Annotated in this window: 51 protein-coding genes (1 of these 51 cut by a window edge); 29 read left to right on the top strand and 22 right to left on the bottom strand. The window is 68.9% G+C overall.

The annotated features are described in order from the left end of the window. The 14 genes from AC07OZ_RS03740 to AC07OZ_RS03675 all read left to right on the top strand — a co-directional run. Positions 1-587 carry the end of a lectin gene (locus AC07OZ_RS03740; RefSeq protein ID WP_495465807.1) on the top strand. Its footprint begins 1,084 nt before the window's first position, so only the last 587 of its 1,671 coding nucleotides appear in the window; its start codon lies off the left edge, out of view; its stop codon occupies positions 585-587. Between the two features lie 91 nt (positions 588-678). After that, positions 679-1,563 (top strand): hypothetical protein, encoded by an 885-nt coding sequence (locus tag AC07OZ_RS03735; protein WP_495465806.1) that lies wholly within the window; start codon positions 679-681, stop codon positions 1,561-1,563. A gap of 153 nt (positions 1,564-1,716) precedes the next feature. Then, on the top strand, positions 1,717-1,986 hold the full coding sequence (locus tag AC07OZ_RS03730; protein ID WP_495465805.1) for a hypothetical protein: 270 nt from the start codon (positions 1,717-1,719) through the stop codon (positions 1,984-1,986). Between the two features lie 103 nt (positions 1,987-2,089). Continuing rightward, complete coding sequence (locus AC07OZ_RS03725) at positions 2,090-3,070, top strand: Tll0287-like domain-containing protein (RefSeq protein WP_495465804.1); 981 nt, start codon at positions 2,090-2,092, stop codon at positions 3,068-3,070. Further along, positions 3,067-4,398 (top strand): serine/threonine-protein kinase, encoded by a 1,332-nt coding sequence (locus AC07OZ_RS03720; RefSeq protein WP_495465803.1) that lies wholly within the window; start codon positions 3,067-3,069, stop codon positions 4,396-4,398. Before AC07OZ_RS03725 ends, AC07OZ_RS03720 begins: the two co-directional genes overlap by 4 nt. Before the next feature lie 145 nt (positions 4,399-4,543). Further along, positions 4,544-6,898, top strand: coding sequence for a helicase C-terminal domain-containing protein (locus tag AC07OZ_RS03715; RefSeq protein ID WP_495465802.1), 2,355 nt, complete (start codon positions 4,544-4,546; stop codon positions 6,896-6,898). A gap of 33 nt (positions 6,899-6,931) precedes the next feature. Then, on the top strand, positions 6,932-8,014 hold the full coding sequence (locus AC07OZ_RS03710; protein WP_495465801.1) for a zinc-binding metallopeptidase family protein: 1,083 nt from the start codon (positions 6,932-6,934) through the stop codon (positions 8,012-8,014). Continuing rightward, positions 8,011-8,904, top strand: a complete 894-nt coding sequence (locus AC07OZ_RS03705) for a transglutaminase-like domain-containing protein (protein ID WP_495465800.1) — start codon at positions 8,011-8,013, stop codon at positions 8,902-8,904. Before AC07OZ_RS03710 ends, AC07OZ_RS03705 begins: the two co-directional genes overlap by 4 nt. A 225-nt stretch (positions 8,905-9,129) precedes the next feature. Further along, positions 9,130-9,858: a GntR family transcriptional regulator gene (locus tag AC07OZ_RS03700; protein WP_495465799.1), complete on the top strand. Its 729-nt coding sequence runs from the start codon at positions 9,130-9,132 to the stop codon at positions 9,856-9,858. Between the two features lie 88 nt (positions 9,859-9,946). Beyond that, positions 9,947-10,921: a Bug family tripartite tricarboxylate transporter substrate binding protein gene (locus AC07OZ_RS03695; RefSeq protein WP_495465798.1), complete on the top strand. Its 975-nt coding sequence runs from the start codon at positions 9,947-9,949 to the stop codon at positions 10,919-10,921. 96 nt (positions 10,922-11,017) lie between these two features. Beyond that, positions 11,018-12,388 (top strand): MmgE/PrpD family protein, encoded by a 1,371-nt coding sequence (locus tag AC07OZ_RS03690; RefSeq protein ID WP_495465797.1) that lies wholly within the window; start codon positions 11,018-11,020, stop codon positions 12,386-12,388. Between the two features lie 36 nt (positions 12,389-12,424). Beyond that, positions 12,425-13,411, top strand: coding sequence for a zinc-binding dehydrogenase (locus AC07OZ_RS03685; RefSeq protein WP_495465796.1), 987 nt, complete (start codon positions 12,425-12,427; stop codon positions 13,409-13,411). 20 nt (positions 13,412-13,431) lie between these two features. After that, positions 13,432-14,292, top strand: coding sequence for an ABC transporter substrate-binding protein (locus tag AC07OZ_RS03680; RefSeq protein ID WP_495465795.1), 861 nt, complete (start codon positions 13,432-13,434; stop codon positions 14,290-14,292). Positions 14,293-14,367: 75 nt separating this feature from the next. After that, a complete protein-coding gene (locus AC07OZ_RS03675) occupies positions 14,368-14,598 on the top strand; it encodes a DUF2789 domain-containing protein (protein WP_377155107.1) in 231 nt (76 codons plus the stop codon). Positions 14,599-14,741: 143 nt separating this feature from the next. Here the strand turns inward: AC07OZ_RS03675 and AC07OZ_RS03670 are convergent, their stop codons facing one another. Next, on the bottom strand, positions 14,742-15,920 hold the full coding sequence (locus AC07OZ_RS03670; RefSeq protein ID WP_495465794.1) for a zinc-dependent alcohol dehydrogenase: 1,179 nt from the start codon (positions 15,918-15,920) through the stop codon (positions 14,742-14,744). A gap of 81 nt (positions 15,921-16,001) precedes the next feature. Continuing rightward, on the bottom strand, positions 16,002-16,388 hold the full coding sequence (locus tag AC07OZ_RS03665; RefSeq protein ID WP_495465793.1) for a response regulator: 387 nt from the start codon (positions 16,386-16,388) through the stop codon (positions 16,002-16,004). A gap of 56 nt (positions 16,389-16,444) precedes the next feature. Here AC07OZ_RS03665 and AC07OZ_RS03660 point away from each other — a divergent pair, with 56 nt between their 5' ends. The 4 genes from AC07OZ_RS03660 (at position 16,445) to AC07OZ_RS03645 (ending at position 22,175) form a co-directional block, all read left to right on the top strand. Further along, entirely contained in the window at positions 16,445-19,312 is a 2,868-nt protein-coding gene (locus AC07OZ_RS03660) for a hybrid sensor histidine kinase/response regulator (RefSeq protein ID WP_495465792.1), read from the top strand. A 141-nt stretch (positions 19,313-19,453) separates the two neighbouring features. Further along, positions 19,454-20,617: an alcohol dehydrogenase gene (gene yqhD / locus AC07OZ_RS03655; RefSeq protein WP_495465791.1), complete on the top strand. Its 1,164-nt coding sequence runs from the start codon at positions 19,454-19,456 to the stop codon at positions 20,615-20,617. Positions 20,618-20,691: 74 nt separating this feature from the next. Further along, positions 20,692-21,609 (top strand): AraC family transcriptional regulator, encoded by a 918-nt coding sequence (locus AC07OZ_RS03650; protein ID WP_495465790.1) that lies wholly within the window; start codon positions 20,692-20,694, stop codon positions 21,607-21,609. A 155-nt stretch (positions 21,610-21,764) separates the two neighbouring features. Further along, positions 21,765-22,175 carry a response regulator gene (locus AC07OZ_RS03645; RefSeq protein ID WP_495465789.1) on the top strand — a complete coding sequence of 137 codons (411 nt, stop codon included), beginning with the start codon at positions 21,765-21,767 and terminating at the stop codon, positions 22,173-22,175. A gap of 31 nt (positions 22,176-22,206) precedes the next feature. On the opposite strand, the gene msrA is transcribed toward AC07OZ_RS03645, so the two are convergent. The 3 genes from msrA to msrB all read right to left on the bottom strand — a co-directional run bounded on the left by msrA (position 22,207) and on the right by msrB (position 25,525). Continuing rightward, positions 22,207-22,977, bottom strand: a complete 771-nt coding sequence (msrA, locus tag AC07OZ_RS03640) for a peptide-methionine (S)-S-oxide reductase MsrA (protein WP_495465788.1) — start codon at positions 22,975-22,977, stop codon at positions 22,207-22,209. Between the two features lie 31 nt (positions 22,978-23,008). Next, positions 23,009-24,913, bottom strand: coding sequence for a cytochrome c biogenesis protein DipZ (locus tag AC07OZ_RS03635; protein ID WP_495465787.1), 1,905 nt, complete (start codon positions 24,911-24,913; stop codon positions 23,009-23,011). Between the two features lie 75 nt (positions 24,914-24,988). Continuing rightward, positions 24,989-25,525, bottom strand: coding sequence for a peptide-methionine (R)-S-oxide reductase MsrB (gene msrB / locus AC07OZ_RS03630; protein ID WP_495465786.1), 537 nt, complete (start codon positions 25,523-25,525; stop codon positions 24,989-24,991). A 154-nt stretch (positions 25,526-25,679) separates the two neighbouring features. Here msrB and AC07OZ_RS03625 point away from each other — a divergent pair, with 154 nt between their 5' ends. Both AC07OZ_RS03625 and AC07OZ_RS03620 read left to right on the top strand, forming a co-directional pair. Then, positions 25,680-26,423 (top strand): response regulator transcription factor, encoded by a 744-nt coding sequence (locus AC07OZ_RS03625; protein WP_495465785.1) that lies wholly within the window; start codon positions 25,680-25,682, stop codon positions 26,421-26,423. 23 nt (positions 26,424-26,446) lie between these two features. After that, the gene (locus tag AC07OZ_RS03620; RefSeq protein ID WP_495466482.1) at positions 26,447-27,973 is read left to right on the top strand and encodes a sensor histidine kinase; all 1,527 of its coding nucleotides are present in this window, start codon (positions 26,447-26,449) and stop codon (positions 27,971-27,973) included. On the opposite strand, the gene AC07OZ_RS03615 is transcribed toward AC07OZ_RS03620, so the two are convergent. From AC07OZ_RS03615 to AC07OZ_RS03600, 4 genes are all read right to left on the bottom strand, one after another. Next, on the bottom strand, positions 27,942-33,116 hold the full coding sequence (locus tag AC07OZ_RS03615; protein WP_495465784.1) for a hypothetical protein: 5,175 nt from the start codon (positions 33,114-33,116) through the stop codon (positions 27,942-27,944). The two genes, AC07OZ_RS03620 and AC07OZ_RS03615, sit on opposite strands and share 32 nt — an antisense overlap. A 219-nt stretch (positions 33,117-33,335) precedes the next feature. Next, positions 33,336-34,451 carry a hypothetical protein gene (locus AC07OZ_RS03610; protein WP_495465783.1) on the bottom strand — a complete coding sequence of 372 codons (1,116 nt, stop codon included), beginning with the start codon at positions 34,449-34,451 and terminating at the stop codon, positions 33,336-33,338. 117 nt (positions 34,452-34,568) lie between these two features. After that, positions 34,569-35,261, bottom strand: coding sequence for a hypothetical protein (locus tag AC07OZ_RS03605; RefSeq protein WP_495465782.1), 693 nt, complete (start codon positions 35,259-35,261; stop codon positions 34,569-34,571). Between the two features lie 9 nt (positions 35,262-35,270). Continuing rightward, positions 35,271-36,815 (bottom strand): helix-turn-helix transcriptional regulator, encoded by a 1,545-nt coding sequence (locus AC07OZ_RS03600; RefSeq protein WP_495465781.1) that lies wholly within the window; start codon positions 36,813-36,815, stop codon positions 35,271-35,273. Positions 36,816-37,126: 311 nt separating this feature from the next. Here AC07OZ_RS03600 and AC07OZ_RS03595 point away from each other — a divergent pair, with 311 nt between their 5' ends. The 9 genes from AC07OZ_RS03595 (at position 37,127) to AC07OZ_RS03555 (ending at position 45,192) form a co-directional block, all read left to right on the top strand. Then, positions 37,127-37,831 (top strand): GNAT family N-acetyltransferase, encoded by a 705-nt coding sequence (locus tag AC07OZ_RS03595; protein WP_495465780.1) that lies wholly within the window; start codon positions 37,127-37,129, stop codon positions 37,829-37,831. Positions 37,832-37,834: 3 nt separating this feature from the next. Next, positions 37,835-38,950: a type III secretion system export apparatus subunit SctU gene (gene sctU, locus AC07OZ_RS03590; protein ID WP_495465779.1), complete on the top strand. Its 1,116-nt coding sequence runs from the start codon at positions 37,835-37,837 to the stop codon at positions 38,948-38,950. Then, a complete protein-coding gene (gene sctV, locus AC07OZ_RS03585) occupies positions 38,947-41,013 on the top strand; it encodes a type III secretion system export apparatus subunit SctV (RefSeq protein WP_495465778.1) in 2,067 nt (688 codons plus the stop codon). Before sctU ends, sctV begins: the two co-directional genes overlap by 4 nt. A 41-nt stretch (positions 41,014-41,054) precedes the next feature. Continuing rightward, positions 41,055-41,840 carry a type III secretion HpaP family protein gene (locus tag AC07OZ_RS03580; RefSeq protein ID WP_495465777.1) on the top strand — a complete coding sequence of 262 codons (786 nt, stop codon included), beginning with the start codon at positions 41,055-41,057 and terminating at the stop codon, positions 41,838-41,840. Further along, a complete protein-coding gene (locus AC07OZ_RS03575; protein WP_495465776.1) occupies positions 41,837-42,892 on the top strand; it encodes a FliM/FliN family flagellar motor switch protein in 1,056 nt (351 codons plus the stop codon). The genes AC07OZ_RS03580 and AC07OZ_RS03575 overlap by 4 nt, the downstream gene beginning before the upstream one ends. Then, on the top strand, positions 42,870-43,526 hold the full coding sequence (sctR, locus tag AC07OZ_RS03570) for a type III secretion system export apparatus subunit SctR (protein WP_495465775.1): 657 nt from the start codon (positions 42,870-42,872) through the stop codon (positions 43,524-43,526). Before AC07OZ_RS03575 ends, sctR begins: the two co-directional genes overlap by 23 nt. Positions 43,527-43,601: 75 nt before the next feature. Further along, complete coding sequence (gene sctS / locus AC07OZ_RS03565; RefSeq protein ID WP_495465774.1) at positions 43,602-43,865, top strand: type III secretion system export apparatus subunit SctS; 264 nt, start codon at positions 43,602-43,604, stop codon at positions 43,863-43,865. Then, a complete protein-coding gene (locus tag AC07OZ_RS03560; protein WP_495465773.1) occupies positions 43,862-44,740 on the top strand; it encodes a hypothetical protein in 879 nt (292 codons plus the stop codon). The genes sctS and AC07OZ_RS03560 overlap by 4 nt, the downstream gene beginning before the upstream one ends. Further along, positions 44,737-45,192 carry a CesT family type III secretion system chaperone gene (locus tag AC07OZ_RS03555; RefSeq protein WP_495465772.1) on the top strand — a complete coding sequence of 152 codons (456 nt, stop codon included), beginning with the start codon at positions 44,737-44,739 and terminating at the stop codon, positions 45,190-45,192. Before AC07OZ_RS03560 ends, AC07OZ_RS03555 begins: the two co-directional genes overlap by 4 nt. Before the next feature lie 70 nt (positions 45,193-45,262). On the opposite strand, the gene AC07OZ_RS03550 is transcribed toward AC07OZ_RS03555, so the two are convergent. The 13 genes from AC07OZ_RS03550 to AC07OZ_RS03490 all read right to left on the bottom strand — a co-directional run bounded on the left by AC07OZ_RS03550 (position 45,263) and on the right by AC07OZ_RS03490 (position 56,667). After that, positions 45,263-47,194, bottom strand: coding sequence for an AAA family ATPase (locus AC07OZ_RS03550; RefSeq protein WP_495465771.1), 1,932 nt, complete (start codon positions 47,192-47,194; stop codon positions 45,263-45,265). Between the two features lie 757 nt (positions 47,195-47,951). After that, complete coding sequence (locus AC07OZ_RS03545; RefSeq protein ID WP_495465770.1) at positions 47,952-48,215, bottom strand: hypothetical protein; 264 nt, start codon at positions 48,213-48,215, stop codon at positions 47,952-47,954. A gap of 108 nt (positions 48,216-48,323) precedes the next feature. Continuing rightward, positions 48,324-49,007, bottom strand: coding sequence for a PEP-CTERM sorting domain-containing protein (locus AC07OZ_RS03540; RefSeq protein WP_495465769.1), 684 nt, complete (start codon positions 49,005-49,007; stop codon positions 48,324-48,326). Between the two features lie 107 nt (positions 49,008-49,114). Continuing rightward, entirely contained in the window at positions 49,115-50,089 is a 975-nt protein-coding gene (sctT, locus tag AC07OZ_RS03535) for a type III secretion system export apparatus subunit SctT (protein ID WP_495465768.1), read from the bottom strand. Beyond that, positions 50,086-50,628: a hypothetical protein gene (locus tag AC07OZ_RS03530; protein ID WP_495465767.1), complete on the bottom strand. Its 543-nt coding sequence runs from the start codon at positions 50,626-50,628 to the stop codon at positions 50,086-50,088. Before AC07OZ_RS03530 ends, sctT begins: the two co-directional genes overlap by 4 nt. Further along, positions 50,628-51,977 (bottom strand): type III secretion system ATPase SctN, encoded by a 1,350-nt coding sequence (gene sctN / locus AC07OZ_RS03525; RefSeq protein ID WP_495465766.1) that lies wholly within the window; start codon positions 51,975-51,977, stop codon positions 50,628-50,630. Before sctN ends, AC07OZ_RS03530 begins: the two co-directional genes overlap by 1 nt. A 7-nt stretch (positions 51,978-51,984) precedes the next feature. Further along, positions 51,985-52,692: a type III secretion system stator protein SctL gene (gene sctL / locus AC07OZ_RS03520; RefSeq protein WP_495465765.1), complete on the bottom strand. Its 708-nt coding sequence runs from the start codon at positions 52,690-52,692 to the stop codon at positions 51,985-51,987. Beyond that, positions 52,686-53,327 (bottom strand): type III secretion protein HrpB4, encoded by a 642-nt coding sequence (locus AC07OZ_RS03515; RefSeq protein WP_495465764.1) that lies wholly within the window; start codon positions 53,325-53,327, stop codon positions 52,686-52,688. Before AC07OZ_RS03515 ends, sctL begins: the two co-directional genes overlap by 7 nt. Further along, the gene (sctJ, locus tag AC07OZ_RS03510; RefSeq protein ID WP_495465763.1) at positions 53,324-54,154 is read right to left on the bottom strand and encodes a type III secretion system inner membrane ring lipoprotein SctJ; all 831 of its coding nucleotides are present in this window, start codon (positions 54,152-54,154) and stop codon (positions 53,324-53,326) included. Before sctJ ends, AC07OZ_RS03515 begins: the two co-directional genes overlap by 4 nt. A gap of 1 nt (position 54,155) precedes the next feature. After that, complete coding sequence (locus tag AC07OZ_RS03505; RefSeq protein ID WP_495465762.1) at positions 54,156-54,548, bottom strand: hypothetical protein; 393 nt, start codon at positions 54,546-54,548, stop codon at positions 54,156-54,158. A gap of 9 nt (positions 54,549-54,557) precedes the next feature. Next, on the bottom strand, positions 54,558-55,019 hold the full coding sequence (locus AC07OZ_RS03500; RefSeq protein ID WP_495465761.1) for an HrpB1 family type III secretion system apparatus protein: 462 nt from the start codon (positions 55,017-55,019) through the stop codon (positions 54,558-54,560). Between the two features lie 117 nt (positions 55,020-55,136). Further along, complete coding sequence (locus AC07OZ_RS03495; RefSeq protein WP_495465760.1) at positions 55,137-56,396, bottom strand: hypothetical protein; 1,260 nt, start codon at positions 56,394-56,396, stop codon at positions 55,137-55,139. 55 nt (positions 56,397-56,451) lie between these two features. Then, positions 56,452-56,667 carry a hypothetical protein gene (locus tag AC07OZ_RS03490; RefSeq protein WP_495465759.1) on the bottom strand — a complete coding sequence of 72 codons (216 nt, stop codon included), beginning with the start codon at positions 56,665-56,667 and terminating at the stop codon, positions 56,452-56,454. Positions 56,668-56,714 lie beyond the last annotated feature (47 nt).

Raw genomic sequence — 56,714 nt, 5'->3', positions numbered from 1 at the left:
CCGCCGAGACCGCGGCCTTCGTGCCCGCGGGCTCGGGCATCCTCGCCCTGGACGAGGACGGCACGGCCTGCTCGTCCGACTACTACCTTCGCCTGACCAACGACGGCGGCCGCATGCTGAAGGGCCAGCTGCCGCTGACCCCGACGCGCCCCACACAACCGGTGGTCGGCACCACGACCCCGACGACGCAGGTCGTGACGCTGCGCGCCCGCGTGAACAACCGCTACGTGACGGCGGAGAACGCCGGCGGCGCGGCGCTGATCGCCAACCGCGACGCCATCGGCGGCTGGGAACAGTTCGACCTGCTGGACGCCGGCAGCGGCAACATCGCGCTGCGCGCGCATGCCAACGGCAAGCTGGTCTGTGCCGAGAACGGCGGCGGCTCCGCCCTGATCGCCAACCGGACCGCGATCGGGCCGTGGGAGTCGTTCAAGCTGATCCGCAACGCGAATGGCTCGGTGACGCTGCAGTCGATCGCCAACAACCGCTACGTCACGGCCGAAAACGCCGGCGCCGCCTCGCTCATCGCGAACCGCACGGCGATCGGGGTGTGGGAGCAGTTCGACCTGATCACGGCGGGACGCTGACACAGCCGCGCCCGCACGTCGTCGCCAGTGTTGACGATGACGGGTTCCCCACCGCGGCGTATACCGGCAGCCACCACACCGGGGGGATGCCATGGGTCAACTGATCGCCAAGAAGTATCCGACGAAGCTCTTTCTGAAGGCCGCGGATCACACTTACGTCGAATGCGGGTCGGGCGCCAAGGCCTGGGCTTGCTGGGGAGGAAAGAGCGGGGGCACCGCCTTCAACGGCGGCAGCGGGAGCACGGCCCGTGCCGACGCGATTGCGCAGCCCGACGAACGCGCCAACATCACCTGCTATCTCATCAACGGGGTGTGTCACCAGGCGGCCAACCGCATCCTGCTACCGGCCGGGATCCTGGTCGTCGGCGCCAAGGGATACAGCGTCTCGCAAGCGATCTTCGGGGCCTACGGGAAGTCCGTGATCGGCCCCTGTCACGGCAACTTCGCCCAGTATCCCGACGTGTCGGGCGATCTTGAGCAATGTGCCTCGGCGCTCTCCCTGCAGAGCGTCCCGGCTCCGACGGCGAAGCAGGCCCAGCGACAGGGGGCGGCGCGCTCCCGGCTGCTGACGCTGCACAAGCGCGCCGCCAACGCCACGGATGCGCTGGAATCCATGCAGGTGCACGCCAGCGCGTTCGAACGCCAGGTGAGCACGGCGCTGGCCGCCGATCCTTCTCCGACATTGAGCGCCGGCCTGCGTCAGGCCAAGGTCAACGCGGACATGGAGCATCTGCGTCTGTGCCAGAACTTTGCGCTGCAGGAGACGGACGCGGTCGCTTTTGTCAAGGACTTCAACCGGATGACGCTCGACTTCCAGGACAACATGGCCAATGCCATGAACAAGACCCAATACCTTAAAGTCTTCGACACCACTCCCGACGAGAGGATCTATCTTGCGGACCCCGAGATTCTGGACGAGGTGTTCGGGCCTGGCACGGCACTGGCCGTCTACGGCGACAACCTGCAACCGCGCTGAACCGCGCCTGCGGCCGTGACGGGGTCGGTCGACCACGGTCCGCGGATCGATCAGCGGACCTACGAACGCGCCGTCGTCGCCTTGCATCAGGCGGCCGCATCGGAGGCGGGTCGCCTGGATCACGCTGAGATCCGGCGCCGGGAACTGGACCTGATGATCGACTTCCGACTCGGGCAGCACTTCCCTCTCGACCGGCGTGACCAGTTATGGGAAGTCCAGCAGCGGATCGACCGCAAACATCTGCGACTCGCAGCGTCCTGGATCGCCGGACTGCTCACGCACCACCTGCTCCGCAGACAGGGGACGCACCTGGCGGGGTTTGTGGTCGAGCAGTACGGCCACGTCCTGAACGAGGCCGAACTGGAGGCGTTTTTCGGTGAGGCCGAGGTTCGAGCGCCGGGACTGCCCTTCGACGAGCCCTGATCGCAGGGTTTCTTTTCAATTCCCTGCATCTGTCTTGCGTCGGCTCCCGTAAGTCTCGAGGTTGAGCCCGAACCAGCGCGTCCGGGCACCCTCGAGGACACCCATGAGCCGCATTGACACCGCCAACAGCCGAACCGGCACACGCCCCACGCCCCATCCCTCGGGGCGTGCCCCCGCGCGCGCGCTTGCCTGGTACCGCCTCCCCCACCTCAGCCTGCTGGCGAAGTTCAACCTGATCTTCCTGGCGGTGTTCCTGGTCGGACTGACGGGCACCGGCGTCCTGGCGCGGCGCTGGCTGCAGGATGGCGCGCAGGAGCAGGTCGCCGATCGCGCCCGGCTGCTGATGCGCAGCGCCGGCGCCGTCAACCAGTACACCGCGGACCACATCCGTCCGCTGCTGGAAGGTCAGCTGCGCGAGCGCTTCGTGCCCGAGGCCGTGCCCGCGTTTTCGGCCCACGAGGTGCTCGCCACGCTGTCCAAAGCCTACGAGGACTACAGCTACAAGGCGGCCATGCTCAATCCGACCAACCCGCGCAACCGGGCGGTGAGCTGGGAGGAGGACGTGATCTCGCAGTTCGCGCGCCGGCCCGGATTGACCGAGTTCATCGGACGCCGCGACACGCCGAGTGGCGAAGCGCTCTACATCGCGCGACCGATCCGGATCGGCAACGCGGCCTGCCTCGGCTGCCATGCGTCGCCGCAGACCGCGCCGCCAACGCTGGTCGCTCGATATGGTCCTTCCAACGGCTTCGGCTGGCGCCTCAACGAGACGCTGGGCGCCGAGGTCGTGAGCGTGCCCATGACGCTCCCGTTGAAGCAGGCGTCGCAGACCTTCTGGCTGGTGATGGGTGCGCTGACGGCGGCGTTCCTCGTCATGGGCGCAGCGCTCAACCTGATGCTCTGGCGCCTGGTGATCCGGCCGGTGACGAGCCTGGCGAGGATCGCGGACCGGGTGTCGCTCGGCGAGGAGGCGCCGCCCTTCGACGTGCGCTCGAACGACGAGATCGGCGTGCTGACCGTGTCCTTCGGGCGCATGCGGCGCAGCATGGATCAGGCGATGGCGATGCTGGAGGGCCGCGCATGACCGACGCGAAAACCCCGGGCGACACGACCTTCCACACCGCCCCGGTGAGCGACCCCGCAAGTGCTCCCCCGAGCGGTCCGGCCCGCATCGGCAAGTACCTCCTCCGCGGCCGGCTCGGCGAAGGCGCGATGGGCGTCGTCTACCGCGCCTTCGATCCGCACATCCAGCGCGAGGTCGCCATCAAGGTCCTGCGCCGCCAGTTCGAAGACATCGCCGGAGAGACGCCTCCCGAGGACTCGATCACCGCGCGCTTCCGCAACGAGGCGCGCGCGGTCGGGCGCATCGCGCATCCCGGCGTCGTGACCATCTACGACTTCGGCGAGGTCACCGAGGCGGCGGCTTTATCCCCGAACGCCGGCTCGGTTGCCGACACGGGTGCCGATGGCGGCGCGGACATCGTCGCGGGCGCGGGCAGCTTCGCCTTCCTCGTCATGGAGCTGGTCGACGGCCGCGGGCTCGATCAGATGATCAAGATCGCGAGGCCCCCGCTGGCCTGGTCGCTCGACGTGATGGACCAGTTGCTGGACGCGCTCGGCTGCGCGCACGATCGCGGCGTCTGGCACCGCGACATCAAGCCCGGCAACCTGCTCATCACCCGCGACAACCGCGTGAAGCTGACCGATTTCGGCATCGCGCGCATCGCGGACCGCCACCTCACGCAGGTCGCGTCGCAGATCGGGACGCCCGGCTACATGGCGCCGGAGCAGTACCTCGGCGGTCCGATCGACCACCGCGCTGACCTCTTCGCCTGCGGCGTGCTGCTGTACCGGCTGACGACGGGACGCTCGCCCTTCAGCGGCGCGCCCGAGGCGGTGATGTACCAGACACTGCATCAGGAGCCGGCGGCGCCTAGCGCGCTCCGGCCAGGCGAACTGCCGGCGGCGCTGGACGCCGTCGTTCGTCGCGCGATGGCCCGGGATCCGCGCCATCGCTTCGCCGACGCGGCAGCCATGCGCGCGGCGCTCGCGGACATCGCAGCGGCCGGCGGCCTGGCGACGGGGTTGGCCGACAGCTTTGGCGATCGCACGCTGGTCCAGCCTCGCCACGATTCGGCTGCGAACCCGATCGCCACGTCGACTGGAGGTTCCGGCGCAGCATCAAGCGCAGCGCGGCGTCTCGATGCCGCCCTCGTCTCCCAGGTCGAGCGCGCCCTCGCGACGCACATCGGGCCGCTGGCCAGGCATCTGGTCTCGCGCGACCTCGCGCACAGCGCCAACGTCGAGGAGCTCTCGCGGTCTCTCGCGCGCCACATCACCGACGCGCCGGAGCGGGAGCAGTTCATCGCGACCGCCGCAGCGCTGGCAGCCGCGGCCGGCAAGTCGCCATGAGGCGTCGACGCCGGGAGTCGTCGTCGGAACCCACCAGGATCTTGAGGATCTCCAGAACCGTGAGGACCATGAGCGTGAGAAGCCAGCGCCGGCGGAGATTTGCGATACTGTATGCATCAACAGTGATCACACCTGACCCCTCCCCGTGCCCTACACCGTCGCCGTCCGCGAGCTCTGCGAGTTCACCGCCAAGCAAGGCGACCTGGACCTGCGCTTCACGCCCGCGCCGACGGCGCAGGAAGGGATCGCCGGACATGCGCTCGTGTACGAGCGCCGGGGGCCGGGCTACCGACGGGAACTGACGCTCAGCGGCGAGTTCGGCGAGCTCCACGTGCGTGGCCGCGCTGATGGCTTCGATCCGGACCGCGGACGCCTCGAGGAGATCAAGACCTTCCGCGGCAGCCTCGATCGCCAGCGGCCCACGCACCGCCGGCTGCACTGGGCCCAGGCCAAGGTCTACGCGTGGCTGCTGTGCCAGGCCGAATCGCTGCCGGAGATCGAGGTCGCGCTGGTCTACCTGGACGTCGGCAGCCAGGAGGAGACGGTCCTGATCGAGCGCTGCACGGCGGCGGAACTGCGCGCGCATTTCGAAGCGCTGTGCGAGCGCTTTCTCGCGTGGGCCGTCCTTGAGCTCGATCACCGGGCGCGACGTGACGTGGCGCTGCAGTCGCTGAGCTTCCCGTTCGGCGATTTCCGCATCGGGCAGCGGCCGCTCGCCGAAGCGGTCTACCGCGCGGCGGCATCCGGCCGATGCCTGCTTGCTCAGGCGCCGACCGGCATCGGCAAGACGATGGGCACGATCTTCCCGTTGCTGAAGGCCGCGCCGGCGCAGCGCATCGACAAGGTCTTCTTCCTGGCGGCGAAGACCTCGGGACGACAGACCGCGCTGGATGCAATCGAGCGGCTGGTCGATCGCGACGATGCATCGAAGCCGTCGAAGACATCGGTGCCGCTGCGCGTGCTCGAACTCGTGGCGCGCGACAAGGCCTGCGAGCACCCGGACCTGGCGTGCAACGGCGAGTCCTGTCCGCTGGCCAAAGGCTTCTACGATCGCCTGCCCGCCGCGCGGACGGCGGTGCTGAAGATCAGCCCAACGGCTGGCGAAGAAGCTGGCCACGAGACCGGCGTCGCACTGACGCGGGCCGCCGTGCGCGAGGCGGCGCTGGCCCACGCCGTCTGCCCGTACTACCTGAGCCAGGAGCTGGCGCGCTGGGCCGACGTGGTGGTCGGGGACTACAACTACTACTTCGACCATGGCGCACTGCTCCACGGCCTGACGCAGGTGAACCAGTGGCGCATCGGACTGCTCGTCGACGAGGCGCACAACCTCGTCGAGCGCGGCCGCAAGATGTTCAGCGCGACGCTGTCGCCCGAGCGCCTGTTCCAGGCACGGCGGTCTTCGAGCGCTTCGGCATCACCCCTCGTCCGCAAGGCGCTCGACAAGGTGCGCCGCTGCTGGCGCGCGATCGACAAGGCGCAGACCGAGCCCTACGCGGCCTACGAGGCGTTCCCGGAAGCGTTGCTGAGCGCGCTCCAGCACAGCATCGGCGTGGTCGCCGAACATCTGGCCGCTCATCCGGAAGATGTCGACCCTGAGCTGCTCGACTTCCATTTCGAGGCGCTGCACATGACCCGCGCGGTGGAGTCCTTCGGCCCGCATTCGCTGGTCGATGTCCAGAAGCCGGCCAGCGTCAACGGCAAGGCCGCACCGTCGATCATCTGCATCCGCAACATCGTCCCCGCGCCGTTCCTGAAGCCGCGCCTGGCGGCGGCGCACACGAGCACGCTGTTCTCCGCCACGCTGCAGCCGCAGGCCTTCCACGCGGACCTGCTGGGACTGCCGGAGAACCACGCGAGCGTCGAGGTGCCCTCGCCCTTCGATGCGAACCAGCTGCAGGTGCATGTGGCCTCGCACATCTCCACGCGCTATCAGCATCGGCGCGCCTCGCTGCAGCCGATCGCCGACCTGATCGCGGCGCAGTACCGCGCCGCGCCCGGCAACTACCTGGCGTTCCTCAGCAGCTACGACTACCTTGAACAGGTGGCGGACCTGCTCGGCGAACGCCACTCCGACGTCCCGCAATGGCGCCAGTCGCGCCGCATGAGCGAAGGCGAACAGCGCCTGTTCCTCGACCGTTTCACCGAAGACGGTCGCGGCGTCGGCTTCGCGGTGCTGGGCGGCGCCTTCGCAGAGGGCGTCGATCTGCCGGGCCGGCGACTCATCGGCGCCTTCCTGTCGACGCTCGGCCTGCCGCAGGTCAACGCCGTCAACGAGCAGATCCGCGCGCGCATGGAGAAGCTCTTCGGCGCGGGTTACGACTACACCTACCTCTACCCGGGTTTGCAGAAAGTCGTGCAGGCGGCGGGGCGGGTGATCCGCACGACCGAGGACCGCGGCGTCGTCCATCTGATCGACGACCGCTTCGCGCGGGCCGAGGTGCAGCGTTTGCTGCCGGCGTGGTGGGCTCAGCCGGGGACCGCGAGACACGCCAGGGAGTGAGTCGGGCCCCATGCTTGCCAGAGGCAGGCTGACATGAGCTCCCCTCGCCTCTACCGCTGCACCTGCGGCCACCGCCTCTACTTCCGCAACAGCGCCTGCCTGGCCTGTGCGGCGCCGCTCGGCTTCCTGCCGGACGATCTCGCGCTGCACGCGCTGCTGCCCGGCCCGACCACCGCGACCTGGCGCATCGCCGGCGTGGACGGGGTCTTCACCCGTTGCGCGAACTTCCACACCGCGGCTGGCTGCAACTGGCTGCTGCCGCTGGATGACAGACGTAAGGGACATCTCTGCGTCGCCTGCGCGCTCAACCGCACCATTCCGGATCTATCGGACCCCATCAACGCCGAACTCTGGGGCCGCATGGAGCGCGCCAAGCGGCGGCTGGTGTCGCAGCTCCTCGGGCTGCACCTGCCGGTGGTGCCCAAGTTCGAGGCACCCGATCGCGGGCTCGCCTTCGACTTCCTGCGCACCCTGCCCGGCCAGCCGCGCGTGATGACCGGCCACGCCTGGGGCGTCATCACCATCAACATCGAGGAAGCCGACGACGCCCAGCGCGAAGCCGCCCGGCAACGCATGCGCGAGTCCTACCGGACGCTGCTCGGGCATTTCCGCCACGAGATCGGTCATTACTACTGGGACCGCCTGGTCGCGGGCACCTCCTGGCACGAGCCCTTCCGCCTGCTGTTCGGCGATGAACGCCAGGACTACGCCGGCGCGCTTCAACGCCATCACAACACCGGCCCGCCGGCCGACTGGCCGCAGCGCTTCATCACCTCGTACGCCAGCGCGCATCCGTGGGAGGATTGGGCGGAGACCTGGGCGCACTACCTGCACCTGCGCGACACCATCGACACCGCCGGCAGCTTCAAGCTGCTGAGCACCGTCGACGACAAGCGCCCCGGTCCCTACGGACTCGACGCCCTCTGGTCCCCGGAGCACGCCACCGGCCCCGATTTCCTGCGCCTGCTGCGCGACTGGCTCGCCATCACCAGCGTGATGAACGAGATGTCCCGCGCAATGGGGCAGCCCGACTTCTATCCCTTCGTGCTGCAGCGCCGGGTCGTCCCGAAGCTGCACTTCATCCATTGCGTCGTCGAGCACGGCAGGACCTCATGATTCGCCTCGATCTCCACTTCGAACTGGACTACCGGATAGCCTCGCCGTACGGCGACTTCGTGTTCAACATCCAGCCGGCCCACACGGCGGCGCAGCGCGTCCTGCAGGAGAGCGTCGTGCTGACGCCCGACGTGCCGTGGCGCTCGGAGACGGTCGCCAGCACGCGCAACCGCCTGTTGCGCGTGCGCGCGCCGCAAGGGGACTTCCACGTGACCTACACCGCGAGCGTCACGATCGAGCACGGCATCAGCGAACCGGCCTTCATCGAGGAATGCCCGATCGACCAGTTGCCCGTCGAGCTGCTGTCCTATCTGGCGCCGAGCCGCTATTGCGAATCCGATCGGCTCGTCTCGTGGGCCGAGGCCGAGTTCAGTCACCTGCAGCCGGGATACTCGCGCGCCGCCGCGATCGCGGCGTGGGTGCAGCGGCACATCGCCTACGCGCCGCTGGGGTCGACCACGCAGACCTCCGCGCTCGATACGCTGACGGACCGCGTCGGCGTCTGCCGGGACCAGGCGCACGTGATGATCGCGCTCTGCCGCGCGCTCTCGATGCCGGCGCGCTACGTGACCGGCACGGACTACGGCGCCGATCCGACCAAGGCGCCGGACTTCCACGCCTATGTCGAGGTCTACCTCGGCAAGCGCTGGTACATCTTCGACGCGTCAGGCAATGGCATCCCGATGGGGTTCGTCCGCATCGGCACCGGGCGCGACGCGGCGGACGTGCCCTTCGCGACGATGTTCGGGCAGATCCAGGCGCCGTTCGCGCCGCTGGTGCGGGCCAGCGCCTGCGGCGGTCCCGGGTTGCGGCTCCCCGTCGACGTCGGCAGTGCGCTGTCCACCGACGGCGATTCGGCCGGGTGTCATCTCGCGCCCGCGGCCGCCTGAGCCGTCCGCTCGCGGTTCAGCACTGCCACCGACGCTGGCCCTCACCCCTGCCCTCTCCCGCAAGCGGGAGAGGGAGTAAGAAGGACGCCGGTCGGACTCCCTCTCCCGCTTGCGGGAGAGGGCGGGGGTGAGGGCTGCGGTCTCGGCATGCCGCCATTCGCACCGTGACAGGCACGACCTGAATCTCGGCCTTGCCCCTTTCGTCTAATCGTATACGATAGACGAATGCTCCCCTGGATCACCGACACCTCCCCCGACCTGCTCGCCGACGTGCGGGACACGTCGCTCGCCAAGCTCGTCCGCGACGAGGTGCTGAACGCGATCCTCCGCGGCGACCTGCCGCCGGGGCAGCGCATCAACGAACCCGACGTCGCCGCCCGCCTGCGCGTCTCCCGTGTACCCGTGCGAGAGGCGCTGCGTGAGCTCGAGAGCACCGGCCTGGTCGCCGCGCGCAAGCACGCCGGCGTTTTCGTGCGCGTGCTGGATCCCAAGGAAGTCGCCAATCTCTACGAGCTGCGCAGCCTGCTGGACGGTCACGCCGGCCGCCGCGCCGCGGCGCTCGATCGCCCTCGTCGCGATGCGCTCGTGAAGCGCCTGGTGGCGCTCGGCCGCGAGATGAAGGCCAACGCCCGCCGTCGCGACGTGCAGGCCTATTACGCCGCCAACCTGGCCTTCCACTGGGCCATCGTCGAGGCGACCGACAACGAGCCGCTGACGCGCACCTACCAGGGCATCGTCCAGCAGCTGCACCTGTCGCGGCTGCGGAACCTGTCGCGCGACGTGGGCATGAAGGTCTCCATCCTCGAGCACGACCAGATCGTCGCCGCGCTCGACGACGGCGACGCCGCGCTGTGCCAGCGGCTGCAGGAACACCACGTCAACGCGGCGCACGGCCGGCTGCTGGAGACGGAAGGCAAGAACGACGGCGACCACCCGGGCGACGGCATGAGCTAGGCCGGACCCGGGCGCGCGCCGGCGCACATCCCACCAAAGCAAGAACGAGGGCCATCACAAGAGCCCCGCTTCATCCGGAGACAAATCCATGACGAACCGACGATCCGTGCTGATCGCCGCACCCGCGTTGCTGCTCACCGCAGGGCGCTCGTGGGCGGCGGACACCTTCCCCAGCAAACCGATCCGCTACATCGTGCCCGTGGCCGCGGGCGGCGGCAGCGACTTCATCGGCCGCGCGGTCTGCGAGCGCTGGGGCCATGCGCTGAACCAGACCTTCGTGGTCGACAACATCGGCGGCGGCGGCGGCGTGATCGCCACGCAGGCCACGGCCAAGGCGCCGCCCGACGGCTACACGCTGATGCAGGGCTACGTGGCCACGCACGGCACCAGCCCCGCCACGCGCAAGCTGCCCTACGACGCGGTCAAGGACTTCAGCCCCATCGGCATGATCGGCGGCACGCCCAACGTGCTGGTCGTCAACAGCGCGGTGCCGGTGAACGACCTCAAGGGCTTCATCGAGTACGCCCGCAAGAACCCCGGCAAGCTGAGCTACGGCTCTTCGGGCGTGGGCTCGCTGACGCAGCTCGTGATGGAGCTGTTCAAGCAGCAGGCCGGCGTCTTCATGCTGCACGTGCCCTACCGCGGCATCTCGCCGGCCTTCACCGATCTGATGGGCGGCCAGACCCACGCGATGTTCCCCGGCCTGGCCGCGGCGCTGCCGCACATCCGCTCCGGCCGCGTGAAACCGCTGGCGGTGACCGGCACCGCGCGCAACCCGACGCTCAAGGACGTGCCCACGCTGATCGAAGCCGGCTTCAAGGGCTTCGACGCGATGCAGTGGTACGGCGTCGTCGGCCCGGCGGGCATCCCCCCGGCGCTGGTCAAGCAGCTCAACGCGACGCTGAACACCGTGCTCAAGGCGCCCGACATGCGCGAGAAGCTGGCCGCCGAGGCCGTGGACCCGACGGCCATGAGCCCCGAGCAGTTCGGGCGTCATATCCAGGCCGAGGTGGCCCGATGGACCACGCTGGCCCGCGAACGAAAGATCCAGGTCGACGACTGACCCGCCGACTGACCCGAAGACTGACCCGCCGACCGACGCAGCGACAGACTGGCCGATTCGACGGTCTGAAGAACGATTCAAGGACGAAAGAACCCCATGGCACGCAATACCCAGGTCGCCGCCGACCACAACGCCCCGCCCATCACCCAGATCCTCGCCCGCTACGTGGCCACGCACCCGTCGCGCGGCTGGAGCGACGCGGTGGACCACGAGGCCCATCGCACCTTCATGAACTGGGCCGGCTGCGCCGTCGGTGCCGCCGATCACGAGGCGATGCACGCAGCGCTGGCCGCCGTGCAGATGCTGGAGCCCTCCACACAGGCGAGCGTCCTCGGCCGCGCCGGGAAGGTCGACATGGCCGGCGCCGCGCTGCTCAACGGCATCAGCTCGCACACCTTCGACTTCGACGACACGCACCTGAAGACCATCATCCATCCGGCCGGTCCGGTGGCCTCGGCGGCGCTGGCGCTGGCCGAGCACCTCGGCCTGTCGGGCCGGAAACTGATCGACGCAATGGTCCTGGGCATCGACGTCTCCTGCCGCATGGGCAACCTCGTCTACCCCGAGCACTACGACCGCGGCTGGCACATCACCGGCTCCACCGGCACGCTGGGCGCCGCGGCGGCCTGCGCGCGGCTGCTCGGCCTGGACGAGCACCACACCCAGATGGCGCTGGGCATCGCCGCCTCGCAGCCCGTGGGCCTGCGCGAGCAGTTCGGCACCATGACCAAGCCCTTCCACCCGGGCGGCGCGGCGCGCGCCGGGCTGCTGTCGGCGCTGCTGGCGAAGCACGGCTACACGGCCAGCCCGCGCGCCCTCGAAGCCCCGCGCGGTTTCGCGCAGGTGGTGTCGACGAAGTACGCCTGGAACGAAGCCACCGACGAACTCGGCGAGCGCTTCGAGATCTCCTTCAACACCTACAAGCCCTTCGCCTGCGGCATCGTCATCCATCCGAGCATCGACGCCGCCGTGCAGCTGCGCGAGCAGGGCGTGCGGCCCGAGGACGTCGAGCGCATCGAACTGAAGGTGCATTCGCTGGTGCTGGAACTCACCGGGAAAAAGGAGCCGGCCGACGGGCTGCAAGGCAAGTTCAGCGTCTATCACGGCGTGTCGGCCGGCCTGATCTTCGGCCGCGCCGGCGAGCCCGAGTACGACGATGCGATCGTCAATCGCGAGGATGTCGTGGCGCTGCGCCGCAAGGTGGTGGCGACGATCGACGACAGCATCGACGAGGCCTCGGTCGACATGACGGCCGTGCTGCGCGACGGCCGCCGCGTGCACGTGTTCGTCGAGCACGCGATCGGCTCGCTGCACAAGCCGATGAGCGACGCGGCGCTGGAGGCGAAGTTCCACTCGCAGTCGGACGTCGTCATCGGCGCCGCGCGCAGCGACGCGTTGATCTCGGCCTGCTGGAAGCTCGGCGAACTGGCCGATGTGCGCGAACTGACCACGCTGGCACGGCCCTGAGTTCGATCAGCTTCGATCAGCGGAGACAAGCACACGATGCGCGGCTACACCCTCCAACACCATGACGGCCATGCGGAGCTCCTGCTGCGCGACGACCTGCCCCGCCCTGTCCCCGGCCCCGGTCAGTTACTCGTCCGCGTGCGCGCGGCGGGCCTGAACCGCGGCGAGTTCCTGGCCGGCCACGGCCTTCACGGCGCTGGCGGCGCCCCGAAGCCTGTGGGCGCGGAAGCGGCCGGCGAAGTCGTCGAGGTCGGCGACGGCATCCAGGGGTGGCGCGTCGGCGACCGCGCCATGGGCCGCTGCGCCGGTGGCTTCGCGGACTTCGCGCTGATCAGCGAGGCGGAGGCGCTGCATGTGCCCGAGGCACTCGACTGGATCGAAGCGGGCGCGATCCCGCTGACCTTCCTCGTCGTCTACGACATGCTGGTGGTCCAGGGCCGGTTGAAGGCGGGCGAGACCCTGCTCGTGGCGGGCGGCAGTTCCGGTGTCGGCGTCGCCGCGCTGTCGGCGGCCAAGGCCATCGGCGCGACGGTGATCGCCACGTCGGGCAGCGCGACCAAACTGGCACGGCTGAAGACGCTGGGACTGGACCTCGGCCTCGAGACCCGCGCGCCAGACTTCGCCACCGCGGTGCGCAAGGCGACTGATGGTCGTGGCGCGGACCTCGCCATCGACACCGTCGGCGGCACCGTCTTCGCGGAATGCGTGCGGTCGCTGGGCTTCCAGGGACGGCTGGCCATGGTCGGCTACGTGGACGGTGTGCTCAAGGCCGAGCTCGACCTCGAGGCGCTGCACGCGCGGCGGCTGCATCTGTTCGGTGTCTCGAATAAGCTGCGCACACCGCAGCAGCGCGCGGAACCGGTGCCCGGCTTCAGGACGGACTGGCTGCCGCTGTTCGCCGACGGCCGCCTGCGGCCCGTGGTGGACCGCGTCTTCCGCTTCGAGGAGCTGGCGCAGGCCAAGGCATCGATGGAGCAGGCCGAGCATCTCGGGAAGATCGTGCTGGCGGGCAGCGAGGACTGATCAACCCCAAGGACATCGACATGAACGTTCAACGTCGTGAACTCTGCGCGGCAGGTGCCGCCACGCTGCTGCTGAGCGCCTGCGCGTCGCCGGCAGCTGGATCAAAGGGCGGATCGGACATCGGCTCGGCCAGCGCGGCCGATGCTCGGGCCGCAGCGACCGAGTTGACCGGCAGTGGCAAGCTCCGCGCCGCGATCAACCTCGGCAATCCCATCCTGGCCAGCCGCGGCGCGGACGGCGAGTTGCGCGGCGTTTCCGTCGACCTCGCCCGCGAGGTGGCCCGACGCCTCGACGTGAGCATCGAGCTCGTCGCCTTCAACGCGGCGGGCAAGGTCGTCGAAGCGATCAAGGACAAGCAGGTGGACCTGGCCTTCGTCGCGATCGACCCGCTGCGCGGCGCCGACACCGACTACACGGCGCCCTACGTGATCATCGAAGGTTCCTACCTGGTCCGCAACGACTCGCCGCTGCAGCGCAACGAGGAGGTCGACCGCACGGGCCAGCGCATCGTCGTCGGCCGCGGCAGCGCCTACGACCTCTACCTGACTCGCGAGATCAAGTCCGCCACGCTGGTGCGCGCACCGACGTCGCCGGCGGTGACCGACATGTTCATCGCCGACAAGCTCGATGTCGCCGCGGGTGTGCGTCAGCAGCTCGAAGCCGATGCCCGCCGCGTGGGCGGCGTTCGCCTGCTGCCGGGCCGCTTCATGGTCATCGAGCAGGCGATGGGCGTTCCCAAGGGCCGCGTCGCGGCGCAGCGCTGGCTGAGCGGGTTCGTCGAGGAGATGAAAGCCTCCGGCTTCGTCGCGCAGGCGCTCCGGCGGCACGGGATCGAAGGGGCGCTCGTGGCGCCACCAGGACGCACAGCAGCGGTGTCTTGAATGGAACACTGTCCTACACCGCCGTGATTCGCTTGGCGGTAATCTCATGGGCGACCGCACCTTGAAGGAGACCCCATGGAAGCGACCAACCACCAGTTCCACGAGCTGTTCGACCAGCTCGGCCTGCCCTCCTCCGAGGCCGAGATCCGCGAGTTCATCGGCCAGCACCGCCCCCTGCCCGGCGACGTGAAGATCACCGAGGCCCCGTTCTGGTCCGAGCAGCAGTCGCGCCTGCTCAAGGAACTGCTGCTGCAGGACGCGGACTGGGCGGAAGTTGTCGATCAGCTGAACGTGGCGCTGCACTGATCCAGGCGTCAGTCGCCGAGTGCAGCGTCCTCGGCATCTCGAAGGCACAGAACCTGCCATGGCGCTTCGCACTGGCGAAGCCGGCATTCCTCAGCAGGACGCTCTGAAGGCGCTGGCCGACGGCCTGGGTGCCACACGCGCGATCAGGCGCCGCTGAACGGCGTCAGCACCACCTTGCGGCAGTCCTCTTCCTTCTTGTTGAACAGGTCGTAGCCGCGCGCCGCCTCTTCCAGGGGCAGGCGATGGCTGACGATCAGGTCCGGTTTCAACTCGCCGCTTTCGATGTGCCGCAGCAGCTCCGGCATGTGGCGCTGCGCGTGGGTCTGTCCGCTGGCGAAGCTCAGGCCCTTCTCGAACGCGTCGCCGAAGAGGAAGCCATGGATGAAGCCGGCGTACACGCCGGGCACGCTCACGATCCCGCCGCGGCGGGTCGCGGCGATCGCCCAGCGCAGGGCGGTCCCGCTCGATCCCTCGAGCTTGAGCGTGGCCAGCACCGTCTCGACCGTGCTGCCCTTGGCTTCGAAGCCGACGGCATCGATCGACGCGTCCACGCCGCGGTGATCGGTCTGCTCGACGATGAGCTGCGCCGGATCGTCGACCTGGTCGAAGTCGATCGGCAGCACGCCGTAGGTCTCTTTCGCGAAGGCCAGGCGATACGAGTGGTGATCCACCATGAAGATGCGCTCCGCCCCGAGCAGGCGCGCGCTGGCCGCGGCCATCATGCCGACGGGGCCTGCACCGAAGATGGCGACGCTGGAACCCGGCGTCACCTGCGCGTTCAGTGCCGCCTGGTATCCGGTGGGCAGGATGTCGGAGAGGAAGAGGACCTGTTCGTCGCTCAGCCGCGTGTCCGGAATCACCAGCGGTCCGACGTTCGCCTTGGGCACGCGCACGTACTCGGCCTGACCGCCCGCGTAGCCGCCGTAGAGATGGCTGTAGCCGAAGAGCCCGGCACCGGGCCGGATGTCCTTCTTGTTCAGGATCGCGCCGCGACCGGGATTGGTCGTCTCGCACGCGGCGAACAGCTTGCGTCCGCAGAAGTAGCAGTCGCCGCAGGAGATCGTGAACGGCACGACGACGCGGTCGCCGCGCTTGACGTTGACGACGCCTCGCCCCACCTCCTCGACCACGCCCATGAACTCGTGGCCCAGGATGTCGCCGGACTTCATGTCCGGGATCTTGCCCCGGAAGATGTGCAAGTCCGATCCGCAGATGGCCGTCGCCGTGACGCGCAGGAGGATGTCATCCTCCGCGGCGAGCACGGGATCAGGGACGTTCTCGACGCGCACGTCATGGGCGCCGTGGTAGGTGAGAGCACGCATGGCAGATCTTTCATCGTGGAGGGAGGTGATCCGTGGTCATCAGGCAAGGCGGTCGCCCGCGCAGCGGACGTTCAGGGGCGTTCACCGATAGGCCGCCTCCGCCAGCTCGCACAGCTGTCCGCAGCCGATGGGCTTGCTGACATGGAGATCGAAGCCGGCGCTGGCGACCAGCACGCGGTCGCTGTCCTGGACGCGGGCGGTCAGGGCGACGAGCCTGGCGGGCGCACGATCCTCGGTGCCCCGGATGCACGCCGCGGTCTCGTAGCCGTCCATGCCGGGCATGTCGATGTCGAGCAGGACGAGGCTGGGCCGCAGCAATTCCACCAGCAGGACGGCCTCTGCACCGTCGTAGACGGCGCAGGCACAGAAGCCGCAGGCGTCCAGCAGCGCGACGAGGGTGTCGGCGGCGTCCACGTTGTCGTCGACGACCAGGATGCGGCACGGGGAGGTCGAATGCTTGGGCTCCATGCATCGACAGGGCAAGGCGCGATCCAAGCCCCGCGGCTCAAGTAGCATTCCCGCCCATGAGCCAGCCCGACGCGACGCCTTCGCCTTCCGCCACGGACAGCCTGCGCTGGCTGGACGGCGGTGGGGAGATGCGTGCGCGCATGCGTGCCCTGGCGTGGCGCGACCAGCCGCTGGGACCGCTGGAGACGTGGCCGCAGAGCCTCCGGTCGGCCGTCAGCATCTGCCTGGGATCGCGCTTCCCGATGGTGGTGCTCTGGGGGCCGCGGCTCGTCATGCTCTACAACGACGCGTATGCGCCGCTGCTCGGCGACAAGCATCCCGGCGCGCTGGGGCGCAGCATCCATGAGGTGTGGACCGAGATCGCCGACGTCATCGCGCCGCTGATGGCCGGCGTGATGGCCACCGGCGAGGCGACCTGGATCCCCGACGGCTTCCTCGCGCTGGAACGGCATGGCGCGGCGGAGGAGACCTACTTCTCCTATTCGTTCGGCCCGGTACGGGTGGAGGACGGCAGCGTCGGCGGCATCCTGGCCGTCACGATGGAGACGACGCAGCGCGTCGTCGGCGAGCGGCGGCTGGCCTTCCTCAAGACACTGGCGGACGCCACCGCCGGCGCGGCCGATGCCGTCGAGGTGTGTACCCGGGCGATGGCCACCCTGGACGCCGGCATGCCCGACATCCCGCGGGCCGCGCTGTATCTGCGCGAGCCCGGTCAGGGCGAGCGCCTGGTGGCGCAGACCGCGTCGTCGGGCGGACCGGGAGTCGCCTGGGCCGCCGCCGAGTACACGCAGGAGGCATCACCCCTCCCCGGCTCGATCGCCGTTCCGATCCAGATCGAAGGTCGGAGCGAGCGGCTCGGCACCCTTCTCGTCCTGCTCAATCCGCAGCGGCCGCTGGACGACGACTACCGGGAATTCATCGCGCTGATCGGCCTGCAGGTGGCGCGGTCGATATCGGACCTCAGGGCCCTGGAGCGGGAACGCGCCCGCGTCCACGCGGAACGCGAGCTTCGCCGGATCTTCGAGCAGGCGCCCAGCTTCGTGTGCATCCTGAAGGGCCCGGACCATGTGTTCGAGTTCGTCAACCACGCCCACCTGCGCCTGTTCAACAGCGCGGCCTGGCTCGGCAAGCCCGCGCGGGAGGCCTTCCCCGACATCGCCGGGCAGGGTTACTTCGAGCAGCTCGACGAGGTGTTCCGGACCGGCAACCGCTTCGTCGCCGCGTCGGCGCCGGTGCGCTACCGCTACGCCCCCGACAGCGAGGAGGATGAACGCCTGCTGGACTTCATCTACGAGCCGATCCGCGACGAGAGCGGCCGCGTCACCGGCGTGTTCTGCGAAGGCTTCGACGTGACCGCGCAGCGGCGCGCCGAGGCGGCCCTCGACTCGGCCCTGAAGCAGACGGAAGGGCAGCGCCGTCTGTACGAGGCCATCCTGGCCAACACGCCGGACCTGGCCTATGTCTTCGATCTGTCCCACCGCTTCGTCTACGCCAACGAGGTGCTGCTGCGGATGTGGGGCAAGACCTGGCACGAGGCGATCGGCAGGAACTGCCTGGAACTGGGCTACGAGCCCTGGCATGCGGCCATGCACGACGAGGAGATCGATCGTGTCGTCGCGACGGGCCAGCCGGTCCGCGGCGAGGTGCCGTTCGCCGGCGCCTTCGGCCGGCGCATCTACGACTACATCTTCGTGCCCGTGTTCGGTCCGGGCGGCGAGGTGATCGCCGTCGCCGGCACCACGCGCGACATCACCGAGATCAAGGCGATGGAGGAGACGCTGCGCCGCCAGGCGGACCAGTTGCGGGAGAACGACCAGCGCAAGGACGAGTTCCTCGGCATCCTCGCGCACGAACTGCGCAATCCGCTGGCGCCGCTGAAGAACGGCCTGGAAGTGTTCCGCCGCCTGGCGTCGCGGGACGAGCCCGCCCTCCAGAAGGTGCAGGCCATGATGGACCGCCAGCTGGTGCAGATGGTGCGCCTCATCAACGACCTGCTGGACGTCACGCGCATCTCCAGCGGCAAGATCCGCATGAGCCGGTCGCGCCTGGCGCTGGCCGAGGTGCTGCAGGCGGCCGTCGAGACCAGCCAGCCGGCGATCGATCACCAGGGGCACACCCTGACCCTCTCCGCGCCCGGCCGCCCCGTCTTCGTCGAGGCCGACGCGACGCGGCTGGCGCAGGTGTTCCTGAACCTGCTGACCAACGCGGCCAAGTTCACCCCGCCTGGCGGGCACATCCGGATCACGACCGAGCGTCACGGAAGCGACGTCGTCGTCACGGTCCGCGATGACGGCGAAGGCATCCCGCCGGACATGCTGTCGCGCATCTTCGACATGTTCGTCCAGGTGGACCGCCCGCTGGAGCGCGATCGCGAACGGAGCGGGCTGGGGATCGGGCTGTCGCTCGCCAGAGGCCTGGTCGAGCTCCACGGCGGCAGCATCGAGGCCCGCAGCGACGGCCCGGGCCGAGGCAGTGAATTCATCGTGCGGCTGCCGGCGGCGGTCGACGCCGACCGGCCGGACAGCGAGGGCGACCGGCCCGACGACCTGCAGACCGTCGACGAGCGCCGCGTGCTGATCGCCGACGACAACGTCGACGCCGCGGACAGCCTGGCCCTCCTGGTCGAACTCATGGGCGCCACGCCGCGCGTCGCCCGCGACGGTCTGGACGCCGTCGCACAGGCCGAGCGATTTCAACCGGAGCTGGTGCTGCTCGATCTCGGCATGCCGGGGCTCAACGGGTTTGAAGCCTGCGCCAGGATCAAGGGCGAGCCCTGGGGACGCGACATGGTGGTGGTGGCGCTCACCGGCTGGGGGCAGGAGAAGGATCGCCTGCAGTCGCGCGCGGCGGGCTTCGATGCGCACCTCGTGAAGCCGGTGAGCGCAGACGCGATCAAGGGCCTGATGGCGGGCTTCAAGCCGTAGCCTTGCTTTGCCCATTCATCGCCTCCCAGGCAGGATTGGGCAAAACTCAGGCAGCTTCGTGCGTTGCCCGGATCCGTGCCGCGGCGAACAATCCGCTCCATCGACACGAATCCTCGTTCACCCCTTGCGGAGCCGAAAGCCATGAACAACTTCAGCCTCAACACGCCCACCAAGATCCTGTTCGGGAAGGGCCAGATCGCCGAGCTCGGCAAGGAGATCCCCGCGGACGCCCGCATCCTGATCACCTACGGCGGCGGCAGCATCAAGAAGAACGGCGTGCTGGACCAGGTCCGCGCCGCGTTGACCGGCCGCACGGTGTTCGAGTTCGGCGGCATCGAGCCCAACCCGACCTTCGAAACCCTGATGAAGGCCGTGGAGGTCGTCAAGGCCGAGCAGGTCGACTTCCTGCTCGCCGTCGGCGGCGGCTCCGTCGCGGACGGCACCAAGTTCATCGCCGCGGCGGCGCAGTACGACGCAGCGCGCGACCCGTGGGAGATCCTGCTGACGCGCGGTTCGAAGGTCAAGAGCGCCGTGAAGATGGGCGTCGTGCTGACGCTGCCCGCCACCGGCTCGGAGTCCAACAACGGCGCCGTCGTCAGCCGGAAGGCGACCGGCGACAAGCTGCCGTTCTTCTCGGCCTTCACCTACCCGGTGTTCGCCGTCCTCGATCCGGTGACGACCTACAGCCTGCCCGCGCGCCAGGTGGCCAACGGCGTCGTGGACGCCTTCGTCCACACGGTCGAGCAGTACCTGACCTATCCCGCCGAGGGCCGCATCCAGGACCGCTTCTCCGAAGGCATCCTGCTGACGCTGATCGAGGAAGGCCCGCGCGCGCTGGCCGAGCCCGAGAACTACGACGTCCGCGCCAACGTGATGTGGAGCGCGACGCAGGCGCTGAACGGCCTGATCGGCGCCGGCGTTCCGCAGGATTGGGCAACGCACATGATCGGCCACGAACTGACCGCGATGCATGGCCTGGACCACGCGCAGACGCTGGCGGTCGTGCTGCCGTCGGTGCTCGAGTACAAGAAGGAACAGAAGCGCGCCAAGCTGCTGCAATACGCGGACCGCGTCTGGGGCCTGCGCGACGGCAGCGAGGAGCAGCGCATAGCCGGCGCGATCGCGGCCACGCGTGCCTTCTTCGAGCAACTGGGCGTCGGCACGCGCCTGTCCGCCTACGGCCTGGACGGCAGCTCGATCCCGGCGATGATCGCCAAGCTGAAGGAACACGGCGGCACCGCGCTGGGCGAGCACCAGGACATCCGGATCGAGGACAGCCAGCGCATCCTCGAAGCGGCCCGCTGATCCTCGGCTGAGACTCCCCGTCGAGGCGCACGCGGTCTGCAGGCCGCGTGCGCCCGAAGTCCTTTGAAGCACCCATGGCGACCACCCTCAACGACAGCATCCGACGGCGGATCATCGATACCGCGATCCGCTACAAGTCGGGTTCCTTCTCGACGCCGTCGCCGGTGGCCGGCGTCCGGATCCTCTATTCCGAGACCTCCCACCCGCGCACGCCGGTTTTGTACGAGCCGTCCATCGTCATCGTGGCGCAGGGCGCGAAGGTGGGTTACGTCGGCGAGAAAACCTTCCGCTACGACGCGGACAACTACCTGCTGCTGACGGTCCCCCTGCCCTTCGAATGCCAGACGATCGCGAGCAAGGCCAAGCCCTTCGTCGGCCTGTCGATCGACATCGACACGGCGGTGCTCCAGGAGCTGCTGATCGAGCTGGAGGACGAGCGCCTCGATCGCCCGGCCAGCCTCGATTCCACCGGCGTCAACAGCGCGGCGTTCACCGAGGACGTGCTCTGCGCCATCGAACGCCTGTTCGACGCGATGCACCGGCCGCGCGACGCCAAGGTGCTGGGCAAGCTCATCCTCAAGGAAATCATCTATCACGTGCTGTGCGGCGAAAGCGGCGCGGCGTTGCAGGCGCTGGCCAACCGCCACACGCACTTCGCGCAGGTGACGAAGGCGCTGCAGCACATCGAGTCCCACTACGCCAAGCCGCTCAGCGTCGAGCAGCTGGCCGGCCTGGTGAACATGAGCGTGTCCGCCTTCCATCACAACTTCAAGGCGGTGACCAACACCTCGCCGCTGCAGTACGTGAAGAGCTACAAGCTGCACAAGGCCCGGCTGATCATGCTCAACGAAGGCGTGAAGGCCGGTGTCGCGGCCACGCGCGTGGGCTACGAGAGCCCGTCGCAGTTCAGCCGGGAGTTCAAGCGCTACTTCGGCGCCACGCCCGTGGACGAGGTCGCGCGGTTGAGGGCGTTCAGACCGTCGGTCTCCTGAAGGGCGCGGGCTCGGGTCCGTACGCGGGCTTCGGATGTCGGTGATTTGCCGACACGCGATGCGGAACAAGCCGCACGCGCGGCACCGAAGTCCGGAGATACCGCGCGACATGGCGCCGCGTGACACTGCGGGCACGCCATCGAAAGACGCCCGCCATGAAGATCCTCCTCGTCGACCCCTCCCCCTCCTGGATCGCCACCCTGCGCCACCGGCTCGGCGACGTGCCCGGCGCCGTCGTGGTGGCCCAGTGCGCCTGCGAGAACCACGCTGTGATCACCGCCGTCCTGTGCCAGCCTGACGTCGTCATCTGCGACGTGGCCTTGAGCGAAGGTTCCGGCCTGAACACGGTGGCCCGCATGCGCCAGGCAGGCTTCCGCGGCGTCGCCTTCGCGATCAGCAACGCGGACGAGGCGCTGTTCGGTCCCCGCTGCATGGAGGCTGGCTTCAACGGCTTCTACAGCCGGGAATTCGAGCTGGAGCTGCTCCTGGACACGCTGCGCGAGTTCGGCGACGCGCCGCTGACCTTCCATCAGCCCAAGCTCCAGCAACTGGCCGTGGCCGCTTGATCCATCGCGGCACGCATGCCGCTCGCGATGCTCAGGGGTTGCGCGTCAGCACCGCCGTCGCCCGCCAGCGCTGCGGAAACAGCTGCCGGAGCTGATCCACCTTCGGCAGATCGTTGATCACGATGTACGGATGGCGCGGGTTGCGCTCCAGGAAGTCCTGGTGATAGCCCTCCGCGGGATAGAACGCCTTGCCCGCCTCCACCTTGGTCGCGAGCGACTTCGGATACGCCCGCGCCGCGTCCAGTTGCGCGATGTAGGCCTGCGCGACGCGCGCCTGCTCGGCATCCTTCGGGAAGATCGCCGAACGGTATTGCGGTCCGGTGTCCGGTCCCTGCCGGTTGAGTTCCGTCGGATCGTGCGCGACCGAGAAGAAGATCTGCAGCAGCGCGCCGTAGCTGACCTGCTTCGGGTCGTAGGTGATCTCCACCGATTCCGCGTGGCCGGTCAGGCCGCTGCCCACCATCTCGTAGTGCGCGGTGCCGGCATTGCCGCCCGCGTAGCCCGAGACCACGCGGGTCACGCCCTTCACGTGCTGGAACACGCCCTGCACGCCCCAGAAGCATCCGCCCGCGAAGACGGCGGTTTCCGTGGTGCGGGCACTGTCGGCGGCAACGTCCGACGTCGGCGCCACGACGACGGTCGCCGGCGTGGCCGAACGCCCCACCGCCAGCTGCTGCGTGCCGAGGAACGCCAGCGGCAACGCCACGGCGCCGAGGAGCAGCAGGCGCCGGCCGCTCGAGGTCCTGCCGCCGGACGATCTCGTGTCCGACGGATCGCGACGGGGGTGGGAGGGCGTGTTCATGGTCATCCTTTCGTGGCCTCGCGGGCCCGGTTCAACCGAAGGTGAAGGCGTAGACGAGCACGCCGGGATCGAGGAACTCGATGCTGAAGTCGCGGTCCTTCAACGGGCCGTCGCCTTGCCGGACCAACTGGTACAGGCGCTGGCCGCTGACGGTGCCGGTGCCGTCGGCGTCCACGTCGATGCCGTGCGCGGCGCCCGGCCGCTGGCCGTCCAGCGTGACGCGGAACCTCACCGTCTTCCCCGCCGGAGCCCCGAGCACCAGGTGCAGGTCCCGTGCATGGAAGCGGTAGACCACCCGCGCCAGCGGCTTGACTGCGGTCGCCTGCTGCGGACCGACGCGCCATTCCCCGTTCAGCGCCCAGTCGTTGAGGGCCAGTTGCGCGGGTGCCGCGTAGGCAGCCGACTGGTCGTGCGCGGCGGTCGGCCGGGATGCGAAGCGTTCGGCGCGTTCATAACCGACGTAGGTTTCCGGGGAGGACACCTCCTGGCTCCCGCCGGCCGACTCGACGCCCTTCGCCTGGACCTGGACCACTCCGGCATCCATCCGGTCGCTGCCGTTCTCGCGCAGCAGCTGCTGGATGACCGCCTCCGAGCGCGCGTATTCGCCTTCGCCGAAGTGCTGGAAGCGGACCCGCCCCTGCCCGTCGATGAAGTAGTGCGCCGGCCAGTAGCGGTTGGCGAACGCGCGCCAGATCGCGAAGTTGTTGTCGACGGCGATCGGATAGGTGACGCCCAGGTCCCGCGCGGCCTTGCGCACGTTGTCGACGTCGCGCTCGAAGGCGAACTCCGGCGCATGCACGCCGATCACGACCAGCCCCTGATCGCGGTACTTCTCCGCCCAGGCCTTCACGTAGGGCAAGGTCCGCAGGCAGTTGATGCAGGAGTAGGTCCAGAAGTCGATCAGCACGACCTTGCCGCGCAGCGCCTCGGCGGACAGCGGCTTCGAGTTCAGCCACTGCACGGCGCCGTCGAGCGACGGCAGGCCGCCGAGGTCCGGCAAGGCGCCTTCGCCGCCATGGCCGCCCGACATCATCATGGCGCCGGTCGATCCGCCGTTCCCGCCGGACATGGCCCCCGACATGGCGCCCGACATGGCGCCTGTCATCGCACCGGTCATCGCACCCTGCATGGCGTTCTTCGGCGCCGTCGCGTTGCCGGTGTCGGCGGCGGCCATCATGGCCGACGGCGACGGCGCCATGGCAGCAGGCGCGCCGTCGTTCTGAAGGCGCTCCAGCAATCGCTGCTCGAGGCCCCCGGTCGACGCGATGGACAGCTGCGACAACGCGCCGGTGTCGAGTCCCAGCGCGATGGCGGCAACGCCGGCGAGCATCGCGACGCCGAGGCCGCGACGCAGCCACTCGCCGCTGCCCAGATGGCGCTTCATGGCCGCGAACACGCGTTGCCCCGCCAGCAACGCGACCGCCAGCGAGGTGACGGCGCCCAGTCCGTAGGCCAACAGCAGCAGGCTCGTATGGACACCGGCCCCTTGCAGTGCCGCCGTGGTCAGCACCAGTCCGAGGATCGGCCCCGCGCACGGTGCCCAGAGCAGCCCGGTCGCGATGCCCAGCACCAGCGAGGACCAGGGGCCACCGCGCCCTGACGATTGCGCGCTCGACGACAGCCGATCCCCCGCCGCGACGAACGGACGCGCGACGGCGTCGGCCAACCGCGGCCACAGCAGCGCCAGCGCGAACACCGCCATCAGCACGAGTGCCACCGCCCGGCCCGCCTGGTTGGCATGCACCACCCAGCCGCCGCCGACCGCGGCCAGCGTGGCCACGAGCGTGAACATCAGCGCCATGCCCGCCAGCATCGGCAGCACCGAGCGCGTGAACGGCTGGCCCGCGCGGGCGAAGACGAAAGGCAGCGCCGGCAGGATGCAGGGGCTGACGATGGTCAGCACGCCGCCGAGGTAGGTCAGGAGGAGCAGCAGCATTCGGAGGTCCGGAGTCTGAAGATCGAGGAAGAAGTGCAAGCCGTGACCGGCGTCAGCGCCCTGTCGGCCGACGCGTCACGCCGAAGTGGCGGCGAAGCTCATCGACACGCCGTTCATGCAATAGCGCAGGCCGGTCGGACGCGGTCCGTCGTCGAACACGTGGCCGAGGTGTCCGCCGCAGCGCCGGCAATGGACCTCCGTCCGCGCCATGCCCAGCGTCGAGTCCGTGCGGGTCGCCACGGCATTGGCCAGCGGCTGCCAGAAGCTCGGCCAGCCCGTGCCGCTGTCGAATTTGGTCGCCGAGGAGAACAGCGGCAGCGCGCAGCCCGCGCAGGCGAAGGTGCCGCGCCGGTGCTCGCCGTTGAGCGGGCTGCTGTACGGGCGTTCGGTGGCCTCCTGGCGCAGCACGGCGAAGCTTGCCGGGGACAGCTTCGCGCGCCATTCGGCTTCGGTGAGGACGACCTCGAAACGCTCGGCTGCTGCCGGAGCGGCCTCCGCCGCGGGCATCAGGCCTGGCGCATCCGACGACGGCCAATGGCGCGCGGCGGCGCCGACAAGGACAGCGCCGGCGGCTGTGCCGCCCAGGACGAGGAATCGGCGTCGAGTGCTCATGGCGTGGCTCCTGATCAGCTTTCCAGAGTCCCGGTCCAGGGACGATGGTCGTCAGCGTACGCAGCGGGCCTCCCGAAGTCCTCACGCAAAGTTCAAATAAATGTGAGAACTCCGGATCGGCTCGCGGGCCGGGCCAGCGGAGAGAATGCCGGCCATGGTCAGCGATCCACCCAAACAGCCGCCTGCACATCAGCCCAAGCGCCTGCTGCTCGTCGAAGACGACGCCCACATCGCCGAACTGCTCGCGCTGCACCTGCGCGACGAGCGCTACGAGGTCGTGCACTGCGCCGACGGAGCCGAAGGCCTGCGCCTGACCGAACAGGGCGGCTGGGACCTGCTGGTCCTGGACGTGATGTTGCCCGGCGTGGACGGGCTCGAGATCTGCCGCCGCGCGCGGGCCATGCCGCACTACGTGCCCATCGTGATCATCAGCGCGCGCGGTGGCGAGCTGCATCGCATCCTCGGTCTGGAACTGGGCGCGGACGACTACCTGGCCAAGCCGTTCTCGGTGCTGGAACTGGTGGCGCGCGTGAAGGCGCTGCTGCGCCGGACCGAGGCGATGTCGCGCAGCGCGAAGCTCGATGCCGGCAGCGTCGCGCTGGACGGCCTGTTCATCGATCCGATCGCGCGTCTGGCCCGGTTGGAAGGTCGAGCGCTCGAGCTCACGCCGCGCGAGTTCGACCTGCTCTACTTCTTCGCCCGGCAGCCGGGCCAGGTGTTCTCTCGGCTCGACCTGCTCAATGCCGTCTGGGGCTACCAGCACGAAGGCTACGAACACACCGTCAACACGCACATCAACCGGCTGCGCGCCAAGATCGAGGCCGACCCGTCCAACCCCGCGCGCATCCTCACCGTCTGGGGCCGCGGCTACAAGATGGCGCCGCCGGCCGGGACCTGACGATGAGACTGCCGCTGAGCCTGATGCGACTGAACCTGACGCAGCTGAACCTGACGCAACGCCTGGCCCTGGTCTTCGCCGGGCTGCTGCTGCTGTGCTCCGGCGCCTCGGCCTGGCTGCAGGTGCGTTCCAGCCGCATGCACGAGCAGGAGGTGGTGCAAGGCCTGTCGCGCGACCTCGCCGCGCACATCGCGGCCCAGGCCCCGCTGATGGACGAGCGCGGACCGATGCCGGGCGCGGTGCGGCGGCTCTTCGGCCAGCTGATGGCGGTGAACCCGAGCGTGGAGGTCTACCTGCTCGACACCGAAGGTCGCGTCGTGGAGCATGCGGCGCCGCAGGGTCACCTCGTGCGCGAGCGCGTCGACGTCGACCCGATCCGCCGCTTCCTGGCCCACGCGCCGCTGCCCATCACCGGCGACGATCCCCGCAGCGCCGCGCGCAAGGTGTTCAGTGCCGCGCCGCTGCGCGTCGGCGACCGTGACGCGGGTTTCGTCTACGTCGTGCTGCTGGGCGAGGCGCATGACCGGCTGGCGGGCCTCGACGCGACCGGCAACGCGTTGCGTGCGGCGCTGTGGTCCATCGCGATCGTGGCGCTGCTGTGCCTGGCGGCCGGCCTGATCGCCTTCGGCCTGATCACGCGGCCGTTGCGGCGCCTGGCGGAAACCGTGCGCCGCTACGACATCGACGACGCGGCGTCGCCGGACCTGCTCGTCGACGTCGGATCGCCGGCCGACGCGGCGCGCGACGAGATCGCCGTGCTGCGCGCGGCGTTCTCGCAGATGGCGACGCGCATCGGCGAGCAATGGCGGCGCCTGTCGCGCCAGGACGAACAGCGCCGGGAGATGGTGACGACGATCTCCCACGACCTGCGCACGCCGCTGTCGTCGCTGCACGGCTACCTCGAGACGCTGCTGCTGAAGGACGGCCAGCTCGACGCCGCCCAGCGGCGCCGCTACCTCGAGATCGCGATCGAGCAGAGCACCGCGGTGGGCGGCCTCGCGCGCTCGCTGTTCGAGCTCGCCCGGCTGGAGCAGGGATTCGTGGAGCCGCAGCTGGAGTCGTTCCAGCTGACGGACCTGGTGCAGGACGTCTTCCAGAAGTTCGAGCTGGCCGCCGCGCAGCGGCAGGTCACGCTGAGCGCGCAGTTCGATGGTCCCGTGCCGCCGGTGGAGGCGGATCTGGGGCTGATCGAGCGCGTGCTGACCAACCTGCTGGACAACGCGCTGCGTCACACGCCGGCCGGCGGACAGGTGCAGGTCACGCTCAGCCCGGCGCCGGCCGCGCAGGTGCGCGTGACGCTCGCCGACACCGGTCCCGGCATCGATCCGGCGCGGCGCGCGGATCTCTTCCAACGCCCGTTCAACGCGGACGGTGCGCGACGGGGCGGCGGACTGGGACTGCGCATCGTCCATCGCATCCTCGCGCTTCATGGCGCCGAAATCCGCTTGCTGGATGGCCCGGGCGCGGTGTTTGAATTCGCGCTGCCACAGGCACCGGGCGCGGCCTCTGCGGCCAGTCTCACGCCCTCACCGGCTGCGCATCGATCGTGATCAGGTCCCGCCCGCCGTGGGCGGTGTTGATCTTCCCGCCCAGCGTGATCTTGCCGCCGCCGAGGAATCGCTCGGCGAAGCCTTGCGGGCCTGCGTCCTTGTCCGCGGCTGCCTTCGGCGTCGCGCGGAACTCGCCGCTCGCCACCGACGAGTCCCGCGCGCGCTGATTCTGTTCGTTGACGAACAGCCGGAACGGCTGCCAGCTGGCTTCCGCCTCGACATGCGCCGCGATCTGCTTCTGCAGGTCCTTGATCTGCGCCGCCGCGCCCGCGTCCGCCGGCGCCCCCGGCCGCTCCAGCACCTTGATCCGCTCCAGGCAGGCGTTGATCGTGTCGGCCGCGTCGGGCGTCAGGCACTTGCGCTCGATGAACAGGCGGTTGTTGCCCGGCGGCAGGTTGACCATCTGCTGCAGGAAGCCCTTCAGCGCCTCGTCGCCGCCGCGCAGCACGCCGTCCGGACCGCGCTGGCCCAGCCGCGCCTGCCACTCGCCGCTCTCCTTGTTCACCAGCTTGATGAAGTCGTCCTGCACGGCGTACTCGCGGTGCTTGTACGAGATGTTCGGCTTGACCTTGCCATCCTCCGTGGTGATGCGCACGAAGCCGTTCTTCGCCTGGATCACCAGCTCCGTCTCCACGCCGACCTTGTGTCGCGCGAAGACGCCGACATCGGGCTGGTCGTCGCGCTTGATCGTCGGATGCGAGACGCCCACGCTCGCCGCCGCGCCCAGCGAGGTGCGCGAGCCGCTGCCCGCCTGCACCGTCTGCGTCGCGCCGGCCGTGTCCTTGGCCTTGCTGCGGTTCATGAAGGTGTGCTTGAGCGCGACGCCCGCCGTGCCCGACGCGCCGACCACGCCCGCGATCTTGCCGCTGCCGCTGCCGTCGGCGCTGAGCGAGCCGTTCACCTGGTGGGACTTGCCCTCGTTCCAGCCAAAGGAGATGTCGCGGTAGTCGCCGACCTTGTCCACCATCTGCGCCCACATCTCGCCGCCGTTGGCGGGACGCGCCGGCGCACCGCCCTGCCCATTCTGCGCCGCGAGCTCGAAGATCGAGTTCACCGTCAGCTCGCTCATGCGCTTCCAGCTGCCCTCGGGCGCCCGCATGGCCGCCGACTGCGCGGGCGTCAGCGAGGCCGTCAGTTCGTGGTGCTCCGCGCCCGTCTTGTTGGTGCGGATCATCAGCCCCTTGCTGAACAGGTGCGCCCCGCCCAGCCGCGCCATCGCCTGCACGCTGCCGCCCAGCTTGCCGACCTGCGCGCCCACGCGCACGCCGCCGCCCAGCATCTCGGTGACCTTGGTCTCGTTGCCGAGGAAGATCACCCCGGTGTTGGAGGCCACGCCCGCCTTGAGCACCGCCGTGCGGCTGTGGTCGACGTTGAACTCGCCCACCGGCGTGACGCCGGTCGTCACGCCGCCTATCCCGTCCACGCTGGCCACGCCGTAGCCGAACATGCCGCCGACGCCGAACTTGCGGCCGTCGCTGTAGTCCGTCATGTCGCCGCCGGCGACGACGGTGACCAGCACCTGGCGCAGGATGTCCTGCCGGCCCTGCGGCGTGGCGGCATTGAAATCGCGCTGCAACTGGTCAAGCTCGCTGTCCATCGCGGCCTTGCCGCGCAGGACCTTCAGGTCTCCCCGGAGCTGCGAGACCGCGTCCGCGCCGCCCTGCGGCACCGATCCGGGCGCGCCGGACGCACTGAGCCCTCCTGACTTCACCCAGTCGTTCAGCGTCCCGGGCAGCAGCGTCTTGTCCGTGTGCGCGGCGGCATCGGCATCCACGAGGGTCTGGTTCAACGCTGGCGGCGCCACGTGCGCCGGCGGCGGCGTTCCCGCCGGCGTCCCGGCGGGCGGCGGCGGATTGGAGATCTCGTCGTTGACGCGGACCGCGGCCGCGTCGATCTCGGCCTTCGTGAGTCGAAGCCCTTGCGTCAGGTCGATCAGCGGATCGGCGCCCGCGGGCACCTTCGCGTTCCACGCGTCCATCACCGCCAGGCGCATCACCGCGCGGGTCCGCTCGTCGACGGTCATGGTCGCGGCATTGGCCCGCACGTCGTTCATCAGCAAGGTCTTGCTCCGGTCCAGCGCGCCCTTGAGCCGCTTGGCGTGCTCGCCCGGCACGGTGCCGATCTCCGACCCCAGCGGTCCCGCCTGCATCAGCGTCTTCAGTGGTGTCTTGTCCTTGCCGACCTTGCGCCGCATCGAGTCGACCGGATGGCGGAGCGAGTCCCGCACGCCCGGTCCCGAGACCTCCGTCTTGCACGCCAGGTCGATGTACTTGCAGAACTTGTGCAGCCGCTTGGCCATCAGGTGGAAGTCGGTGCCGGCGCCGCTTTCGGTGAAACCGTTGCGCAGCGCGACGTAGGCGGGTTTCATCGCCGTGTTCGCCTCCGGCGTGCCCTGCGCCCGGTTCACGTTGTCCGCGGCGTAGAGGAAGGCCTGCGCGGCCAGCGTGGACCGGTGCTCCGGATCGCGGCGCCGCGCCGGGCCGCGGCGCATGTTGCCGGTGCCCAGGCGCGTGGGGTCGACCAGCTTGGCGTGCTCCGCGGGATCGACGCCCGGGGGCGGCGTCGTGAGCGCGGCGCGGAAGTCCGCCGGTGTCTGGTTGCCGCCGACGGCCAGGCCCTGCGCGAGCAAGGCGCTCTCGGCGCGCAGGCCGAGCTTGTAGTGCTCGACGGCACGCTCGGCATGCTGGCGCGTCTGGAACGCCGTCAGGGCCGTCGTGTGGGCGGCCTGGGCCGCGGGCGTCGGATTCGGCCCGAGCGCCGCCGGCATCGGCGCCGCGGGCGGCAGCGACAGGCCCTGCAGATCCAGCAGGGCCTGCATGCCGCCGGACGTGGCCGCGAGGGCGCGCTTGGCCTCATTGGCGAGCTTCGCCACCTCCGGCCCGGGCGGCGCCGTCGTCACGCCGGCCAGCGGCGACGGGACAGGCGTTCGAGGCACCATGCCCGACGGTGCCGGACCGCCACCATTCCAGAGCGCGTTGTAGACATGCGCGGCGACGTTCGGGTCGTCGGTGACCGTGCGCAGGGTCGTCGCGATCAGCAGCGCCTGCTCATGGCGCAAGGGATGGCCTTCGGGCCGGCCCGCCGGGTCGGGGTTGGGATGCGACAGCAGCGCCTGCGCCAGCGTCGTGCCGATCGGCGTGGATTCGGTAGCGTGCGTCTCGCTCGCGAACATGCGACCGACCTCCGACGCGAAGGCCTCCGCCTTGCCGAAGGCCGGCGGCGTCTCCGCCGCACGCTTCGTCCGGATGGACGCATCCGTCAGCAGATTGGCCGCGCCGCTGGCGGCGACCTTCACGTGCGCGTCGACCCGCTTCAGGGCGCCGTCGCTCAGGATCTTGTCCGTCGGAGTCCGGGGCGGTGGAACGCCGTTGTTGAACTTGGTCGGCGCGGTGCCGCTGCTGGAGCCGCTGATCGGCCCCACCGCGAAGTCCACCTTGACCGGCGCCATGCGCCGCTCCGTCGCGGCCAGCGGCCGGCTCAGCAGATTGTCCTTGGCCTTGTGGCCGAGGGTGCGCTCGTCTGGATGCGGCGGTTCGGGCTTGGGGCGGATCTCCTCGCACAACGCGTCGATCGCATGCTCGATCCGCTGCTGCGCCTGATCGGCGGCGGGCTTGAGTGCGTCGCGCGCTTGAGCACTGGTCAGGGCGGTCGCGTCCGCGCCGGTGGCCGCGGTCCGATCCAGGTCACGCTGCTGATTGGCGGCGGTCTCGATCGGCCCGCTCGTCTGCGCCTGGTTCTGGCACGTGGTCAGATGGCCGCGCTCGACATTGGCGGCCGTGAGGAGTTGCGCCACCACCGCCTGCTGCGCGGTGATGGCGTTCTGCGCCAGTGTGAGATCGGCGTTGGCCCGCTGCAGCGCGCGGCTGGGCGCCGGCGGCGGAGCGCCCGGCGCCGGCGCGGGCATCGCGGCCTGGGCGGCATTCACGGCCAGTTGGCACGCCTGGTGGTGGGCATGCAGATCGCCGCCGGGTTGCAGCCGGTCGCGCGCCTGCGCGTGGCGGTCAATGGCCGCGTCGGTGATCACCTGCTGCTTCGCTTCCGCGTCGCGATGGGTGGCGGCGGTGCGGGTGCTTTCCGCCGCGTCGGCCGTGGATTGGGCCAGCGTGCGATGGGCCTGCGTGGCGGCGGTCGCATCGGGCACGGCGGCCTGTGCGGCGGTCGCATGGGCCTGCATGTCCGCCTGCTCGGGCGCGGTCGGCAAGGTCAGCGCGTTCAAGTCCCGGCTGGCGTCGGCGAGCCGCGTGATCGCATCGCGGGCCGCCGTCACCCGCTGCCGGGCGGCGGCCTCCGCCGCGATGCCCGTGCGCTGGTCTGCCTGGGCGGTCGCGAGGTTGGTCCTGTGCGTGCCGATGGCGGTGTCGTTGAGGGTCTGGCGGTTCTCTGCGGCCGTGACCGCTTGGCTCAGTCGCTGAAGGGCCGCATTGGCGTTGTCCCGGTCCGTCGTCGCCTGCGCGATCTGCTGCGCACGGGTCGGCGCCGCGGCCCCTGCTCCAGGCGCTGGTTGTGCCGGCACCGGGGGATCGGGTGGGAGGCTTTGCGCGCGCCGCAGCGCGCGCTCGGCGTTGTTCAGGTTGGTCCTCTCCGCTCCCCAGGCGGGATCGTTGCGGGCGGCGCGCACCGCCGTCTCGAGCACGGGCACCTGTGCCTGCGCCGCGTCCAGCAGGCCTTGATGCCGGTTCACGTCCCCTTGGAGATTGGGCAGGGCCGCGGCCGTCTGCTGGGCCTGCGTCTGCGCGGCGGCCAGCTCGGCCTGACGGCGCGGCGCTTCGGCCACCGCCGCGGCGGCCGCGGCGGTGCCGCGCTGCTGGAGATCCTGGATCGATTGCTGGCGCTGGTTGAACGCGGCATTGGCCGAGGCCTCGCCGTCCACGTGCGCCGCCACCTGACCATGCGCGCCGTGCGCCTGGTCCATGGCCGTCGCGATGTCGGGCAGCACGGCCGGCGTCTGGGGCTGCGTCTGCGCTTGCGCAGTCCCGGTCCGACCGAACAGGTTCATCCGCGGCCGCTGGCTCTGCCGGGTGGCCACGGTGCCGGCCGTCGGGGTCAGGCCTTGCAGTCCACCGGGTGTCGTTGCGTTCTGCGTTGGCGCGTTCTGCGTTCCGCCGGTCGTGGGCGCTGGCGTCGTCAGAGGCGGCGGTGGCATGCCGCGGCTGCGTGCGAAGAACTGGACCATCGACCGTCCCCTGATGTCTTTCGCGAGACTGTCGGGCGTAGTTCGTTCGGGAGGTCGCCGCGAGCCGAAGCGGCTGTCGACGAACCGAAGTCCTCGATGAGGCGCCAGCACGCAAGCGCTGGGTGACTGCCGAGTCCGCTGGCCCTCACCCCTGCCCTCTCCCGCAAGCGGGAGAGGGAGTAAGAGCGATCAGGCGCGCGGAGGCATCCCGGTCAGGACGTCGCGCAGCCGCTCGATCGCCCGCTCGATCGTGGCGGCGGCCACATCAGCCGCTTCGCGCTGATCGTCGAAGGTCCGCGCGCTGGCTTCGGCGCGCTGGTCCGCCTTGGCCGCCGCGCCCCGGCGCGCGGACCGGTTCTGGACGGCCGCCGCCTCGGCGCCCTGGTGGCGCATCAGGTCGTTGCGCCGCATCACCACGACGATGTGTTCCGCGTCGACCTCGCCGGTGAGGCGGCGGATCGCGACCCGCTGCATCGCGATCGCCGCGCCGCAGTCCTGCGCCTGCCACTGCAGCCGCGCGCCGGGCGCGACGGCGGCCACCGCGTCGGCATGCGCCTGGACGCAGCGCGCGTGTTGCGCCAGCTGCACCGTCAACGCGTCGCTGGCCGCGTCGGTGTGGCCGATGTCCTCGACCACCCGCGCCGACGCGGCGACCGCGCGCCGGTGCTCGGACAGCGACGTCCTCGCGTCGTCGAGCGCGGTCCCGGCCGCGCCGCCCAGCGCGGTCAGGGCCAGCGAATGCGTGCGGGCAGTCCGGTTCAAGGCGCCGATCGCGTCGAGCAGCCGCATCTCCGCCGCCCGCGCCGCGTCCCGGCGCATCAGCGCCGCCGCCAGCCCGTCCCGGTAGGCGCCGGTCGCCCTCGCCAGGGCGGCGGCGTGTTCCGACAGTGCGGGCGAGCGCCGGCTCATCCGTTCCTCGCTGCGCTGCAGACTCCCGGCGGCCTCGTCCAGGGCCTCCTGGGCCCGGTTGGTCACGGCTTGTCGCGTGGCCAGTTCAACCCCGGCAGCGCCGAGCGTGGCAGTCACCTGCTGGCGGATCCCCAGGATCGCGCCCTCGCATTCGGCCTGGGCGGCTTCGGCCGCCAGCACACGATCCATGCGCAGCGGCAGCGCCTGACGCGCGTCCTGCATCGCCTCGATGGCGGCGGCGAGCTGCTTCACGCGCGCCGCCTTCCGGGCCTGCAGCGCCTGCTCGGCCTGCCGCGCGCGCACCCGGGCGCTGACGGCCAGCTGCGGCGTGTTGGAGGTGACGAAGAGACCCGCGGCGTCGGTGCCCTGCGGCCGCCCATGGTGGACATCGAACATCAACGTTCCTCCTGATACGTTTTCACACCACTGTGGATCGATTCGCATCGGAAGGTAACCGGGGAACGAAGCGCCCATCGGCCATGCGAAGGGGGCGCGTCGTCCCTTGATCCGGGTTCACGGCCGGCCCTCCGGCCGCCCGCCCCTGTCCCCTGCCGCATCGCCGGACGAGTCACGGGGCGCGATGTCCAGCCAGCCCGCCGCGATCATCACGACCAGCGCCGCGACCGCCGCCAGCACCGCGCCCCAGCTGGCGATGCGCATGCGCGGCGAGCGGCCGACGCGCTCCGTCGCCTCGGGCCGGATGCCCTCGATGCGCGACGCGCTGCGCCGCGGCTGGATGCGCGATTCGGGCCCGACGATGCGCCCCGCGCCGTCCGCAGCGTCGACGCTCTGCGCCCACACGTCATCTTCCGGTGGCGGTGAACGCCGCGCCGACGACGCGCCGCGACGCACGACCGGTCCCGGCGTGCCGCGCGGCGGCGCCTTGCCCTTGCCGCCACTGGCCGACGCGCGCGCGGTCGCCTTCGCGCCGCCGTCCGATCCCGTACTCGAGGCCGCCGGTGCCAGGTCTGAACCCCGGTCGCTCGAGGCATCGCCGGTGACGCGATCCTCCTCGTCATCGAGCAGATGCCGCGTCACCGCGCCCATCAGCCGGCTGGCCGAGGCCTGACGGCGCCCGCTGGCCTCATCGCGCCGGCGTGCCGACGGATCCCCGGGCAGCGGCCGGACCTCCTCGGCGGAGGACGCCGACGCACTGGCCGACGACGACGCGGGCCGCGCCGGAAGTCGAGGCGGATCGCCGCGCATGGCGCGGACTCAGACGCCGTCGACGGAGAACTCGCGCCGGCTGGCCTCGGCGCCCGCGCCGCCGGCGACGGCCGCCGCCACCGTCGCCGCGATGGCCGGCAGCTCCGCGAAGCTCGGCAGGCTCGCCGTGGCGCTCGGGGTCTCGCCGAACTGCTGGCGGTAGTTGTGCGCCAGCGTCGAGCGGTTGGCCATGCCCCAGCGCGCCGCGACCGCCAGCACGCTGTCGCGTCCGGCCATCTGCTGCAGCTCCGTGCGGATGCAGGCCATGCGCAGCTTGCGGATCACCTCCGCCGGCGTCAGGCCGAGGTTGGCGCGGAAGGCCATCTGCAGCGCGCGCTCGGTGACGTCGATCTCCGCGGCGATGCGGCGGACCGACAGCGCCCGGTCGTGCAGGTGGTCGAGGATGTATTGATAGGCGCGGCGATAGCGCGGCGGCAGACGCAGCTGATCGGCGTCGGCCTGCTCGGCGCGCTCCTGCTGCTCGAGGAAACGCGAGTACGGCACCCGCGTCAGCTCGAAACGCAGCCGCGCCAGCGACAGCTGCGCATGCTGGCGATAGCAGCGCAGCGCGTCGGAGTGACGGCCGTTCATCGCATGCAGCTTGGATGCGCAGTAGCGCAGCTCGATCGCATGACGGTGGTGCAGCTGACGCGCATCGTCGATGGCCAGCGGCCCGAGGATGTCGTAGGCGGTGCGCGCCTGGCCCCGGTCCAGCAGCGCCAGCGCGGCCTCGACCCGGGCACGCTCCTCCATCGGTGCGAGGCGGCGGTCGCGATACCAGCGCACGCCGTCGAAGAGGCCGTCCACGCTTTCACCCGCCTGGCCACTCTGCCCCCCCTGACCACTGGCCAGCGCGGGCTCATGCGACACGAGCGCCACCAGGAAGTCGAGTCGCGCCACCACGCCCGGCAGCGCCGCCAGCGCAATCGCCGACGATCGCAGCGCCGCGCGCACGTCGCGGTCGCGCGGCAACTCCGCACCGGCGAGATCGTCGTAGTGCCGCAGCGCGCGACAGACCTGGAGCTCGAGCTCGATCGCCGTCAGCAGCGGCATCATCAGCGAAGGCGCCGCCATCGCGTCGGCAAGCGCCATCGCGAAGGCCAGCGTGCGTGCCGCGCGGCGGTGCTCACCCATGGACTGCATCGCCTGCGCCATGCCGGCCAGCGCCTCGACCCGCAGCGCCGGCGGCGCGTCTTCCGCGTCGGCGACCACGTTGAAGGTCTCCGCCGCGCGGCCCGGCTTGTTCAGGTGAAGGAACAGGAAGCCCCGGTCCATCGACGACAGCCAGCGCACCTGCGCGCGCGGCAGGCCTTCATACATCTTCAGCTGCTTCTGGAACAGTTCCTCGGCCTGCTCGTCGCGGCCCGCGGCCAGCAGCGCCTGACCGAGCACCTGGCCCAGCGCCGCGAGCCGCTCGGGATCGCCGCCCGCCCCCCGATCGAGCCGCCCCAGTCCGAGCCGCAAGGCCTCCTGCACATCGCCGCGCGCCACCGCGGTGGCGACATCTCCATCCTGCTCGGCAAGTCTCAAACTGCCCAAGGTCAGCAACAACATGTGAACTCCCCTTCAATGCGTATCGGATGCGTACTGGATGTGTTCTGGATCGGTTTGAACCCGTGTTCATCGCGGATTCGCCGCCTTCCTTCGTTCGCCGATCATTCGTTTCGGCGTGAGCCCATGCTAGGGAGGCGCGTTCCCGGGCAGCCTCATGTCTTCACGATGAAATCCTCAACAATCCTCAACACGAAGTGAGCGCCGGACCGGCTCGCCCGGCCCGGGTTCGCGTCCGCGTCGATCGCTTCGCCCCCTCCTCGCCCCGCGTCGACGGCCGCAGGGACAGTGCGCCTCAACCCCGAGGAGCTTCCGTGTCCCTAGCCCTGCCTCACGCCGAGAAGAACGCCAGCGCGATCTCCGATGCGATCCCCGACGTCCTGTCGCTGCGGCCCGCGACGACGCAGGACGCGGCCTCCGTCGCGGCGATCTACAACGCCTCGCTGCGCACGCCGCCCTATCAGCCGGACGGCGTGAGCGAGGCCGACGGCGCGCGCTGGGTCGCGGAGCAACTCGCCAAGGTCAAGGACAAGGACGCGGTCAAGGACGCCAACTACATCGGACCGATGAGCGTGCCGATGGCGAAGCTGCAGATCGAGCTGCACCAGTTCTATCGCCGCCCGATGGTGATGGCGACGCAGCGCGGCGAGACCGTCGGCTGGATGGGCTCGCTCGGCCTGCACGACCGGCCCGGCCTGTCCTCGCTGTTCGAGCTGTCCTACTACGTCGCGCCGCGCTGGCGCGGACGCGGCGTCGGCACGCGGCTGATCAAGCACCTGATCACGCAGGCGCCGGTGTGGCGCGTGGACCGCCTGATGGCCATGGTGTGGAGCGACAACGCCGCCAGCCTGTCCGTGTTGCGGCGCGCCGGTTTCAGCAGCTGGGGCGAACTGCCCGGCGCGGTCACCGCTTTCGGCAAGCGGCGCGACATGGTGCTGCTCGGCATGACGCTGGCCGACCCCCCGCGGGACTTCGGGGACACCGAAGCCGCGGAAGCCACGGACAGCGCGGCCCCCTGAGCCATGGGGGAAAAGACCGAACAACCCAGCCAGAAGAAGCTGGACGACGCGAAGAAGAAGGGCCAGTCGCCCAAGAGCCAGGACATCAACGCCGCAGCCGGCCTGCTGGTCGTCACCGTCTGCCTGAGCGCCGCCAGCGCCACCGCGCTCAGTCACCTGGAGCGGCTGTTCTCGCTGGCCAGCGGTGTCGGACTGCAGGCCAGGACCGACAGCGACATGTTCGCCGTCGCCTACGACATCGCGATCGAGGGCCTGTGGATCGTGCTGCCCTTCGTCGTCGCGGCGATCTTCGTCGGTCTGCTCGCGTCCTTCGCGCAGGTCGGCTTCAACATCACCTTCGAGCCGCTGACCCCCAACTTCGACAAGGTCAATCCAGGCTCCGGGCTCAAGAAGCTGATCTCGCTGCGCTCGATCATCGAGTTCGTGAAGACCGTGTTCAAGGCGCTCCTGGTCGGCAGCGTGATCGCGATCATCACCATGGGCCTGATCCCGCTGATGGTCGGCGCCGCGACGCAGACGCCGACGGGCGTGGCCACGGTCGCGTGGACGGCGATGCTCAAGCTCTTCGTCGCGGCGGTGATCGCGCTGGTCGTGCTCGGTCCCGTCGACTTCGCGCTGCAGCGCTGGCTGTTCATCCGCGACCAGCGCATGGACAAGGACGAGCTCAAGCGCGAATACAAGGAAATGGAAGGCGATCCGATGGTCAAGGGCCAGCGCAAGCGCCTGGCCTTCGAGATGGCCAACAGCGATCCGAAGAAGACGGTGCCCAACGCGACCGTGGTCGTCACCAACCCGACGCACTACGCCGTCGCGCTGCGCTACCAGCCCGGCGTGACGCCGCTGCCGCTGATCGTCGCCAAGGGCGCGGACGCGCAGGCGATGGAGATCCGCCGGATCGCGGAAGCCTCGGGCGTGCCCATCGTCGGCGATCCGCCGCTGGCGCGCGCGCTGTTCAAGGTGCCGGTCGACGAGACGGTGCCCGAGGCGCTGTTCGAGGCCGTCGCCACCGTGCTGCGCTGGGTGTCGATGCTGGATGGCATGGGCGGGAAACCCGCAGGGAACGGCGGCGGCGGTGGCAGTGGCGGCGGTAGCGCCAAACCAAGCGGGAGCAAGACATGAGCAAGGCACTGGGTGACAAGAGCACCCTCGGCAACGACCTCGCGATGAGCTTCCTGGTGGTGGCGATCGTCGGCCTGATGATCCTGCCGCTGCCCACGGTGGCCATCGACAGCCTGCTGGCGGTCAACCTGGCGGTGAGCGTGCTGCTGCTGATGACCTCGCTGTTCATCCCGAACGCGGTGGCGCTGTCCTCCTTCCCGTCGCTGCTGCTGTTCACGACGCTGTTCCGGCTGTCGCTGAACATCGCGTCGACCAAGTCCATCCTGCTGCACGCCGACGCCGGTCACCTGATCGAGAGCTTCGGCGAGCTGGTCGTCGGCGGCAACCTGGTCGTCGGCATCGTGGTGTTCATCATCATCACGGTGGTGCAGTTCATCGTGATCTCCAAGGGCTCGGAGCGCGTGGCCGAGGTCGGCGCGCGCTTCACGCTGGACGCGATGCCGGGCAAGCAGATGAGCATCGACGCCGACCTGCGCGCGGGCCTGCTCACCGGCGACGAGGCGCGCCGCAAGCGCGCGCTGCTCGGCATGGAAAGCCAGATGCACGGCGGCATGGACGGCGCGATGAAGTTCGTCAAGGGCGACGCCATCGCGGGCCTGATCATCACGCTGGTCAACATCCTGGCGGGCATCGTCGTCGGGATCATGTACCACGGCATGACGGCCGGCGAGGCGGCCAACCGCTTCGCGGTGCTGTCGATCGGCGATGCGATGGTGTCGCAGATCCCCTCGCTGTTCATCTGCGTGGCCGCCGGCGTTCTGATCACCCGCGTGGCCGACGAGCATCAGAAGAAGCCGCGCTCGCTGGGCCAGGAGATCGTGGCGCAGATGACCGCCAACGTGCGGGCGATGTACCTCGCGGCGGGGCTGACGGTGGCCTTCGCGGCGGTGCCGGGTTTCCCGGCGATCCAGTTCCTGGCGCTGGGCATCGGGTTGGCGCTCGCGGGCCGCTACCTGGCGCGCCAGCGCAAGAGCGGCGAGGCGCAGAGCGTCTCCGCCCCGATCGCCGCGCTGCAGCGCGAAGGCGCCAAGGGCGACGCGCCGTCGATCATGCAGGAGGCGCCGCACTTCTCGCGGCCGCTGGCCGTGCGCATGTCGCCGGCGCTGGCGGCACTGCTGCTGCCGCACATGCTGGACCAGGCGATCGAGCGCGAGCGGCTGCAGTTGCAGGCGATGCTGGGCGTGCCCTTCCCCGGCGTGTGCATGTGGGTCGAAGCGACGTTGGAGGACCTGCGCTTCGAGGTGCTGATCAACGACGTGCCGGTGCGTCACATCGCGCTGCCGGGCCGTCTGCTCATGATCCCGACGGCGCTGGCGGGCGAGCCCTGGGCCGCGTCGGCGGCGACGCACGGCGCCCTGCTGGACCAGCCCGGATCACAGTGGCTGCCGCCCGCCCAGGTGCCCGAGGCCGAACGGGCGAAGTGCCTGGACATCGAGCAGGTGATGGCGCGCCAGGTCATGCTGCTGCTGCGCCGCAACGCCCACCAGTTCATGGGCGTGCAGGAGATCCAGTGGATCGTCGACAAGGCCACCGCGGACTATCCGGGCCTGGTCGCCGAGGTCCAGAAGATCCTGCCGGTGCAGCGCATCGCGGAGGTGATGCGGCGGCTGCTCGAGGAGCAGGTGCCCATCCGCAACGTGCGCACGATCTTCGAGAGCCTGATCACCTGGGGCCCGAAGGAGAAGGACATGCTGCTGCTGACGGAGTACGTGCGCGGCGACCTCGGGCGCTACCTCGCGTTCGAGGCCAGCGGCGGACGCAACTACGTGTCGGCGATCCTGCTGGACGCGGGCGTCGAGCAGGCGATCCGGCAATGCATCAAGCCGACGCCGACCGGCAACTACCTGGCGATGCCGCCGGAGAGCGCCGCGGCCATCACCGAGAAGGTGCTGCGCATCGCCGGCGAGGTGCCTGAGGCCGGCGTGGCGGTGATCACGTCGATGGACATCCGGCGCTACGTGAAGAAGATCATCGAGTCGCGGCTGGAGGGTCTGCGCGTCTACTCCTACCAGGAGCTGGGCAACCAGGTCGAGCTGCGGCCGCTGGGCCGCGTGGCGGCTTGAGCCCCGCCTGAACTCGACGCGACGATCGTGGCCGCACGCCCATGAACGACGAAGAGATCCGCCGCATCCGGCGCCTCGTCGTCGCGGATCCGCAGATCCCGCCGCTGCCGCTGCCGGTGGACCTGCGGCAGGTGGAGCGCTTCCATCGCGCGCTCGGCGCCGTGCGCCGTGCAACGTCCGCGACCGATGCGGCGCCCGAGGCGCCGGCACCGCCGCCTCCGCCGGAACACGCCCCGTCGCCGCGGCACGAGGCGACGCACGCCTCGGTGGTCGCCGTCGCCGTGCCGTCCCGGGAGCGCTCAGAGCGCGCTGAACGCCACGACCGGAAAGAGTCCGGCTCGCCTTCCCGCAGGAGGGAAGCGTCACGCCACGACGGCGCCGTCCTCGTCGACGGCCATCGTCCGCGACCGCCCGTGATCGCCGTGGCCGAGGCCGGGGCACGTGAGGCGAGCGAGGCGCAGGAAGCCGAGGCCGGGCAGGACGCCGCGCTCGACGAGACCGTCACCGCGCCGCCGATGCCGATACCGCACGTGGCGTGGACACCGCTTCCGGAGGGCTGGGAGCGCGAGCTCGCCGACACCGTCGCGACGCTGTGCCGCAGCAGCGAGCCCAATTTCCACAGCTGGACCATCCAGGTGCCGGTCGACGCCGAGACCCTGCCCCACACCGAGCTGCGTCTCACGTTTTCGCCTCACCACCTGACGCTTCGCTTCAGCACGCAGTCGACGCGCTCGCTCGCCCTAATTTCGGCTCACCAGTCGCAGCTGCGCGCGTTGCTGGTCCGCGCGCTGCCCGGCGACCGGCACATCGAGATCGACATCACATGAACCGGCCGTCCTCCCCCGCCACCGACGACGCGACGACGCTCGCAGGCCGCCTGCCTGCGATGAGCGCCGCCGACGCAACGCTGTCTCGCGTGGCACACGATGCGCGCTTCGCCGACTGGCTGCGTGCCACGCTGCAGCATGCGGGCATCGGCATCACGCGGCAGCGAGAGACGATGCCATGGCGGCTCACCGTCGAGTCGGCGCAGGGCCGATTCCAACTGGGGCTGGACGCGACGGATTCGCCCGCGCTGCAGCTCGCCTGCGCGCATCAACCGCGCGACACGGCCTGCGCAGTCGTGACGCTGCTGCTGGCAGGCTGGGCGGAGGCCTTCGCGCCCATGCTCGGAGCGCTGCGCGTCGTGGACATCGAGCCGATCGCCGACGCGCGCGATGTCGCGGACGCATCGGCGCGACCCGTTCCGATCGTCCTCGGCGGTTCGATGCCTGTGGCGCTGGTGGACGCCGATCCCGCCGTGCTGGAACGCGTCATCGCGACCGTCTCCGCGTCCGGTGTCGACCTGACCCCGCTCGCGCCCTTGCCCTTGCGACCGGTCATCCGGCTGTTCGCGCGCACCTTCCCCCTGCACGTGCTGCGCGGACTCCGTCCGGGCGACACCGTGCTGGCCGGCGGCCAGCCGGCGCTGCTGCGCTGCGGCGTGGGCCGCGCGTTGCGAGCTTCCCTTCACATCGATCCCCAGGAGTTCACCGTGCACCTTGCCGAGCCGCCCGCCCTCTCCGACGACCCGGCTGCCTACGAAGCCGACCCTGCGGCCGCCGAGGGCACTGAAGCGCCGCAGTCCGCCGGCTCGCTCGACGAGCTGCAGCTGCCGGTGGCCTTCGAACTGGACACCGCGCGTGTCAGCCTGGCCGAACTGGCCAGCATGCAGCCGGGTTACGCCGTCGAGCTCGACGTGCCGCTGCGCGAGGCGACGGTGCGCCTGGTCTGCCACGGCCGCACGCTGGGCGTGGGACAGCTGATCGCCATCGGCGACCACCTCGGCGTGCGCATCACCCGGCTGGAGTTCGCGCATGTCGCCGCTGCAGCACGCTGATCCGGTTGCCCTCTTCCTGGTGCTGCTGGCGCTGGCGGCGCTGCCGTTCGCGGCCATGGTGGTCACCTCGTACACCAAGATCTCGATCGTGCTGGGCCTGCTGCGCAACGCGATCGGCGTGCAGCAGGTGCCGCCGAACATGGTGCTCAACGGCGTGGCGATCATCATCTCCTGCTACATCATGGCGCCGGTCTTCATCGAGGCGACCAAGGGCATGAGCGCCGCGTCCGCCGGAGGTTCGAGCACGCAGACGTTGATGGAGGCGGCGGACTCGGCGCGCGAGCCCTTCCGCAAGTTCCTCGACAAGCACGCCGAGGAGCGGGAGAAGCAGTTCTTCCTGAAGTCCGCCGCCATCATCTGGCCGGCCGACAAGGCCGCGGCGCTGAAGAAGGACGACCTCATCGTGCTGGCGCCGGCCTTCCTGCTGAGCGAGCTGACGGCGGCCTTCCGCATCGGTTTCCTGCTGTACCTGGCCTTCATCGTGATCGACATCGTCATCGCCAACGTGCTGCTGGCGATGGGTCTGTCGCAGGTGACGCCGAGCAACGTCGCCATCCCGTTCAAGCTGCTGCTGTTCGTCACGCTGGACGGCTGGTCGCGGTTGGTGCACGGGCTGGTGCTGACCTATCGATGAGCGATCGATGACGACCTTGAACACGATGACGACGCGATCGATGCGCTCGACGAGCGTCCATGAGGAGAGCCGGCCATGAACTACGACGTGGTGGTGCAGCTGACCTCCGAGGCGCTGATGATGTGCGTGCTGCTGTCGCTGCCGGCGGTGGTGGTGTCGGCGGTGATCGGGCTGCTCGTGTCCTTCTTCCAGGCGATCACGTCGCTGCAGGACTCGAGCATCTCGCAGGGCATCAAGCTGCTGGCGGTGACGGGCGTGGTCGTGGTGACGGCGCCGTGGGCCGGGTCGACGCTGATGAAGTTCAGCGAGAACCTCTTCACGGCGGTGTTCCAGAAATGAAGCTCGACCGCGCGCGCCAGGGTGCCGAGGCCCAGCAGGCGCGGGAAGCGCAGGAGGCCGCGGGCAAGGGGCACGCGCGCGGGAGCGGTTCGTCCGGGTATGCGGGCGGGATGCACAAGGGCAATGCCTACCGGCATGCGCCGCGGGCGCAGGTGCCCGCGCGTCGCAACACGGGACCGGCGCCCAAGCCCCGGCCGCGACCGCCGTCGGGCGGCGTGCAAGGCGCGCATCCCGAGGACGAGCATCCGCAGATGCCGATGGACGATCCGCGGCAGATGGCGGCGGGCGGAGCCGGCGCGAACACGATGCGGCCCGTGCAAGGCACCGGTGGCAAGCAGCAGAAGCCGGACGCGGGAGAACGCCAGGAGAAGGGATCGCTGAGCTCGCCGCCGCGCACGCGCATGCCGCCGCCGCCGCCGGAGGTCCGCGAAGGCGCGGCCTTGCGCCGCAGCGCGTTGCCGGCCGCAGTGATGCTGCGCGCCACGCCGACGCCGGAAGGCAAGCCGCCGGCGGTACTGCTCGATGCGCTGGCGTCGCTGTACTTCAAGGGCGCTGGCGCGGGCATCGCGACCGGTGCGATGCGGCTCGCCGCGATGACGGCGGTGGCTCGTCATCTGCCGGCGGACGCGACGCCGTCGCTGTCGATCGTGAAGGCGGCGGCGGTCGCCTGGTGCGCGGCCAACGGTCCGCCGCCTTCGTCGACCGAGGCCCAGAAGAACGCCAACCTCCTGTTCCCGTTGAACGGCCTGCGCGCCCTCTTCCGCCCGCTCGACGCGCTGCGCGAGGGCGCGGAGGTCCGCAGCAGCCAACTGCAACGCGCGCTGACGCCGCTCCCGTCCGCCGAAGCGTTCCTCAAGAAGGATCTCCCGTCATGAGCGTCGAGCACTACCAGCACCTGATCGTCGGTTTGTGCGAGGCCGTCGGCCTGCCCGATGCGGAGACCGCCATCGCCCGCAACGCGATCGAGGTCGAGGGCTTCGAGGTCCTGCTCGGCTACTACGACAACGACCCCGAGGCGATGTACCTGAACTTCACCTTCGGGAGCGTGACGTCGGGACGGAGTCTCCGCGTGTATCGGCTGATGCTGGAGGCGAATCTGAGTCTCTACGCGCAGGACCAGGCACAGCTGGGGCTAGACGCCGACTCCGGCGTGGTGCTCCTCGTTGTGCGTGTGCCGATGCTCGACGGCGTCGACGGTCCCTACCTGGCCGACACCATCAACCACTACATCGAACACGGCCGCTACTGGCGCGAGAACATCCTGCTGGCGGAAGACGAGATGTTCGAGAGCCTGTCGTTGGGGGAGTACACGTGGATGAGGGCGTGATCCTTCCTCGCATACAAAGAAGCCCGAATCTGACGGGCAAACGATCTTCGGCAAAGTCGCTCGGATTCAATCAAAGGCTCGAAATATATTGCCTCAATTGAGCCAGTTCTTCGGGCACTTCAACCCTTCCTTCTCGCCAAGCCGCCAAGGCCGCTTGTCGCAATGCTCCAGAGTCGGAAAAACCACATAACCGCGCGATTGAGTTGAGGACCTGCTTCCCCTCGCAGCGTGCCCAAAAGTTATCCTGCGTCCTGTTTCGTGCGTAAGCCTTGACGCCGACTCCGAGCAATTCTTGTAACTTCTTTCGGTCTTCGCCGTCCATTCCAGATATTGCGGCGAGTTTGGCTATAGATTCATTTTCCAATGACTCAAAATCACCCCAAGACAACGATTTCGCCCTTTCTTTGGCCTCTTCTTGAATCTCCGGCAGAGATCGAGCATTTGGTGTGGCGTATGCATATTGAAATATCCACGCTCCAGCTCGCTTATCCGCCGCCTCGCGAATTATCGCAATAGGGTCCGCGCCCATTCCGTTTTGTTCCAGGAGCCTTTTCAATGTATTAGGGTGCAAGAAAAAGTTCTCTACTTCAAGAACTCCAAGCACGTGAATATTCGACTTCTCCGAAATCAAGCGCGCATCCGTAGCAGATCTAAAATCGCGATCAACAATACCGCCGATGCGGATTCCAGCTTCTGCCTCCTTTGCTAGCGATCTTGTGTTGCCTACTCGACGGATGACTTCGTTGCAAGACCCACACTCCATGAAGCGGACCTTTTCAGGAGAACCCGCCAGTTGAGAAAGTCGTTCCCGCTCTCCCACGCCTTCTTCCCCCTCAACAAATACGAATCGAAGTTGCGACACCGAAAAAGCTGGTGTTCCTACAGCACGAGAGAGGGCCGACAACACGGGACGGGAGTCCAGACGGGCGATACCGTCTACCTTACGAGCTTCGTCATTCCGCTCAAGGACGAACGTAGCTGTTTGACCCGCCGCTTCGACTGCTTCTAGCGAATGTGTTGCCAACCAAATCTGCCCGCTCTCCACTGTACTCTGAAGATATGAAACCCAAGTTCGAATGAGATCAGCATTCAAATGTAATTCCGGCTCATCGATCAACAGAATTCCATGTCGCAGACCAAATCGATCCATTTGGCCGACGAGAAATGCAATTTCTCTTTCACCACCACTCAAGTTATTGAAACTCAATTGGAGGCCAGTAGTATCAAACAAGAGCGTCTTCTGTTTTGAGTCAACACCACTAAACACCAATTGAGGAAGAACTTTTTGAAGTGAGTTCGCATAGGCTTCGAAATGATCAATGAATCGAGGAGACTCAGCCCCCGACTTCTTCGCTCGCCTCATATCCTGCATCAGTCGAGTGCCAGATTGATTCTCCTGCGCGAGAAAATACTTCAACCATTCATCATACAAAGTTGTCGTGGATCGAAATGATCTGCCTCGCGTATATTCTGAACCGGCCCAATCCGTTTCGTACGCCTGCGCAATTTCATTGATATGAACATTCTTCTTTGGATATGCCCTATCAGCATCCAGAGAAAGAAAATGAACACTTTTAGATGTAGTGAGTTGCTGCACAACCATGTTGGCAAAGTTCACCGGCTGCTCAACTTCCTCACCCCCCGCCGAAACTTGTGTATCGATAGCTCCGTTCTTTCTCACACTGTTGATTGTGAGTGTTCTATCCCACACCTTGTACATTGGATGTTCCGCAAGATCCGCATCGACAGCATCGCTCACCCCAGGCGCCAAGAAAAACTGAAGTGAAAAATCGTGCTCATCAGAAAATGGATCTCCGCGCGGAATATCAATGCCTTGAGACAATCCGAGACGATGTGCGCAAGCAGCAATTAATTCAAGGAGGTGGCTTTTTCCTGTGCCATTCGCACCGACAATACAAACGAGACCAGCTTCGCTATCAAGATTAAGTTGAATATTGCGAAGATGTCGCCAGGATTTAATTGCAATGCTTCTTATCCGCACAATTCGCTCCCATTGATAATTATCTGAGTTCTCAAATTCTCTAGCGACGACCGTCGATTGGCATTAGGAACAACCTGTAGAACGCGATTTGTACAGGACCAGATAAAGGAAGTCTGCGCCCGCATCGGTTCGTTAGGTTGGGCATCGCGACCAAGCATGTGCCTGCTTAACGACATCGGAATGGCAGACGACCGCGGCCGGATCGGTTAGGCCAGCACCTTCGCTTACCTGTCACCCGATACGGACTTCGCTGCACACCCGACTAAGCCAAGCCCGCGTTACTTCTGCGACGCTGAGACTACCCTGCATGAAGCGAATAGGCATAGATCACCATATCGTTGGGGAGCCGCATAAAAGCAGGCGTCATCGCACCGGATGCGACCAAACCTCAGCCCAATTCTTCAAACGTGCGTGAGGCCCTTGCTCCGCTCGACGAGCCATCGATGTGCGAGCAGTTCTGGCTCCATATGCGACGAGGTCTGGAGGAACGTCTCCAGCGACGTCGACATGTCGACGACGTCGTTCGCCGAGCCCGTCTGTAGGTTAGATCCGGTTGCCAGTTCTCCCAACTGCGGCAAGTCGCCTCGCAGTCTGATCCGTCCGGGATCCATTTCGACGCCCTGCCCATAGAAGTCGATTGCGCTCTTAGACCCGCCTGCAGTCGACGCAGCGCATAAGGCAGCTGCTATCTTGAAACGCGACGGTGCAATGAGCCGGAGTTCGATATGCAGCGCGTCGTTCCGACGCGCCGGCTCAATCACAACAGATCCCAGATGTCACGGCCCTCAAACGTTAATCCATAGCCCCCGTTCTCAGGCCAGAACGACACCTCCATCTCTCCATTCGGACCGACCGAATGCTTCATTGCGATGGGGTTATCGCGACCAAGCAGCCGAACTTGCACGGCCTTGCCCGGCGCCAATCGGAACAGATGGCCTTCGGGTTCCAGGAAGAGGTGCATGTCCTCCTGGCCGTCATTCAACAAGTCGAAGACGCAGTCGGGGATCGTTTGGGTGGTCAAAGCGAACGCACGTCATCTGAGGTGCTCGGATTCTCTGGGCGTTCGCGCGCATGCCCACCACGGGTGTTCCCCGGGTGGGCATGTCCAGGAGAAGCGGACGGAATGGTGCTATCGCCGCGGCGCGAGACTTCGCCGCCGCACCCACGCCAGCATGCCAACCCCCGCCAGCATCAACCCATACGTCGCCGGCTCCGGCACGACCGCCAGCGACCACACGCCGCGCGCGCCGTCCAGTTGGCCGCTCGAATTGGTGAAGGTCTCGTAGAAGCCGTACAGGCGGTCCTGCGCGTCGGTGCTCGCCAGCTCCAGGAAGTCATGGCGGCCGGTGGGCAGGATGAAGCGCCGGGAGATGGAGAAGTCCCAATCGGTCGGCAGCGCGAACATGCCGATCGCCCCGATGGACAACGCAGTCTCCGTCACGTTGTGAACGCCGCACTGGAAGCAGTACGGCACGTGCGGATAGAAGATCGTCTCGCTGTAGCGGTAGCCGTTGTCGTTCACGTTCAGGGTCATGGAGAAACGCGACACGTCTTCCAAGGTGTCGCCTGCCTGCAGCAGCCGGGTGAGCGGCATGTAGATGTCCGCGTTCAGCGAGACCTCCATGTACCGGAACTGGTTGGGATCGCCGGGATTCGCGCGGACGCTCTCGACGCGCATCTGGAAGGCATTGCCGACGTAGTGATAGCGGAGTTCTTCCGCGCCGGCAGGCGACGCGCCTATCGACAACACCGTTGCGAGCGCCAGCCCACACAGCAGGCGACAACGGGAAAGGAACGATGACAGTGCGTTCATGACAACTCCCTGTGAGACTTATCGTCGACCGTGTCGGTCGCGGCAGGAAGCCTAAGCGGGAGCCCGCGACGTTTCCAGGCCGTGAAGCCAGGATCAGGGGCGCGTGGTCAAGGCGGGAACGCCAACGCGCGTTCCGGTTCGGACGGGGTCGATGGCGCCGATGCCGATGGCATCGCCGAACCGGCGGACGCCGCGCTGGCGGAGGGCATCGCCGCCGGCGCGGAGGCCGCCTCCGGCGCCGTCTTCGGCCCCGTCTTCGCGACCTCCGCCGCCCTCGCCCACTTCGCCATCTCCGCCGACAGGTTCTGCATCGACAGCGCCGGCCGGACCTGCTCGAAGAACACCGCCACCAGCAGCGACAGCAGCGCGATCGCGACCGCGCCCTTCACCGGTTGCGCCAGGTTGTTGGGCTCGAGCTTCTCCGCCGTCTTCGACAGGATGCCGAAGCCCAGGTCGATCAGCATCAGCACCAGCAGCGCCGGCGCGGCGATCTTGATCATCAGCTCCAGGTAGTGCCCCGTCTGCACGCGGACGAAGTCCTCCAGGATCGTCCCCCACGCCGGCGAGAGACTGCCGATCGGCCACCAGTGGAAGGAGTCGAACAGGATGCCCGTGAGCATCAGCATCCCGCCCAGCAGGTAGAAGCCGCTGATCGCCAGCTGCGACAGCAGGTTGCCCACCGGCGTGCTCTGCTCGCCGCTGAGCGGGTTGGTCTGCTGGACGTTGTTGTAGCCGGCCTGGTTGTCGATCAGCACGCCGACGCCCTCCGCCACCCAGAACACCGTCGACGCGGCGAAGCCCAGCACCACGCCGATCAACGCCTCCTTCGCGATCGTGGCCACCAGCTGGACCATGTCCATGCCGTGCACCAGGCCCGCCGGCTGACCCCAGGCGATGAACAGCGCCAGGCAGATGCACACGCCGTTGCGGATCGGCCCCTGCAGCACCTGGTCCGTCGTCGCCGGCAGCACCAGGAACACGGCATAGACGCGCAACAGGCACACCGCCAGCAGCATCACGCCGTCCTGCAGCGTCGTGCCGAAACCGATCACGCCGGCGAAGGTGTTGAACATCTCGTTCATGCGCCGGCCTCTGCCCTCTCCGCCTTTGCCGCCCTCGCCGCGGCTTCGGTCGCGCGCCGCTGTGCGACGCGGCGCGCGACCGCGGCCTCCTCGCTCTCTTCGTCCTGGGTGTCCTCGGCCTCCTGGTCGATCTCGACGAGGCGCTTGCGGCGGCGCTCCTCGAGCTGCTCGATCTGTTGTTCCGCGCGCTGCAGGACCTGCTTCGCGGCCTGCACCCGGGCCTCGGCCTGTGCCACCTGCGTCGCGGCGGTCCGCACGCCCTCCTCGGCCTGCCGGACAAGTTCGCGCAAGCCGTCGCGCACGTAGGACAGCGTCACCGCGTCCTGCGGGACGAAGGATTCAGACGTCGCCAGCGCCTCGATCTGCGCGGCACACGCCCCTTCATCGGCGACGCAGCCCTCGTGACGCGCCTGCGCCGCCTGATGCGCGGCCACTGCGGCGTCGCGCTGCGCGGACTCGGCCCTGACCTGCAGCTCCAACGGTTCGAGCCGGCGGCGCTTGGCCCACAGCAGCAGTTTCAGCGAGCGCAGATCATTCATCAGCCATTCACCAACGCCTGCAGCTCGGCCACCGTCTGCTCGATCGGCCGCAGGTCCGAGGTCGCCTGGTTCAGGAACTCGCGGATCGCACCGTGCTTGCGCACCGCTTCATCGGCGAAGGCGTCGTTGCCGGGCTTGTACTCGCCCATCTGGATGAGCAGCTCCATCTCGTCGTACTTGGCCATCAGCTTGCGCAGCCCGCCGTTGGCGGCCTGGTGGTCCTTGGGCACGATCTGCGACATCACCCGGCTCAGGCTGCCCAGCACGTCGATGGCCGGGTACTGGTTGCGCGCCGCGATCTTGCGCGACAGGATCAGGTGGCCGTCCAGGATCCCGCGCACCTCTTCGGCGATCGGGTCGCTGCCGCTGTCGTCCTCGGCCAGCACCGTGTAGAGCGCGGTGATCGAGCCCTTCGCGCCCATGCCGGTCCGTTCCAGCAGACGCGGGATCTCCGCGAACACCGATGGCGGATAACCGCGCCGCGCGGGCGACTCGCCCGCCGCGAGGCCGATCTCGCGCTGCGCCCGCGCGAAGCGGGTCAGCGAGTCCATCATCAGCAGCACCCGCAGCCCGCGGTCGCGGAAGTACTCGGCGATCGCCGTCGCGACGTGCGCCGCCTTGGCGCGCTCGATCGAGGAGCGGTCCGAGGTCGCGCACACCACCACCGAGCGCGCCATGCCTTCCTTGCCCATGATGATCTCGATGAACTCGCGCACCTCGCGGCCGCGTTCCCCGATCAGCGCGATGACGCTGATGTCGCACTGCGTGCCGCGCGCGAGCATGCCCATCAAGGTGCTCTTGCCGACGCCCGCCGGCGCGAAGATGCCCATCCGCTGGCCTTCGCCGAGCGTGATCATCCCGTCGATGATCTTCACGCCGGTCGGCAGCGGATGCTCGATCATCTCCCGGTCCATCGGGCTGGGCGGCATCGCGAAGACCGGCCGCCGCTCCTCGCAGACGATCGCCGGTCCGCCGTCCACCGGTTGCCCGAGGCTGTCGACCACGCGCCCCAGCAGCTCGTCGCCGACGGCGATGCTCTGGATCTCGCCGAGGCCGACGACCTGCGTCTGACCCGCCGCGACGCCGAGGATCGAGCCGAACGGCGACAGGATGGTCTGGCCGTTGGAGAAGCCGATGACCTCCGCCACCTGCAGCAGCCCGCCGTTGGCGTCGAGCAGGTGGCACATCTCGCCGAGCTTGGCCGACAGGCCGCTCGCGCGCACCAGCGTGCCGATCACCTCGACGACCTTGCCCGTGCGGTTCAGCGTCTCGGCGCCGGCGAGCTCAAGCTCCATCCAGCGGCCGAGTTCGTCCAGGTTCATCGGGGCGAGGCGGTCAGGCGCGTTCATCTCGATATCAACTCTCGGCGACCGCGCGCTTGACGGCACGCGACATCGCCGCGCGCAGCGCGTCGAGCTGCGTCGTCAGGCTGGCGTCGACCACGCCCATGTCCGACTCGAAGAGGCAGCTGCCCGCCGGCAGTGCGGGATCGACGACCACCTCGACGGACAGCCCGGCCGACTGCAGTTCCGGCACGGCGGCGATGCCGTCGCGCGCGGCGTCGAAGTCGGCGTGGCTGACTTTCAGCGTCAGCGCCGTCGCCGAGCGCGACAGCGCCTGCACGCTGCGCAGCGCGCGCTGGTACAGCGCGGCGCGACCCTCGGTCTGCACGATGCGCTCGACGGCGCTGGTGACGACCTCGGCCATGCGTTCATGCAAGCCGCGCACGGCGTCGGCCTGGTCGACCGCGCGGCCGGCCTGGCGCTCGTGCCAGGCGATCGCGGCCTGGCGTTCGCCTTCGGCATGGCCTGCCTCGCAGGCGGCATCGATCTGGGCCTGTGCGTCGTGCAGCAGCGCCTCGGCGCGCGACTGCGCCTCGGACACGATGCGCTCCGCCTCCGCCTGCGCCTGTGCGATCAGCGCGTCGGCACGCGCGGTCGCGGCCTGCCGGACCTCGTCGTCGTGCCGCAGCAGCGTGACCTCGGCGGCGCGCAGGATGCCGTGCGGCGCTCCGGCGGCGGCAGCGTCGTCCGCGTGCGTCGATGTCTTCCACCAGATCAGCATGGCCACTCCACGTCGGCTTCCGCGAGGGCCGCGATCGACACGGCCACGTTCCGTTCCGCCGCGACCGGCGTGGCGGCGAGCACCTCGTCCACGGCCGCGCGCGGCAGCGACCAGCGCACCAGCTGCCGCACCGGGCCATCGTCCTGGGACAGCGCGGCAGACCAATCCGAGAAACCGACGCACGCCCATTGCACCGGCGACCATGCGGCCTGCTCCGCTTCCACCGGTCGGCCGCGCGCGCTCATGGCCGCCAGCGGCGCGAAGTGATCCCCGAGCGCGCGTTGCAGCGGCGCCCGCGCCGCACGATCGATGCAGCAGCGCAGGACACCCGGGCGGCGTGCCAACGCGAGCGTGCACAGCCGTTGCAGCAACTCGCCGCGCGGCAGCAGACCGAGCCGCGGCAGCGCATCGGCAAAGCGGCCCAGCGCGGGCAGTCCACCTTCAGGCGCCATGCGATCACGCCACAGCCGCGGCCACAGCGCGGCGGCGTTCTCCGGCGGCAACGCGTCCAGGAAACCCCAGGGACCGAGCAGCTCGTCCTGCCAGCTCGCATCGAGGTCATCGACCAGACCGCGCAACTTGCCGTCGAAACTGACGGCCCAGGCCGCGAGCTGCTCGGGCGCGGCCGTGCTCATGCGCCGGCTTCGGCTGCGGGCACCGCGGCACCGGCATCCGGCGCCAGTCGACGCGCCAGTCCCTGCGGCAGCAGCCCCGGTTTCTTCCAGGCGATCACGCCGATCGCGCCGCCGATGAGCAGCAGCGCCGCCAGCAGGCCGCCGGCGACCCACGCCCAGGTGGCATCGGCCACGGCGTGTCGCGGCGAGGTCGGCAGCATCGCGCCCGGCACCAGCGTCACCGTCACGTTCTCGTAGGTCAGACCCTCGACGCTGCGCGCGACCATGCTCTTGATCGACGGCGCCAGCTGCGGCACGTCGATCTCGGGCCGGTACTTGACGAACACCGACGCGCTCGACGGCTTCACCGTCGTGGCCATCGGGTCGTTGTTGGGCAGCACGATGTGCACCTTGGCCACGATCACGCCGTCGATCTTGGACAGCGTGCTGGAGAGCTCCTGCGACACGCCGTGGATGAATCGCACCCGCTCCTCCGTCGGCGTGGAGATCAGCCCTTCCTTCTTGAACATGTCGCCCAGCGACACGTACTTGTCCGACGGCAGGCCGTTGGCGCGCAGGATGTCCAGCGCGTTCACCACCTCCTGCTCGTCGACGGCGACGTTCCAGGTCTTGCCCGCGTCGCCGCTCTTCTTCTCCGCCTCCACGCCGCGCTGCAGCAGCGCGGCGACCATGTCGTTGGCCTCCGCCTCGGTGCGCTTGGTGTAGAGATCGGTCTTGCATCCGGCCAGCAGCGTGATCAGCAGGATCAGCGCCAGCATGTAGACCACCGGCCAGGTGGGCTTGGAGCGGTCGAAGCCGGCGGCGGAGTCCACGGGATGGGCGCTCATGTCACTGGTTCTTCATCAGCGTCTGCAGGCCGTTCTTGCTACTCTGCGCGACCGACGTGCAGGCGGAGAACTGCAGGCCCTGCGTGGCGACCTGCAGGTTCAGCTCCATCGAGCGCGCGGTCAGCTCCTGCAGGTTCATGTTGGGGGCATCGGCGACGTAGCGCTGCATGTCCGCGGTGACCTGGCGCGACGCGTCGTCCAGCGTGTGCAGCGTCTTGGTCATCGTCGAGTCCGCGTGCCCGGCCGGATTCGCATGCGCCGCCGACGGATCGGGCTGCGGCTCGCGCGCCATCAGCTGCTCGAACTTCTGCGTCTGCGCCTGCAGGTCCGGCGTCGGCGTCGCGGCCTGCCGGATCATCTCGTGCGCGGAAATGGCCTGGATGGGATCGGTCATGGTTGTTCCTCAGGCCCGCATGTAGGCCATCTGCGAGAGATCGATCGTCAACGCGGGCGGTGTCGCGGGTGCAGACTCGCCGTCATCGCTGCCGGACTCCGCGGCCGCTTCGTCCGGATTCAGCAGCGAGCGCACCATGTCCAGCGCCTCGGCGTTGGTGGAGGTGTGCAGCACGTCCTCCGCGGTGGCGCGCCAGCCTGCGTCGCCGGTGGCGAACTGGCAGTAGGCGAGGAAGGCCTTCGCCGTCGACCATTCGGGCGCGGTGGCGTCGAGGTTGCGCAGCGTGCGCATCGCGTCGGCCCAGTGGCCGCGCTTCATCGCGATCCAGGCTTCGAAGAAGTCCAGCTGCGACACCTTGGGACGCAGCAGGCGCACGGCGCCCAGCAGGGTCTCGGCGTCGTCCAGCAGCTCGCGGTCCACCGCCAGGCTCACCAGGCCGACCAGGCCGGAGACGAAATCTTTGCGTTGCAACGAGGAATCGATCATGTCTGCTCCATCACACGTGCCAGGCACGGCGGGCTTGGGGAAATGGCCGCGTTGAAAGGAAACTTGAAAGGCCCCGGGCGAACCGCCCGAGGCCCGGGCTCATCAGCCGCGCGAAAGCGTCTTTTCGAGATCGCTCTTGCTGTACTTGTTGTCGCCCTGCTGGTTGAACTTGCCGTCAGACGTTTGCTGCGCGACGTCCGTGCCCTTGTTGAGCGCGGTGTCGTTCACGAACTTCTGGGCGGCCTGTTGCAGCTCGAACGACGGCAGGATGCCGTTGGGCATCTGCTTGCCCTGGGCGACGTCCTTCATCGTGTCCAGATCGAAGGTCTTGCCGTCCTTGGACAGCGCGTCGAAGTTGTTCTTCAACGTCGAGATCGTCGAGTGCTGGTCGGCGTTCAGACCCTGCTTCTGGATGGACGCGGTCAGATCGCCGATGCCGATCTTGTCGTCGCCGCCCTTGTTCTTCAGGGCGAGGCCCATCTTGCCGAGCGCGTTGTCGCGGTCCGCCGTGTCCAGCTGACCCATCTTCTTCTCGCCGGCTTCGCTGCGCAGGAACTTCGCGGCTTGCTGGAATTCAGGCGTGAAGTCCTGGGGACGCATGCCCTTGGGGCAGATGCCGTTGGCAGCGTCGTCCAGTTCCTTGCCGCTGATCATCTTCATGCCGGAGTCCGACATGGCCTTGAACAGCGCGCGTTCCGCACGATTGCCATCCATCGGACCGGTCTCGCCCTGCGGGCTGATCGATCCGCCCAGCGGCAAGGCACCGCCCGCGCCGCCGGCACCGGCGCCGACCAGCGAGCCCGCCGCGCCCAACGCGCTGCTCAGCCCGCCGATGGCCTGGCTCAGGCCGCCCAGCAGCTGATTGGCACCGCCCAGGCCGCCGCCCAGTCCACCCGCGGCCTGGCCGAGGCCGCCCGCCGCCTGACCGAGACCGCCCAGGGCCTGGTTCAGGCCGTTGAGGCCCTGCGACAGGCCGCCCAGCGCGCCCAGCGCGGCGCCCAGCGGGTTGGCCGCGCCGCCGCCCTGGCCGCCCAGGGCGTTCAGCCCTTGCGTCAGGCCGCCCAGCGCCTGGCCGATGCCGCCGAGGCTCTGGCCGATGCCGCCCAGCGCCTGGCCCAGTCCGCCCAGCGGCGAATTCGCCAGCTGGCCCATCTGGCCGATGGCCTGACCGATGGCCTGACCCGCGCCGCTCATCGCGGCCTGGATCGGGTTCTGCATCAGCTGTTCCAGCGGACGCAGCAGCTGGGTCAGGCCTTGCAGACCTTGTTGAAGTCCTTGCAGCGCCTGCTGGATGCCGGCCAAGGGGCTCTGTGCCCCTTGCAGCATGTTCAGCGGCGACTGCATCAGTTGTTGAATGCTCATGTAATTCGCTCCGACAGAGGTTGGATGCGGTGACGCGTCGTGCGCGCAGCGCGGGTCACACCAGTCCCTTGACGCTGTCGCCGCCGGCCTTGAACTTCTTGCCCAGCGCTTCCGACATGGCGGCCTGCTGGCTCATGCGGCCCATCTCCAGGTTGTTGGCGACGGTCTGCTTGCTTTGAGCCTTGAGCTCGTCCATGAACATCTGCGACGACGCGGAGGCCTCGGCCGACTGGGCCTGAGCCATCGGCGCTCCCGGAAGGGATAGGGACATGGGGTTCTCCTTGCGGGGCACGGAGCGGCGGGGGGGGGGGGGGGGGG

Source organism: Roseateles sp. GW821-FHT09G03 (assembly GCF_059416045.1).
This window is presented reverse-complemented; position numbering and strand designations above follow the sequence as displayed.

What these genes read in the sequence shown, in the direction of transcription:
- AC07OZ_RS03720 (WP_495465803.1), top strand. Translation starts at nt 3,067, where the DNA reads ATGACCGACGCGAAAACCCCGGGCGACACGACCTTCCACACCGCCCCG.
- AC07OZ_RS03505 (WP_495465762.1), bottom strand. Translation starts at nt 54,548, where the DNA reads ATGACCGATCCCATCCAGGCCATTTCCGCGCACGAGATGATCCGGCAG.
- AC07OZ_RS03620 (WP_495466482.1), top strand. Translation starts at nt 26,447, where the DNA reads ATGCGACTGAACCTGACGCAGCTGAACCTGACGCAACGCCTGGCCCTG.
- AC07OZ_RS03675 (WP_377155107.1), top strand. Translation starts at nt 14,368, where the DNA reads ATGGAAGCGACCAACCACCAGTTCCACGAGCTGTTCGACCAGCTCGGC.
- sctJ (WP_495465763.1), bottom strand. Translation starts at nt 54,154, where the DNA reads ATGAGCGCCCATCCCGTGGACTCCGCCGCCGGCTTCGACCGCTCCAAG.
- AC07OZ_RS03690 (WP_495465797.1), top strand. Translation starts at nt 11,018, where the DNA reads ATGGCACGCAATACCCAGGTCGCCGCCGACCACAACGCCCCGCCCATC.
- AC07OZ_RS03610 (WP_495465783.1), bottom strand. Translation starts at nt 34,451, where the DNA reads ATGTTCGATGTCCACCATGGGCGGCCGCAGGGCACCGACGCCGCGGGT.
- AC07OZ_RS03705 (WP_495465800.1), top strand. Translation starts at nt 8,011, where the DNA reads ATGATTCGCCTCGATCTCCACTTCGAACTGGACTACCGGATAGCCTCG.
- AC07OZ_RS03605 (WP_495465782.1), bottom strand. Translation starts at nt 35,261, where the DNA reads ATGCGCGGCGATCCGCCTCGACTTCCGGCGCGGCCCGCGTCGTCGTCG.
- AC07OZ_RS03695 (WP_495465798.1), top strand. Translation starts at nt 9,947, where the DNA reads ATGACGAACCGACGATCCGTGCTGATCGCCGCACCCGCGTTGCTGCTC.
- AC07OZ_RS03685 (WP_495465796.1), top strand. Translation starts at nt 12,425, where the DNA reads ATGCGCGGCTACACCCTCCAACACCATGACGGCCATGCGGAGCTCCTG.
- msrA (WP_495465788.1), bottom strand. Translation starts at nt 22,977, where the DNA reads ATGAACACGCCCTCCCACCCCCGTCGCGATCCGTCGGACACGAGATCG.
- AC07OZ_RS03615 (WP_495465784.1), bottom strand. Translation starts at nt 33,116, where the DNA reads ATGCCACCGCCGCCTCTGACGACGCCAGCGCCCACGACCGGCGGAACG.
- AC07OZ_RS03635 (WP_495465787.1), bottom strand. Translation starts at nt 24,913, where the DNA reads ATGCTGCTGCTCCTCCTGACCTACCTCGGCGGCGTGCTGACCATCGTC.
- sctN (WP_495465766.1), bottom strand. Translation starts at nt 51,977, where the DNA reads ATGAACGCGCCTGACCGCCTCGCCCCGATGAACCTGGACGAACTCGGC.
- sctU (WP_495465779.1), top strand. Translation starts at nt 37,835, where the DNA reads ATGGGGGAAAAGACCGAACAACCCAGCCAGAAGAAGCTGGACGACGCG.
- sctT (WP_495465768.1), bottom strand. Translation starts at nt 50,089, where the DNA reads ATGAACGAGATGTTCAACACCTTCGCCGGCGTGATCGGTTTCGGCACG.
- AC07OZ_RS03515 (WP_495465764.1), bottom strand. Translation starts at nt 53,327, where the DNA reads ATGAGCACGGCCGCGCCCGAGCAGCTCGCGGCCTGGGCCGTCAGTTTC.
- AC07OZ_RS03650 (WP_495465790.1), top strand. Translation starts at nt 20,692, where the DNA reads ATGGCGACCACCCTCAACGACAGCATCCGACGGCGGATCATCGATACC.
- AC07OZ_RS03495 (WP_495465760.1), bottom strand. Translation starts at nt 56,396, where the DNA reads ATGAGCATTCAACAACTGATGCAGTCGCCGCTGAACATGCTGCAAGGG.
- AC07OZ_RS03700 (WP_495465799.1), top strand. Translation starts at nt 9,130, where the DNA reads ATGCTCCCCTGGATCACCGACACCTCCCCCGACCTGCTCGCCGACGTG.
- sctS (WP_495465774.1), top strand. Translation starts at nt 43,602, where the DNA reads ATGAACTACGACGTGGTGGTGCAGCTGACCTCCGAGGCGCTGATGATG.
- AC07OZ_RS03680 (WP_495465795.1), top strand. Translation starts at nt 13,432, where the DNA reads ATGAACGTTCAACGTCGTGAACTCTGCGCGGCAGGTGCCGCCACGCTG.
- AC07OZ_RS03710 (WP_495465801.1), top strand. Translation starts at nt 6,932, where the DNA reads ATGAGCTCCCCTCGCCTCTACCGCTGCACCTGCGGCCACCGCCTCTAC.
- AC07OZ_RS03665 (WP_495465793.1), bottom strand. Translation starts at nt 16,388, where the DNA reads ATGGAGCCCAAGCATTCGACCTCCCCGTGCCGCATCCTGGTCGTCGAC.
- sctL (WP_495465765.1), bottom strand. Translation starts at nt 52,692, where the DNA reads ATGCTGATCTGGTGGAAGACATCGACGCACGCGGACGACGCTGCCGCC.
- AC07OZ_RS03670 (WP_495465794.1), bottom strand. Translation starts at nt 15,920, where the DNA reads ATGCGTGCTCTCACCTACCACGGCGCCCATGACGTGCGCGTCGAGAAC.
- AC07OZ_RS03575 (WP_495465776.1), top strand. Translation starts at nt 41,837, where the DNA reads ATGAACCGGCCGTCCTCCCCCGCCACCGACGACGCGACGACGCTCGCA.
- AC07OZ_RS03730 (WP_495465805.1), top strand. Translation starts at nt 1,717, where the DNA reads ATGATCGACTTCCGACTCGGGCAGCACTTCCCTCTCGACCGGCGTGAC.
- msrB (WP_495465786.1), bottom strand. Translation starts at nt 25,525, where the DNA reads ATGAGCACTCGACGCCGATTCCTCGTCCTGGGCGGCACAGCCGCCGGC.
- AC07OZ_RS03725 (WP_495465804.1), top strand. Translation starts at nt 2,090, where the DNA reads ATGAGCCGCATTGACACCGCCAACAGCCGAACCGGCACACGCCCCACG.
- AC07OZ_RS03600 (WP_495465781.1), bottom strand. Translation starts at nt 36,815, where the DNA reads ATGTTGTTGCTGACCTTGGGCAGTTTGAGACTTGCCGAGCAGGATGGA.
- AC07OZ_RS03660 (WP_495465792.1), top strand. Translation starts at nt 16,445, where the DNA reads ATGAGCCAGCCCGACGCGACGCCTTCGCCTTCCGCCACGGACAGCCTG.
- AC07OZ_RS03580 (WP_495465777.1), top strand. Translation starts at nt 41,055, where the DNA reads ATGAACGACGAAGAGATCCGCCGCATCCGGCGCCTCGTCGTCGCGGAT.
- AC07OZ_RS03555 (WP_495465772.1), top strand. Translation starts at nt 44,737, where the DNA reads ATGAGCGTCGAGCACTACCAGCACCTGATCGTCGGTTTGTGCGAGGCC.
- yqhD (WP_495465791.1), top strand. Translation starts at nt 19,454, where the DNA reads ATGAACAACTTCAGCCTCAACACGCCCACCAAGATCCTGTTCGGGAAG.
- AC07OZ_RS03490 (WP_495465759.1), bottom strand. Translation starts at nt 56,667, where the DNA reads ATGTCCCTATCCCTTCCGGGAGCGCCGATGGCTCAGGCCCAGTCGGCC.
- sctV (WP_495465778.1), top strand. Translation starts at nt 38,947, where the DNA reads ATGAGCAAGGCACTGGGTGACAAGAGCACCCTCGGCAACGACCTCGCG.
- AC07OZ_RS03645 (WP_495465789.1), top strand. Translation starts at nt 21,765, where the DNA reads ATGAAGATCCTCCTCGTCGACCCCTCCCCCTCCTGGATCGCCACCCTG.
- AC07OZ_RS03540 (WP_495465769.1), bottom strand. Translation starts at nt 49,007, where the DNA reads ATGAACGCACTGTCATCGTTCCTTTCCCGTTGTCGCCTGCTGTGTGGG.
- sctR (WP_495465775.1), top strand. Translation starts at nt 42,870, where the DNA reads ATGTCGCCGCTGCAGCACGCTGATCCGGTTGCCCTCTTCCTGGTGCTG.
- AC07OZ_RS03625 (WP_495465785.1), top strand. Translation starts at nt 25,680, where the DNA reads ATGGTCAGCGATCCACCCAAACAGCCGCCTGCACATCAGCCCAAGCGC.
- AC07OZ_RS03530 (WP_495465767.1), bottom strand. Translation starts at nt 50,628, where the DNA reads ATGAATGATCTGCGCTCGCTGAAACTGCTGCTGTGGGCCAAGCGCCGC.
- AC07OZ_RS03735 (WP_495465806.1), top strand. Translation starts at nt 679, where the DNA reads ATGGGTCAACTGATCGCCAAGAAGTATCCGACGAAGCTCTTTCTGAAG.
- AC07OZ_RS03560 (WP_495465773.1), top strand. Translation starts at nt 43,862, where the DNA reads ATGAAGCTCGACCGCGCGCGCCAGGGTGCCGAGGCCCAGCAGGCGCGG.